The sequence below is a fragment of the Micromonospora globosa genome (genome assembly GCF_000717585.1).
Lineage (GTDB): Bacteria > Actinomycetota > Actinomycetes > Mycobacteriales > Micromonosporaceae > Micromonospora > Micromonospora aurantiaca.
In genome coordinates this window covers 56,124-101,024 of sequence record NZ_JNZR01000023.1, presented here as the reverse complement: position 1 = coordinate 101,024, position 44,901 = coordinate 56,124, and the positions used below count along the sequence as shown (strand labels likewise).

Sequence of the window (44,901 nt, the reverse complement as noted above, 5' to 3'; positions counted from 1 at the left end):
GCCGCCCAGACCGTCCAGGTGTCGGCCTACCCGGACCACTACGCCCAGTGGGAGCAGCAGGCCGCCGACCTCGTCGCCCAGCACTGGAACAGCTAAGACCAACAAGTACGACACAGCGAAGGCCGGCACCCCGAACCAACGGGGTGCCGGCCTTCACGCGTCTGGGTGAACCGGGCACGGTAGCCGGGGTGCCCGCAGCGGCTGCGAGGGTTGGATGCGGGGCATGGACGAGGTGGACGCCCCGGCATTGCGGCAGGCGTACGAGGAGTTGTTCGCGGAGATCGACGCGGGCGGGTTCGGGCCGCCGCCCGAAGGTCAGCTGAGCGCCGAGCAGATCGTCGCGCACCTCGCCGCCAACGACGAGCTGATGAGCGAGGCGACCGAGGCGGTGCTGGCCGGCTCGCCGTTCGCGTACTACGACCTGGACACCATCCACCGGCCGCAACTGGACGCGCTCGTCTCCGAGTGTGGCGGGCTGGACGGCCTGGCCGCGCTGTTCCGGGCCACCAGCCAGAAGTTGTGCGCGTTGGCGGAGCGGCTCGGCCCGGCGGCGGAGACGCCGGTGGACACCGTGCTGCGCGAGGGCTTCGACCTGGACGTGGACGACTCGCTGCCCTGGGGCAGGGCGCTGGACCTGCACATCCGCGTGCACCTGCCGCTGCACCTGGCCCAGCTCCGCGCCCTGCGCCGCCAGCCCCACCTCGCCTGACCGGCAGACAACCGATCATGGAGTTGTGGCAGTGGACAACTCCGACATGCCTGGCCTTCCAGGCGCCACAACTCCAAGATTGACGGAAGCGGGCGCGGGCGCGGGCGGGACAGTGGGCGCGGGCGGGACAGCGGGTGCGGGCGGGGCGGAACGCGGGGCGGGGGACGTCGCAGGGGGCGGGTGGCGGAACGTGCGGCGGTAGGCGGTGGGGGACACGCCTACCCGCGCGTGGAAGTGCTGTCGCAGCGCGGCGGTGGTGCCGAAACCCGCGTCCCGGGCGATCCGGTCGACGCTCAGATCCGTCGTCTCCAGCAGCACCCGGGCGTGCTCGGTGCGCTGCTGGAGCAGCCACTGCGCCGGGCTGAGCCCGGTCTCGGACCGGAAGTGCCTGGTGAACGTACGGACGCTCATCCGCGCGTGCGCCGCCATCTCGCGCAGCGCCACCGGCTCGTGCAGCCGCTGCTGCGCCCACTCGCGGGTGGCCGCTGTGCCGTTGTCAGCGCCGCGGGGCACCGGCCGCTCGATGTACTGGGCCTGCCCACCGTCGCGCCACGGCGGCACCACGCAGCGCCGGGCGGCCCGGTTGGCCACCGCGCTGCCGTGGTCCGTGCGGACGACGTGCAGGCACAGGTCGATTCCGGCGGCCACCCCGGCCGAGGTGAGCACGCGGCCGTCGTCGACGAAGAGCACGTCGGGGTCGAGCCGTACGCCGGGGTGCAGGCGGCGGAAGCGCGACGCGTACGCCCAGTGCGTGGTGGCCGGGCGGCCGTCGAGCAGGCCGGCGGCGGCGAGTACGAACGCGCCGGTGCAGATGGACATGACGCGGGCGCCCCGGTCGTACGCGGCCCGCAGCGCCTGGGCCACCTCGGCGGCAACCGTGCCGTCGTGCAGCGGCGAGCCGGAGTGGATGCCGGGGACGATCACGGTGTCGGCGCGCTCCAGCAGTTCCAGCCCGTGGTCGGGGAGGACCTGGAAGCCGGCGCTGCTGCGTATCGGCAGGCCGCCGGGGGTGCAGGTCGCCACCGCGTACAGCGGGGTTCGGTCGTCGGCGCGGGCGGCGCCGAGGACCTGGGCGGGGGTGCCGAGGTCGAGCGCGACCACGCCGTCGAGGGCGAGGACGGCGACCCGGTGCGGTACGGACATGGCCCGATTATTGCGCACGATGGCTTTCCGGCCACTCGTCGCAGGAGCCGCCCGGTCCGAGACTCGATTGGTGACACGATCCCGCCTGCACCCGGCCTGGCTCGTCGCCGCCGTGGCCTTCGTCGCGCTCGTCGGTGCCGCAGGTTTCCGCGCCACCCCGGGTGTGCTGCTGCACCCGCTGCACGCCGAGTTCGGCTGGCCGCTGGCGACCATCTCCGCCGCCGTGTCGGTCAACCTGCTGCTGTACGGCCTCACCGCGCCGTTCGCCGCCGCGCTGATGGACCGGTTCGGCATCCGCCGGGTGGTGGCCGGTGCGTTGGTGCTGGTGGCCGCCGGTAGCGGCCTGACCGTGGGGATGACCGAGAGCTGGCAGCTCCTGCTGTGCTGGGGCGTCCTCGTCGGGCTGGGCACCGGCTCGATGGCGCTGGCGTTCGTGGCGACGGTGACCGGGCGCTGGTTCGTCAAGCGGCGGGGCCTGGTGACGGGTGTGCTCACCGCCGGGGGCGCGGCCGGGCAGCTCGTCTTCCTTCCGCTGCTCGCGGTGCTGGTGCGCGACCACGGCTGGCGCACGGCGGCACTCGTCGTCGCCGGGGCCGCGCTGGCGGTCGTACCCCTTGTGGTGTGGTTGTTGCGGGAGCATCCGGCGGACCTGGGGCGGCCCGCCTACGGCGCGACCGAGGTCGTGCCGCCGGCCCGGCCGGAGGGCGGTGCCGCGGCGCGGGCGGTCGGCGCGCTCGCCGCCGCCGCGCGGACGCGGCCGTTCTGGCTGCTCGCCGGCGGTTTCGCGATCTGCGGCGCGACCACGAACGGCCTGGTCGGTACGCACTTCGTGCCGGCCGCCCACGACCACGGCATGCCGGAGACCACAGCCGCGGGTCTGCTCGCCGTGGTCGGGCTCTTCGACATCGCCGGCTCGATCGCCTCCGGGTGGCTCACCGACCGGGTCGACGCCCGGCTGCTGCTCGGCGCCTACTACGCGTTGCGCGGGGCGTCGCTGCTGGTGCTGCCGAGCCTGTTCGCCGGTACGGCCGAGCCGAGCATGCTGGTCTTCATCGTCTTCTACGGGCTGGACTGGGTGGCGACGGTCCCGCCGACTGTGGCGTTGTGCCGGGAGTGGTTCGGCGCGTCCGGCGCCGTGGTGTTCGGCTGGGTGTTCGCCGCGCACCAGTTCGGCGCCGCGCTGGCGGCCACCGGCGCCGGTCTGGTCCGGGACCGGCTCGGCGACTACGCGCTGGCCTGGTACGTGGCGGGCGCGCTGTCGGTCGGCGCGGCCGGGCTGTCGCTGCTGCTGCGGCGCCGTCCCGCCGGCGAGCCCGCGTTCGCGCTGCCCGTGGCGGCGGGCCGGCGGGCCTGGAGCTACCGCGGCTGACGGGTCGGCGCTACCGCGGCTGACGGGTGGGCGCTACCGGGGCCGACGGGGCGGCGCTACCGGGGCCGACCGGTCAGCCGGCCGCCCACTGCTGCTCGGGAGCGCCGCTGCACGGCGCCTGCTCCAGCTCGCGGCCGGGCTCGGTGCCCGCGTCGTCGACCTGCGCGCACTTGCCGCTGTGCACTGCCACAAGCAGCGCCGCACCGTCACCGGCCTGCTGGAACCGCCACTGCTGGTTGGCCTGCCCGTTGCACGACCACTGCTGCACGTCGACGCCGTCGTCGGTCTTCGCCTCGTTGACGTCCAGGCACTTGCCGCTCGCCGCGTTGACGAGCAGGTAGGTGTCGTTCGTGACCGGCGTGACCACCCACTGCTGCTCCGGCCCGCCGGTGCAGTCGGCCAGCGCCGCCTGCGCGCCCTCGGCCTCGTCGCCCGTCACGCCGAGGCAGCGTCCGGACGGCACGCCCCGGATCACCTTCGGCGTGGCCACCGGCGCGGCGGGTGTGCTCGGCGCCGCGCTCGGCGAGGGCGACGACGACGGCGTGGGCTCCGCCGTCGGTTCCGCGCTCGGCTCGCTCGGCTCCGCTGTGGGCGCTGCCGCCGCCGGCACCACCGGCCGGTCGTCACCGCCGCCGAGCACGCCGGTGGCGAAGAAGACCCCGAGGAGTACGCCCGCCACGCCGACGCCCAGCGCGATCCGCATCAGCGGGTCCTGGGGCAGCCGGACACCACGGGCGCCACGGGCGCGGCGGGCGCCGTAGACGGTGCCGGACGGGTCGGAGTGCGGGTCGGCCATGGGGGCATAGTGACCCACCGGGGCCGCCGGGTGCCAGTCGCCCCGGCGGCACGGTGACTCAGTCGACGACCCGGACGTCCTTCCAGAACGCCACCCGGTCGCGGACCATCTCCGCGTCCGGCTTGGGATCGGGGTAGTACCAGACGGCGTCCGGGCTGGTGGCGCCGCCGTGTTCGAGCGTGTAGTAGGAGGCCGTGCCCTTCCACGGGCAGACCGTGTGGGTGTCGGACTCCCGGATCAGGTCGTCGCGCAGCGCGGCACGGGGAAAGTAGTGGTTGCCCTCGACCACCACTGTGTCGTCGCTCTCGGCGACGACGAGGTCGTTCCAGACGGCTTTCGGCATGTCCTCCACGCTATGCCGGTGGGCGCGTGCCGGCCACCGCTCAGCGCGTCGGCTCCTCGTCCGTCACGTCGGCCACCGTCGCGTCGAGCGCGGCCAGCGCGGTGTCCGCGTCGACCGCGACGGCGAGGCCGTGCTCGCCCGCGCCGAGCGTGATCTCCCGGCCGCGTAGCCGCTCGTCGGCGACCACCGGCCAGGCGGTGGTGGCGCCGAACGGCGTGATGGTGCCGCGCGCGTACCCGGTGGCGGCCTTCGCCGCCTCGGCGTCGGGCATCGACAGCCGGCTCACCCCGAGCAGGGCGCGCAGCTTCGGCCAGGAGATCACCCGGCCGCCGGGCGTCAGCACGAACAGCAGGTCGCCCTCGCCGCGGCGGACCACGATCGTCTTGACCACATCGGGCACCTCGACGCCGCGCGCCGCAGCCGCCTCGGCGAGGCTCGCGACCGGGCCGTGGCGGATCACCCGGTACGGCAGGCCGGCGTCGTCGAGTGCGGTGAGCGCGGGATTCGGCATGGCGGTCACGGTAACGCGCGCGTCGTCGGCCGGTCGCGGAATGGCCACCGTGGACATCCCACGAATTGTCGTACCCGAGCGTAAGGTGATCTCATGCACGCTGTCCGTGATCATGAACGGGCGGTGGACACGCTGCGGCGCTCCTACGCCGCGGTGCCCGCCGGGGAACCCGTACGGCTGGCCAAGCAGACCTCGAACCTGTTCCGGCCCCGCTCCGCGCCGCGTACGCCCGGCCTGGACGTGAGCGGCCTGACCGGGGTGCTCGCCGTGGACCCGGCGGCCCGCACCGCCGACGTGCAGGGCATGTGCACCTACGAGGATCTGGTCGACGCGACGCTGCCGCACGGCCTGATGCCGCTTGTCGTGCCGCAGTTGCGCACCATCACGCTGGGCGGGGCGGTGACCGGGCTGGGCATCGAGTCCACCTCCTTCCGCAACGGCCTGCCGCACGAGTCGGTGCTGGAGATGGACGTCCTCACCGGCGCGGGGGAGATCGTCACGACCCGGCCCCGGGGCGAGCACGCCGACCTGCACCGCGCCTTCCCCAACTCGCTGGGCAGCCTCGGCTACGCGACCCGGCTGCGCATCGAGCTGCAACCGGTCCGCCGGTACGTGTCACTGCGCAACATCCGGTTCACCCGGCTGGAGGAGCTGGTCGACGCGATCGGCGAGGTGGTCGCCAAGGGCGCCTGGGGCGGTGAGCCGGTCGACGCCATGGACGGGGTGGTGTTCAGCCCCGGCGAGGCGTACCTCGTGCTCGGCACGTTCACCGACGAGGCCGACGACGGCCCGTCCGACTACACCGGCCAGGAGATCTACTACCGCTCGCTGCGCCGGCGCACCCGGGACGCGCTCACCGCGTACGACTATCTCTGGCGCTGGGACACCGACTGGTTCTGGTGTTCGGCGGCGTTCGGGGTGCAGCACCCGGTGGTGCGGCGGCTGTGGCCGCGGCGCTACCGGCGCAGCGACGTCTATCACCGGATCGTGCGGCTGGAGCACCGGCACCAGGTGGCCGCCCGGGTCGACAGGTGGCGGGGCCGCCCGGCCCGGGAGCGGGTGGTGCAGGACGTGGAGGTCCCGCTCGACCGCACGCCCGAGTTCCTGCGCTGGTTCGCCGCCAACGTGGGCATGACGCCGGTGTGGCTGTGCCCGCTGCGGCTGCGGGAACCGTCCGGTCCCGGGTCGGCGAAGGCGTGGCCGCTATATCCGCTCCGACCGGGCGAAACGTATGTGAACATCGGCTTCTGGGGAAGCGTCGCCATCGCGGCGGGCGCCGCCGACGGCGACGTCAACCGCCAGATCGAGCGCATGGTGTCGGAGGTGGGCGGTCACAAGTCGCTCTACTCCGACGCGTACTACGACCGGGGGGAGTTCGACCGCCTCTACGGCGGGGACACCTGGCGTGCCGTGAAGGACCGCTACGACCCGGACCACCGACTCACCGGACTGTACGAGAAGGCGGTATCCCGAGCATGAGTCTGACCGACCGAACACCGGGGGCGGCGAGCACCCCGGCCGGCCCGCCGGCGGGCGGGCGGCGTACCGGACCCACAGTCGCGGACGTGGTCCGCGCGGTCACCACCGGCGACCTGCCCGTCCGGGTCACCGGCTACGACGGCAGCACGCTGGGCCCGGCCGACGCCGGGATCACCCTGGCGATCCGCACCGAGCGGGGCCTGTCCTACCTGCTCACCGCGCCGGGCGACCTGGGCATGGCCCGGGCCTACGTCAGCGGCGACCTGGGGCTGGAGGGGGTGCACCCGGGCGACCCGTACGAGGCGCTGCGGGTGATCAAGGACGAGGTGCCGCTGCGGATCCCGGCGATGAGCGAGGCGCTCGCGCTGGTCCGAGGGCTGGGCTGGGAACGGCTGCGCCCGCCGCCGCCCCCGCCGCAGGAGGCGGCGCCGCGCTGGCGGCGGCTGATGACCGGCCTGCGGCACTCGCGCATCCGGGACAGCACCGCGATCTCGCACCACTACGACGTGTCGAACGCCTTCTACGAGAAGGTGCTCGGGCCGTCCATGACGTACACCTGCGCGGTCTTCCGCAGCCCCGGCGACACCCTGGAGGAGGCGCAGCGCAACAAGTACGACCTTGTCGCCGGCAAGCTGGCGCTCAAGCCGGGGATGCGGCTGCTGGACGTCGGCTGCGGCTGGGGCGGCATGGTCCGGCACGCGGCCCGCGAGTACGGCGTCAAGGCGCTCGGTGTGACGCTGTCGAAGGCGCAGGCCGACTGGGCGCGGGCCGCGATCGAGCGGGAAGGGCTGAGCGAGCTGGCCGAGGTGCGTCACCTGGACTACCGGGACGCGCCGCGCGAGCAGTTCGACGCGATCTCCTCGATCGGCCTGACCGAGCACATCGGGGTGCGCAACTACCCGGCCTACTTCGGCGCGCTGCGCTCCCGGCTCAAGCCGGGCGGGCGGCTGCTGAACCACTGCATCACCCGGGCCGACAACCGGGCGCCGCACCGCTCCGGCGCGTTCATCGACAGGTACGTCTTCCCGGACGGTGAGCTGGCCGGTCCGGGCCGGCTGATCAGCGAGATCCACGACGCCGGGTTCGAGGTGCACCACGAGGAGAACCTGCGCCAGCACTACGCGCTGACGCTCGCCGGCTGGTGCCGCAACCTGGTCGAGCACTGGGACTTCTGCGTCGGCGAGGTCGGGCCGGGCACCGCGAAGGTGTGGGGGCTCTACATGGCCGGCTCCCGGCTGGCGTTCGAGCGCAACGGCATCCAGTTGCACCACGTGCTCGCCACGCATAACGGCCCGGAAGGGGTGAACGGGTACCCGCTGCGTCCGGACTGGACGCCCTGACGCGACGTACCGACGAAAGGCCGCGCGGACCGCGCGGCCTTTCGTCGAAGCCATTGACAAGGAAGTTTTGTACGTACAAACTGATTTTGCCATGAGAGACGTCCTGTACCTGGAACAGCGCGAGCAGGCCGAAGTCCTGCTCAAGCCGCAGCGCATCGAGGTGCTGCGGCAACTCGCCGAGCCCCGCACCTGCACCGAGGTCGCGGCCCGGCTGGAGCAGACGCCGCAGCGCGTCTACTACCACGTCAAGCAGCTCGTCGCGGCCGGGCTGGCCGAGCAGGTGGCGCAGCGGCAGGTGCGCGGCATCACCGAGGGCATCTACCAGGCCGTCGCCCGGTCGTACTGGCTCTCGCCCCGCCTGGTCGGCCGCATCGGCGGCACCCGCCGGGCCCGCGACGAGCTGAGCCTGGGCTACCTGCTCGACCTCATGGAGGAGGTCCAGGCCGACATCGCCGCGCTCGACCGCGCCGCCCCCGAACTGCCGTCCATCGGCGTCTCCGGCGAGATCCGGGTGCCCGCCGAGCGGCGGCAGGAGTTCCTGCACGACCTGCAGACGACGCTGCAGGACCTGTTCACGCGCTACGGCGGCGCCGAGGGAGACGCCTTCAAGCTCGCCGTGGCCTGCTACCCGAAAGGCGACACGCATGACTGAGCCGATGATCATCCGCGCCCGCCTCGCCGCCCCGGTGGCGACCGTCCGCCGGGCCCTGACCGACGCCGCCGAGCTGCGCGTCTGGCTGGCCGAGCACGCCGAGGTCGAGCTGCCCCGGCGGTACGAGTTCTGGGGCCGCTACACGCCCGAGGGCGACGCGCCACACCAGCGGCTGCTGCACGCCGACGACCGGACGCTGCGCTTCGCGTGGACGCTCGACGGGGTGGAGACCACCACCGAGTTCGAGCTGGAGCCCGACGGCGACGCCACCGTACTCACGCTGCGGCAGAGCCACTTCAGCTTCGAGGAGGCGATGAGCGGCAGCAGCATCCGGGGCGTGCTCCAGACGTTCTGGTACCTGGCGATCGCCAACCTCAACGACCACCTCGACGGCCGGCCGCTGCTGCCGCGTACCGACTTCACCTCCGCCGATCTGCGCGGCGAACTGCTGATCGACGCCCCGATGGACAAGGTGTGGACGTCGCTCACCGACTCCGAGCAGGCCGGCGCCTGGTTCGGCTACCCGATCGGCATCGAGCCCTGGGAGGGCGGCCGGTACGCGATGGGCGGCTTCGACGCCGGTGAGGCCGCGAAGGTGTTCGACGTGACGCCGGGGCGGGCGCTGTCCATCGACTGGGGACCGACCGGCGTGACCTCCTGGGAGCTGGACGAGTCCGAGGGCCGGACGAAGCTGACGTTCGTGCAGTCCGGCTTCGACGAGGGCAACCCGCCGTACGGCGCCTGGACCGGCATCGTCTCCGGGTTCGCCGAGCTGCGACGCTTCCACGAGGTGCCGGACTGGAAGCCCATCTGGCTGTAAGGAAGGGCCCCCTCTTAACGCCTCCGGTAGAGGAGGGGGCCCCTTTTAACACGGGCGCCGGTTGGGTAATGCCGGGCGATGTTCTTCATCTTCGGGCTGCGGACCAAGGTCGTCCGGTCCGGCGTCGTCACCGCTGTCTGCCGCAACTGCGGCAACCAGGCCGCCCAGGTGATCACCCGCCGGGTCACCAAGTTCAGCCTCTTCTTCATCCCGCTGATCCCGCTGCGCACCCGGTACGGGCAGCAGTGCACGTTCTGCGGCGCCCAGTACGACATCTCCCGCGCCGAGGCCGAGCGCCTCCCGGTCGGCTGACCGGTGACCCGCTTCCTCTGCTGGCTGATCGGCCGGCAGCCCGCCACTCCGATCGCCCCGCCGGTGCACACCGCTGCCCGTCCACCCTGCACGCCCGGGCGACGGCACCGCCGCCGGCGTCGTCCGCTGGCGGGAGCGCAGTCCCCGCGCTCGCCCTGGAACCGCTCCGCCGACCGCTGACGGCGTGGCCCGACCCCGGTATCGAACCGGAGAACCATCGCGAGCTGCTCGCTCAGTGCTGCACCGGCCGCCGGCCGCCCGAGCCGACCTGCTGTGCGTCGTCGAGCCCCTCGACCGGGAATTCCATCGCCGTACCGTGCCGGTGCCCTGGCCGGTCAACGACTGGGAGCGGGGCTGGGGGTGGCGACGCCTGAGGGAGATCTGACCGCCGTGTTAAGAAGGGGCCCTTCCTCTACCGGAGGCGTTAACAAGGGGCCCTTCCTTACACTTCATCGGGTGGAGGAGCGGCTGGCGCAGATCCGGGGTGGTGGGCCGCCCCGGCGGCACAACGCCCGTACCATCGCCGCGTTGACCGGCAACCCCGGCTGCACCCGCCGCGCCGTGCTGGACAGCGCGGGCGCGGACAAGCCGGCGCTCGCCGAGCGGCTCGGCTTCCCGGCCCGGTTCGGGCAGTCCCGTTTCGCGATCACCCGGGGCAACGCGTTCGAGGCTCAGGTCAAGGCCGACGGCGGGGCGGAACTGCTGCGCCTGGTCGCGGAGCGGCTCGGCGTACCGGTGCCGGAGGCCGCGACCTGGACCGACCTCGGCGCCGACGACGACCGGCCGGAACGGTCCCGGGCGGCGCTGACCGCGAGCGGCGACGGCCCGGCGCTGTTCGACCACCCGCTGCTCGGCCTGGACGTGGCCGGCACCCGGGTGCACCTGGAACCGGACCTGGTCGCCGCGCGGCTGGCCGGCCGGTTCCACGTCGTGGAGATCAAGTCGTTCCCGGTGATCGACGGGCAGGCCGACCCGGGCAAGGTCGCCGCCGCCGCGATCCAGTCCGCCGTCTACGTGCTGGCGCTGCGCGAGCTGCTCGCCGCCGAGGGACGCGACCCGGAGCTGGTGTCGCACGAGGTGGTGCTGGTCTGCCCGCGCGACTTCGCCAACCAGCCGGTGGCCAGCCTGCTCGACGTGCGCCGGCAACTGCTGGTGCTGCGCCGCCAGCTGGCCCGGATGGCCCGGGTCGAGGAGCTGCTCGCCGCCGTACCGGCCGGGTTCACGGTCGACCCGGCGGCCGATCCGGCCACGCTCGCCGCCGCGCTGCACCAGGTGCCCGCGCGCTACGCGCCCGACTGCCTGGCCGCCTGCGAGCTGGCGTACTTCTGCCGGCACGAGGCGCGCGGGCAGACCGGCGCGCTGGGCCGGCCGGTCCGTGAGGCGCTGGGCGGCGTCGAGGACGTCGCCGACGTGCTGGCGCTCGCCGAGGGCGTAACCGCGCCCGAGCCGGAGCAGGCGGAGGCCGCCGCGCTGCTGCGGGCCGCCGCGCGCCTGCGCGCCGACGCCCTCGCCGGACACCCCGCGTGAGTACGCTTCGCGCGCTCGCCCGGGCCCAGGCGGTCGCCACCGGGCGGGCCCAGCCGGTCGCCACCGTCCGCCACCTGCACCTGTCCGACCGGCCGCTGGTGCTGGTGCCGCTCGCACTGGCCGGTGAGGCGAACGCCCCGCTGGCAGCGATGGTCGGCGCCGCCCCCGACGAGGCCCGGCTGCTCGTGGTGCCGCAGCCGCGCAACCGGGACCAGCGGTTCGCGTTCGCCGCCGAGCTGGCCGCGATCGTGCTGCCGTACCTGGACGAGTTCCGCGACCTGACCGAGGCGGTGCCGGTGGACCGGGGGCGCGACGTCCGCCACCGGTACGTGGACGCGCCGCAACTGCTGGTGCCGAACCCGGCCGGGATCACGTTCCTGCGGCTGTTCGGCCGTTCCACCCGGTTCCGCCGGACCGACGGCGACTACCCGGTGCACCAGTCGGTGCCGCTGCTCGGCCGCTGGCTGACGTTCTTCGCCGAGCGCGCCGAGCAGCCCGGATCGTCGGCGTTGCTGGCGCTCACCGAGGCGCTGACGTTGCACTGGGCGACCGGGCAGAGCGTGGTGGAGGACCTGCACCTGCCGGCGGTGCTGGGCTGGCTCGACCCGCCGGCCGGGCTGACCGGCGCCGAGGCGGCGGCCCGTGCCGAGGACCCGGCACACTGCCCGCCGGCCGGTCCGGCCACCGACCCGGACTTCGACAACCGCCGGCTCGCCCCGGCGATCGAGGCGTACACCCGGGCCGAGGACGACCCGGCGGCCCGCGCGGCCGCGTACGACGAGCTCGCCGGCCTGCTGCGCGACCAGCTCGCGCCCACCTGGGAGCTGATGTGGCGCGGCGTCGGGCTGTTGCGGGCGCTGCCGGCCGGCGCGCGGGTGGCGGGCCGGTGGGCCGGTGACCGGGACGCGTTCACCGCGCACGCCGAGCATGTCGACGCCGGGGGCGGCCCGCAGCCGCGGCGCGACGGCGCGGTGGCGGCGGCGCTGCGGTTACAGCGGCTGGAACGGGCGTCGACCGCGTGGGCGGTGCAGCGCGCCTACGACGATCCGCTGGTGATGGCCGAGCACCGGCTGTCCGGGGAGGCGTTCGTCGGCGAGGTGACGCTCGCCGACCCGGCGCGGGTGGACGACTCCGGCAAGCGGCCGGTGCTGCGCCCGCGCATCCAGGTGGTCACCACCGAGCCGGTGCCGATGCCGGTGGGCGCGACGCTGTACTCCCCGGCCCGCCCGGCGCAGAAGGCGAAGGTCGTGTTCGTGACGCCCGGCGCCGACGGCAAGACCGAGGTGGTGCTGGAACTGTCCGGCGGGATGGGCCGGGGGCTTACCGCGCCTCCCGGCAGCGTGCCCGAGGTGGGCGAGCGGATCTGCCTGACCAGCTTGTCCGACGGCTTCCTGCCGGGCGGCGCGTTCCCGGCGCCGGAGGAGACGCCGTGGACGCACGGCGGGCCGCCCGGCACGGCCGTCGCGCCGCAGGACCCGGCCCCGGCGGAGGACTGGTCCTGACCCGCGCGGCTCAGCCCAGGGCGGCGAGAGCCGTCCGCGCCTCGGCCGCCGTCGGCCGGTCCGGGTCCGCTGCGAGCAGCGCCTCCAGGCTCCGGCGGTACGCGACGTCGCGCGCCCCGTCGGCCGGGCTCGCCAGGTCCGGGGTGACGCCGCAGCCCTCCCAGTTGGTGCCGCTCGCCGCGTGCACGGGCCGGGCCACCGGCACCGTCAGTTCCAGGTGCGGGTGCAGCCGGTGCCCGACGCGGGGATGCGCGCCGCCCCGGGTGGGCTCACCGACCACTGTGGCCCGGCCGAACTGCTGAAGGTCGTACGCCAGTTCCTCGCCGCCGGAGAAGGTCGCCGGACCGGTGAGCACGTGGACCGGCTTCTCCGGCGCGTAGCGGGGGACCGGCAGCCAGGCGGCGCTGAAGAACTGGCGGGTGGCGCCGGAGCGCTCGTGCATGGTGTGCAGGTGCGTCGGCTCGGCGAAGAACCAGCCGCAGAGCAGCGCCACCCCGTCCGGGCTGCCGCCCTCGGTGCGGCGCAGGTCGAGCAGGAGCGCGTCGGTGCCGGCGAGCAGCCGCAGCGCGGCGGTCAGCGCGTCGCCGGCCAGGTCGGGCGGGAACACGTACGGCTGGATCTCCAGCAGCCCGACGTTTCCCGGCAGCCGTTGCACCCGGGTCGCGCCGCCCATGCCGAGCGCGGCGAGGCGCGCGAAGTGTTCCCCGGTCGGGTCGTCGGCCCTGTCGGACAGCGGCTGGTCGTGGTGCTTGAGCCGCAGGTGCAGGTCGCGGTTCGCCGACTGGAGGTCGGCGGTGACGAGCGCGCCGAGCGTGGCGGGGTCGCCCGCCCCGGCGTACGCCCCGGCGCGTAGGCGCTCGCGCAGGTGGCCGGCGACCCGGTCGGCGACGTCGGGCAGGACGTACTCGTCGGCCACCAGGGCGGCGGCCCGTTCGACGATGGCGGTGATCTGGTCCGGATCCATCGAGTCCCCGTTCTCGCGGTGGGGGAGAAGTAGAGCAGCCGGTTGACAAAGCGTCAAGAGAACTAGACGCTTTCGCGGTGACCGACGATCCGCTGGAGATCCGCGACCCGGCCCAGTTCAAGGCGCTGGCCCACCCGTTCCGGCACCGGCTGCTGTTCGCGCTCGGGGCCGGTCCCGCCACGCTCAGCCAGCTCGCCGCCCGTCTCGGCGCGGCGAAGGGCACGGTGGCCCACCACCTCGCGGTGCTGACCGAGGCCGGCATGGTCCGCCCGGCGCACAGCCGCCAGGTCCGGGGCGGCACCGAGCGCTACCACGAACGCACGTTCCGCCGGCTCGTCGGCGCCGACACCGACGCGGGCGCCACCGCCGCGCTGCTCGGGGCGTACGCCGAGGAACTCGCCGGTGACCCCGACCCGCTCGTGCACCTGCGACACCTGCGGCTCACGCCGGCCCAGGCCCGGCGCCTGCGGTCCACGCTGGACGAACTCGTGGGCGAGGCCGAGGAGGCGCCGCCGGGGCAGCCGCGCTACGGCGTGCTGGTCTCCCTCTACCGGCACCCGCCTGCGGTCCGCTGACCGACAGTCGTCGACTCTGGCGGCAGTCCCCGGCGCTGGCTAGGCTTGCGCCGTCCGTCGTCCGGTCCTCGTCGTCGAGGGTGCACGTCTGGAAGAGAGCCGGAGCGCATCGTTGTATCCCAGCACGACGTGAGCCTCGCCGTCGCGGCGCCGGCCCGTCATCCGCTCGTCGGCCGTGTCGGACTTGTCGCGGCCGCTGTCGTCGTACTCGGGGAGATGGCCTGGCTGGCCGCCCGCCTGCCGGGCGCGGCGCTGGTGAGCGACCTCGGCGCGATGGCGGTGTCGAGCTGGGCGGCAGTGCTCTGCGCCGGCGCGGCGCGACGTCAGCCGGCCGTGTTGCGCCGGTTCTGGGAACTGCTCGCCGCCACCATGGCCCTCGCCGCGCTCGGCCGTGCGGTGTGGACGGTGGAACGGCTCGGCGGGCTCGGCCTGCCCCACACGCCGCTGGTGGGGGGCCTGTTCGCCGCCGGCATCGTCACCGGCACCGCCGCGCTGCTCTGCTCGCGCACCGGCCCGCGCAGCGTGATCGGCCGGGCCCGCACCCTGCTCGACGGGGTCATCGTCGGGCTGGCCCTCATCCCGATCGGCTGGGTGGTGGTGTTCCACCGGATCACCGACGCCGAACTGGCCGACCCGATGCGGACGTTCGGGCTGCTCTACCCGATGTTCGACCTGATGCAGCTCACCATCCTCGTGGCGGTCGCCGGTCCGGGCCGGCCGATGTGGCGGGCGCTCACGGTGATCGGTGCGGGCCTGGCGATCCGGTCCGGCGCGGACGCCGTCTACGTCTCCCTGGTCGCGCGCGGCGACTACACGCCGGGTCATCCGGTCGACGTCTGCTGGCCGCTGAGCTACCTGCTGGTCGGCCTGGCCACCCGCTATCCGCCGCCGAACGACGGGGAGGGCGAGGACGACGTGGTCGACTCGCCGCTGCCGCCGTGGTGGCGGGTCGCGCTGCCGTACCTGCCGGTGGGCGGTGCGATCGTCGCGGTCCTGCTGTCGCGGCAACCCAGCGGGCAGACCCCGCAGGTCGTCTTCGTCGGCATGATGGGCCTGCTCGGGGTGCTGGCACTGCGCCAAGGGCTGGCCGCGAACGAGAACCTGCGGCTGGTCGGGCGGCTGCGCCGGCTCGCGTACTCCGACCAGCTCACCGGCCTGCCCAACCGGCTGACGTTCGTCCGGCGGCTGCGGCGGGCGTTGCGCGGGGGTGGGCCGGTCGCCGTGGTGCTGCTCGACCTGGACGGCTTCAAGCAGGTGAACGACAGGTTCGGGCACGCCGCCGGGGACCGGCTGCTGACCACCACCGCGGAGCGCATGCGGGACGCGGTCGGCCCGGACGGGATGATCGCCCGTCTCGGCGGCGACGAGTTCGCAGTGCTCGTCGCAGGGGAGCGCCCGGTGTCACCCGAAGGGCTCGCGGTCCGGCTGCTGGCAGCCCTGGAACCGCTGCCCGGCGAGGAGGATCTCGGCGTCCACCCGTCGGCGAGCATCGGCATCGCCGAGTACGGGCCGCAGCACACCTCGCACACCGACCTGCTCCGGGACGCCGACATCGCCATGTACGCGGCGAAGGCGGCGGGCAAGGCCGCGTACCGCACGTGCACGCCGGAGCTGCGCGAGTCGGCGGTCAGCCGGGCCGAACTGATCGCCGACCTGCGCCGCGCGGTGGACGAGGGCCAGTTGCTGATGGAGTTCCAGCCCATCGTCGACCTGGACACCGGCACGGTACGCAGCGCCGAGGCGCTGGTGCGCTGGCGGCATCCCCGGCTGGGTGTGCTGACCCCGGCGCGGTTCCTGCCGCTGGCCGAGGAGACCGGGCTGATCGTGGCCATCGACAGGTGGGTCATCCACGAGGCGTGCCGGGCCGCGGCCACCTGGCGCGAGCACGCGCCGGACGTGACTGTGGCGGTGAACATCGCCGCCGCCCACCTGTGCCGGCCGGACCTGATCGCCACTGTCACCGGCGCGGTCGGCGCGGCCGGCCTGCCGCCCCGCGCGCTCACCCTGGAGCTGACCGAGTCGGCGCTGATCGAGGGCAGCGAGTCGGTGCTCGACCGGCTGTCCCAGCTGCGCGACCTCGGCATCCGCATCGCCATCGACGACTTCGGCACCGGGTACTCCTCGCTGAGCTACCTGCACCGTATCCCGGCCACCGAGCTGAAGATCGACAGGTCGTTCGTGTCCCGGCTGGACGCCGGCGACGCCCGCGCGTACGCCACCGTCGAGATGGTGAACCGGCTGGCCGGCGCGTTCGACCTGGCCGTGGTGGCCGAGGGTGTGGAGACTGTCGCGCAGCACGCGGCGGTCACCGCGATCGGCTGCCGGCAGGGCCAGGGCTGGCGGTACGGCCGTCCGGCCGCCCTGCCGGACCTGCTCCCCGCGCTGTCCGGGGCCGGCGCCGAGCGCTGACCGGCCCGGGTCCACGGGGGCCGAAGGTCCCGGACGGGACAGGGGATTCGACCCTGCTCACCGGCGGTCCGGCACCGCCATGATGGTTCTCGTCAACAAGACGAACACACCCTCCACACGGGAGTTTGATATGAAGCGACGGACGCTCGATCTGCTGTTCAGCATCGGTGGGCTGGGCCTGGCGGTCCTGCTGCTCGTCGTCGGCGTCGTCCTGACGACGAACGCCAACTTCGCCAACGACTACGTACGCGACCAGCTCGGCGCGCAGCACATCACCTTCACCCCGGCGGACAAGCTGTCCGACGAGGAGAAGAAGTCGGACTGCCTGCGCGAGTACGCCGGCCAGAAGATGACCACCGGCAAGCAGGCCGAGTGCTACGCCAACGAGTACATCGGCCTGCACCTGAAGAACATGGCCGGTGGCAAGACCTACGCCGACCTGGGCGAGCCGCAGAGCGCGCTGCGGGAGCAGGTGGCCCAGGCCGAGCAGAGCAACGCCGCCAACCTGGCCGACCTCCAGAAGCAGCTCGCCGAGGTGAGCGCCCAGCGGGAGACCGTGTTCAAGGGCGAGACGCTGCGCGGCCTGCTGCTCACCTCGTACGGCTTCAGCGAGTTCGGCCGCAAGGCCGAGCAGGGCGCCCTGGCCCTGTACCTCGGCGCGGGTCTGCTCCTGCTGCTCTCGATCGCCGGTCTGGTGCACGCCTTCCGCACCCCGGCCAACGCGACCTTCGCCGCTCCCGAGAAGGAGAAGGTCACCAACTGACCGCACCGACGACGCCCCCGGCCGATCCTGGTCGGGGGCGTCGTGCTGTCCGGCTTGACCCTCACGCAGCGGGAGGCGGGAGTCTTGGTCGCGGAAGGGAGGGAACCATGCCGTACACGGTGGGACAGGTGGCGCGGGCGGCCCGGGTGACGGTCCGGACGCTGCACCACTACGACGAGATCGGGCTGCTGCGGCCCAGCGGGCGCACGCCGGCGGGCTACCGCCGCTACGACGAGGCCGACCTGGACCGGTTGCAGCTCATCCGGTACTACCGCGAGCTGGGGTTCCCGCTGGAGGAGATCGCCGAGATCCTGGACGATCCGGACGCCGACCCGGTGGCGCACCTGCGCCGGCAGCACGAGCTGCTGTCCGGGCGGATCGGGAAGCTCCAGGAGATGGTCGCGGCGATCGAACACGCGATGGAGGCGAGGACGTTGGGGATCCAGTTGACCCCGGAGGAGCGGTTCGAGGTGTTCGGTGACTTCGACCCGGACGAGCACGCCGAGGAGGCGGAGCAGCGCTGGGGCGGCACCGAGGCGTACCGGCAGTCGCAGGAGCGCGCGGGCCGCTACTCGAAGGAGGACTGGCTGCGCAACAAGGCGGAGAACGAGGACTGGGGGCGGCGGTTCGTCGCGCTGATGGACTCGGGCGCGCCGGCCGACGGCCCGGAGGCGATGGCGCTGGCCGAGGAGCACCGGCAGCTCATCACCAAGTGGTGGTACGACTGCTCGTACGAGATCCACACCGGCCTGGCCGACATGTACGTGGCGGATCCGCGGTTCACCGCGTACTTCGAGACGCTGCGGCCCGGGATGGCCGCGTACCTGAACGAGGCGATCCACGCCAACGCGATCACCCGGTCCTGACCGGGAGCGGGTGGCAGGATGGCCGGCATGCTCATCGTCGCCGGCACCCTCTACGTCGATCCGGCCCGGCGGGACGCCTACCTGGCGTCCTGTGAGGCCGCCGTCCGCGCGGCCCGGGAAGCGCCCGGCTGCGTCGACTTCGCGGTCAGCGCGGACCTGGTCGAGCCGGGCCGGATCAACGTCTACGAGCGGTGGGAGTCCGACGAGCAGTTGCTGGCGTTCCGGGGCTCCGGCCCGGAGGCCGAGCAGGTGACGGAGATCCTCGGCGCCGAGGTGCACAAGTTCCGCATCTCCGGCGTCGAGGCTCCGTGACCGTCGCTAGATGAAGACGTCGAGAAGCAGGACGCCGAGGAAGCCGACCACCGAGATGATGGTCTCCATCACCGACCAGCTCTTGATGGTCTGCCCGACTGTCAACCCGAAGTACTCCTTCACCAGCCAGAAGCCGGCGTCGTTGACGTGGGAGAAGAACAGTGACCCGCAGCCGATGGCCAGCGCCAGCAGCGCCACCTCGGGGCCCTGGAGCGTGGCGGCCAGCGGCGCGACGATGCCGGCGGCGGTGATGGTGGCGACGGTGGCCGAGCCGGTGGCGACCCGGATGCCGACCGCTACCAGCCAGCCGAGCAGCAGCGGCGAGAGGTTCGCACCGTCGGCGGCGTTCGCGACCAGGTCACCCACGCCGGCGTCGACGAGTACCTGCTTGAAGCCGCCACCGGCGGCGACGATCAGCAGGATGCCGGCGATCGGCGGCAGCGAGCCGCCGAGGAAACCGGAGACCTGGGTACGGCTGAAGCCGGACCGGTAGCCCAGGAAGATCATGGCGAAGATGACGCCTGCCAGCAGGGCGATGATCGGGTGCCGGCGATGTCCAGCGCCTTGCGGCCTGCGGTGTCCTCGCCGAGCGTCAGCTCGCCGATCGCCCGCAGCAGCATCAGCACCACCGGCAGCAGCACCGTCACCACAGCCGCCCAGAGCGCCGGGGCCCGGCGCGATCGCCGCCCGACCGGCTCGTCGATCGCGCCGCCGGGCCGTCCGGTGCCCGGGTTGACCAGGTCGTCCGCGGTAACCAGGTCGCCGTCGGCGTCGAGCCGGCCGTCACCGGGCCGGGTCGGGCTGCGGTCGACGGCCGCGTCGCGCCGGGTCGGCAGCAGCTCGGCCGGTGCGGTGGCCGGCACGTACCGGGCGATGAAGTTGCCGAAGACCGGGCCGGCGATGATCACCGTGGGGATCGCCACCAGCAGGCCCAGCGCGAGCGTCTGACCGAGGTTGGCGCCGAGCGCGTCGATCGCCACCAGCGGGCCGGGGTGCGGCGGCACCAGGCCGTGCAGCACCGACAGGCCGGCGAGCGCGGGAATGCCGATCTTCATCAGCGGCACGTTCACCCGCAGCGAGACCAGCAGCACGATCGGCACCAGCAGCACCACGCCGACCTCGAAGAACAGCGGCAGGCCGATGAGCGCGGCCACACCGGCCATCGCCCAGGGCAGCGCGGTCCCGGAGACCCGGCCGACCACCCGCTCCACGATGCCGTCCGCCCCGCCGGACTCGGCCAGCAGGCCGCCGATCATCGCGCCGAGCGCGATCAGCAGGCCCACGCCGCCCACAGTGGAGCCGACGCCGCCGCTGAACGAGGTGACGATCTTGTCGACGGGTACGGCGGCGACCACGCCGAGGACCGCCGCGCCGAGGATCAGCGCGAGGAACGGGTGCACCTTGCCCCACGCGATGAGCAGCACCACCGCGGCGATGCCCAGCAGGGCCGCGAGGACGAGTTGGGTGTCACCGGCGTTCGTGAGCGGTTCCGCGGGTGCGGCGAGCAGTGTGACCACGGCTATCACGCCCTTCGGTCGGTCAGCGGGGTGGTGCGGTGGGTGGTGGTTCCGGCGGCAGGCTCGGCGCCATCCGCCGCAGGGACGCGAACGTGGGTACGAGGGCGTCGTACAGCTCGGAGAAGAGGGGGAGCAGTGCGGCGTACGTGGCGGCGGAGGCGGGATCCGGGCGGATCGTCTCCTCGATCCGGACCAGATCGGCGGCGACCTCGATCGATTCGATCAGGCCGAGCGCCTGCATGCCGAGCAGCGCCGCGCCGAAGCCGGACCCCTCGTGCCCGGCGGGGAACCGCACCGGCATGCCGAGCGCGTCGGCGAGGATCTGCCGCCACAGCGCGCTGCGGGCGAACCCGCCGCTGGCGCGGACCTCGCGTACCTCGTTCCCGGCGGCCCGGACCGAGGCGAGGACCAGGGCGAGCTGCTGGCAGACGCCCTCCAGCGCGGCCCGGACCAGGTGCGCCCGGCCGTGGCCGTGGGTCAGCCCGACGTACGCGCCGCGGGGCAGCGCGCTCCAGTGCGGCGCCCGTTCGCTGAGCAGGTACGGCAGCATGATCAGCCCGCCGGAGCCGACCGGCGCCGTGGCGGCCAGGTCGAGCAGCTCCTCCTCGGCGTGCTCGCCCAGCTCGGGGGCGAGCGCGTCGTTCGCCCACTGGAGGACGATGCCGCCGTTGTTGATGGCGCCGCCGACCACCCAGCGGTCCTCGGTGAGCGCGTAGCAGAACACGCCGCCGAGCGGGTCCACGCCGGGGCGTTCCACCATCACCCGCATCGCGCCGCTGGTGCCGATCGAGCAGGCCACCACGCCGGGGCGTACCGCGCCGAGCCCGAGGTTCGCCAGTGGCCCGTCGCCGGCGCCCACCACGAGCGGGGTGTCCACAGGCAGCCCGGTGGCGCGGGCCGCCTCGGGGGTGAGCCCCGGCAGCACGTGGGTGGTGGGTACGAGCTGGGGGAGCTGCTCCTCGGTGATGCCGGCCAGGCGGAGCGCCTCGGTGTCCCAGGCCAGCCGGTGGATGTCCATCAGGCCGGTGGCGGACGCGACCGAGTGGTCGGTGACGAGCGCGTCGGCGAGCCGCCGCAGTACGAGGTCCTTGATGCCGACCCAGTGCGCGACCCGCTCGTGCAGCTTCGGTTCCTGCTCGGCGAACCAGACCAGCTTGGGCAGCGGCGCCATCGGGTGGACCGGGGTGCCGGTGCGCCGGTGCAGGGCGAGCCCGGAGGGCGCGGCCCGCAGGCGTTCGGCCTGCGCGCTCGCGCGGGAGTCGGCCCAGGTGATCGACGGGGTCAGCGGGGTGCCGTCGGCGTCCAGCCCGATCAGGCTGTGCATGGCGGTGCTGAACGACAGGCCCGCAACCGGTACGCGCAGCTCGTCCACCACCGCGCGGATCACGCCGATCACGGCTTCGTGGATGAGGTCCGGGTCCTGCTCGGCCCAGCCCGGGTTCGGCTCCTCCAGGGGGTAGCCGATCGAGTGGCTGGCCAGTTGCCGGCCGGTGGTGTCGAACGCGACGGCCTTGGAACTGGTGGTGCCGATGTCCACTCCCACCACCATGGCCGGGTCGCCCACCGGTGCACCTCCTCGCCGCCCGGGGGCCGCGCTCCGCCCCGCCGTTGCGGCTGACGTTACCGACGTGTCCACGCGCGCGCATGACGAAGCGGGACCGCCGGGAGCCGGTGGCACGGAACGTGAATCGACGCGGGAGTTTCCGCCGATTGTGTAGGTCAATCAGCCGATCGGTCTAATTGGCGACTTTCGCGTGTCTTCGTACCCCTGCCGCACAGTTGACATGAATGACACCCCGATTGGTGGGCTCGCGCGGCGGAGGAGTCGGCGTGACGAAGACTGATTCGACGGGTTCCACATGGCGGTACCGGTGGGCGCACCGGCAGAACGAGCGGCGTCAGCGGGCCTTCCGCGCCGCCGACGAGGCGTGGCGACGCCGCGACGACGAGCTGCGCCGCCTGCGTACCCTCGCGGTGTCCTTCCACGGCTCGGCTCAGGCGGGCGTCGGCCTGCCGATGGAGCTGGCCCCCGGCGAGGTGGTCTTCTGGACACTCCCGGCCGCGCAACTGGTCGAGGTCCGGCACACAGCCGTGCTGCCCGCCCCCGAACTGACAGTCGACCCCGACCCGCCCGCGCTGCGCCCCCGCCGCCCCGAGGGCGTCAAGGTGGTCGACGCCGGGCTCGCCGTGCTCACCAACCGGCGCCTGGTCCTGCTCGGCGGACGCGGCCGGCGCGACTGGGCGTACGGCCGGATGACCGGCCTGTCCCACGACCCCGGCGCGCCGGTCACCCTGATCCAGGTGCTGGACCGGCGGCGTACCTCCGGGTTGCTGCTGCCCACCGGCGCGGCGGCCGACTTCCGGTTCACGCTCACGCTGGCGTTCGCCGACGCGATCGAGCAGCGCGCCGCAGTCGTGGCCGAGCTGGACGAGCTGATCGCGGAGCACACCGCGGCGCGGCCGGAACGCCCCGCAGTGCTCACCCCCGCCCAGGCCCGCGTCACCGCGCTGGTGCCCGGCGGCCGGCGGACGGTGGCGGTCGGCGCGGCGCTCGCGCTGATCGTGCCGGCGATGCTCATCGAGTCCAACCCGCCCACCCGGGCCGGCTCGGAGCGCGCCGCCGCCGCGACCCCGGGGGCCACCGGCACGCCCGCGCCGCCGCACGTCGCGCCCGCCGTCCAGGTCCGGCCCAGCACGAGCCCCGAGCCGTCCCGCGTCCGTCCCGCACCGCCGCGCGGCACGCCGCAGCCGCCGGTCGAGCGTCGCTGCGGCGCACCGGCGAACCCCTTCGGGTACGACTTCTGCGACGGCCAGCGCATCCGCCGGCCGGCTGCCGGGGTGTGCGACTGGTTCGAGTGCGTACCCGGGTTCTGGTCCGACCGCGGCTGGCTGGTGCAGTGCCGCGACGGCTCGATCAGCCGCACCGGCGGCCAGCGCGACGTGTGCGCCGGTCACAAGGGGTTCCGCCGGACCGTCTGGCGGTGACGCCGGTCAGGCCACCGGGCGGGGCGTGACGCGCAGCGGCAGCAGCCCGGCCAGCACCAGCGCGGCGCCCACGGGCAGCAGGTTCAGGTTCACCGCGATCGCCAGGAACCCGGCCAGCACCAGCACCGGCGCCCACACCGGCAGCAGCCGGGCCGCCGCCGCCCGGTACAGCAGCACCAGCAGGCCCACCTCGAACAGCAGCGGTCCGCCGTACAGCACAAGGCCGGGCGTGGGCACCGCGTCGGCGAAGCGCGGGAACAGGTCACCGAGGATCACCCAGACGAAGGCGGCGGCGCCGACCAGGCCGGCCGGCGCGGCCACGTCGTCGAGCGTCCGCAACCGCGACGACCGGGTACGCAGCAGGCCGTGCAGCCCGACGATCAGCGCGGCGAAGCCGAGGACGCCGAGCAGGAACAGCGTGTGCCCGGTGTTCCAGGCCCAGGCGCCCTTGTCGCTGTGCCCGTCCAGGCGGTCGAGCAGGCGCAGCAGGCCGTAGCCGAGCAGCAGCACCGCAGACGCCACGGCGACCGGGCGTAGCCACTGGTGCGTGGGACGTGTGCGGGAATCGAGGAGGCTCATCGCCTCAGCGTTCCGGGCGCCCGTGCCCGGGACATCGGGGAGCGGTCCCGAACCTGACCCGGATCAATCCGCTCGCCTCCCGTAGGGGTGCCCGGATACCGTCCGGCCGTGTCCCGCACCGTCTCGCTGGTCCTGCTCGACGCCGTCGGCCGTCCGCTCGGCGCGCTGCCGCCGTTCGACGTGCCGGAGCCGTGGTGGCAGGAGGTCCACTCGATCGTCGACACGGTCCGGCAGCGCCACGGTCTGGAGGTGACAGTGCTGCGGCTGCTCGACGCCGACCGTTCCGCGCCTCCCGGCGGCCACGTCCGCTACCTGGCGCAAACAGTCGACGCGCCGGCCGTACCCCTGGAACCGGCGGCCGTGGACCTCGCGCCGCACCCGCTGCGCCAGCCGTGGGCGGACGCCGGCGGTCCGGCTCGCAGCGTCGCGTGGGCGACCGGCGAGTTGAGCCGGCGCTGCCGCCGGGTGACGGCGGTGGCGCAGCAGCGCACCTGGAACCTCTCCGCCATCTGGCGCCTGGACACCGACCAGGGCCCGGCGTGGCTGAAGCAGCTACCGTCCTTCGCCCGCCACGAACCCACAGTCCTGGCCTTCCCCGGTGATCAAGGAGTTGGTGTCGGTGACGATCTCCCAGACGACACGAACTCCTTGATCAACGGGCCGGTCGTGCTCGCCGCCGACGGGGAGGGGCGGATGCTGCTGGACGACGTGCCGGGGGAGGACCGGTACGGGGCCGGGGAAGGCGAGCGGGCCGCCGTCGCGGCTGAGCATCATGCGGTGCAGTGGCGGGCGTGCGGGGTCGTCGGTGAGCTGGTCACGGCCGGGGTGCCCGACCTGCGCGGGGCGGGGCTGACGGACTGGATCCACGAGCGGCTGGCCGGGCACGACGTGGCGGCCGCCGCCGATCTGCTCGACGGGCTCGACCATCGGCTCCGGCAGGTCGGCGACTGCGGCCTGCCGGACACGCTCGTGCACGGCGACCTGCACCCCGGCAACGTCCGCGGCGACGGGCGGCGGCGGGTGGTGATCGACTGGGCGGACTCGTTCGTCGGCCACCCCGCCTTCGACATCCTGCGTCTCACCGAGGACGTCGACGCGGACGCCGCCGCCCGGCTGGTCGACGCGTGGGCGCGACGGTGGCGGGCCGACGTGCCCGGCAGCGACCCGCACCGGGCCGTCGACCTGCTCCGGCCGGTCGCACCGCTGCGGCTGGCCGCCGTGTACGCGATGTTCCTCGCCGCGATCGAGCCGGGCGAGCATCCGTACCACGTGCACGACGTGCCGGCCGCGCTGGCGCGAGCGGCGGCGGTGGCGCGACCCTAGATGCGGCGGACCGGGATCCACAGCTCCGCGTCGGCGGTGCCGCCGTCCTCCGCGACCCGCACCCGCGAGATCTCCGGCCCCGGGCGGGTCTCGTACGGGTTGGACGGGAACCACGACGTGAACACGGCCCGCCACAGGTGCTGCACCGCCACCGGGAACGCCCCGGAACTGGAGAACACCGCCCACTCGCCGGCCTCGACCGGCAGACTGCGCAGGTCGTCCGGCACGTCCGCGCCGGTGACCGCCGCGTACCAGTAGTCCAGCTCGGTGCCCTCGTCCCGGGAACCGGCCAGCTCGGCGCTGACGTTGACGATCCCGTGCGGCTCCTGGTCGGACAGCGCCTCGATGCGGCGGACGGTAGCCGGGTCGATGCCCCTGACGAACGCCACGATGTGCGGGTTCATCCCCTCGTGCACGAGCGGCACCCGCGCCGTCAACCCGGCGAGCCGGAAGGCGTCCTTGGTCACGATCCGGTAGTCCATGCTGGTGTTCCCTTCGACGACGAGCCGGAAGGACATCCGGGGCTGGGACCGCAGCACCGCACCGGCCTGCCGGGCCTGCGTCGGCCCGACGCCGTGCACGGCCCGGAACGCGCGGGCGAACGCCTCGTTCGAGCCGTACCCCCAGCGGACCGCCACGGCGAGCAGCGACTCCCGGCCGGCGAGCACGTCGGCGCCCGCAAGCGTCATCCGGCGTCGGCGCACGTACTCCGACAGCGGCAGCCCGGCCAGCGCCGAGAACAGTCGGCCGAAGTGGTGCTCCGACACGCCCGCGATCCGGGCCAGCGCGGCCACGTCGAGCGGCTGGTCGAGCCGCTGTTCGAGGTGGTCCAGCGCGGCGTTGAGCCGATCCAGCACCCGGTCTTCCCTCCTGGTGACGCCTTCGACGCTAGGTTCCCCGCCGCCCACCGACCCGATCACACCGGACCCGGTCCGGTCGCCTCATCGACAGTGGCGGGCGTGTCGCATCATGGCGTGGTGATCTTCCGGAAGCGGCACCACAAGAAAAAGAAGAGCCGGGACTGGTGCAACTGCGACGTGCCCACCTGCGACGGGCCGGGCTGCTGCGACCTGGGCCTCTTCTCGATGCTGCTCACCCTCGGCTCGGTGACCGCGGGCGTCGTCCGGCGGCCCGCCGTGGACCGGGCCGGCCGGGCCGCCATCCTCGGTTACCGGCGCTGGCTGTCGCACCGCTGGCCGGCGACCTGCCGCTACACGCCGACGTGCAGCGCGTACGGGCTCGCCGCGGTGGAGCGGTACGGGCTGGCGGTGGGTGGCCGGATGGCCGCGGACCGGGTACGCCGATGCCGTCCCGACGTCCCGCACGGCACCCACGACCCGCTGCACTGACCCCGCTCGCCTCCGCGCCGCGCGGACGTGCCGGGGCCACCTCGGGGAAGTGGCGGTGTTCCGGTGTGCCGGATGCCGCCACTGCGGCGACCTGGCGTCGATCAACGTGGCGGTCACCCGACCGACGTGGGGCCGCCGAAGACGACAGGTACGCCTGGGGAGTAGAGCACGCTCACCGGCGGCCCGTCCGGTGCGGGCAGGCCCGCGGCGGTGACCAGCTCGTCGTCGAGGTGCAGCAGCTCGGCGCGGTGCAGCGGCCACTGTGGATGCCAGTTCGGCAGGTGGCGGGTGCGGCCGTACGCCCGGGTGTGCAGGCCCCAGCGGGCGGTCAGGAAGTGTTCCAGCGGCGTCGGCTCGGCGATGGGCGCGCCGACGCGTACCGCCATCCGGCTGGTCGCGCCGGCCGGACCGGGCCAGCGGCGGCGGCAGCGGTAGGTGAGCGTGTCACCGGTCCGGTCCAGCCGCATCGCCGACCACTTGTACGGCAGACGCAGGCTCACCTGGGCCACCAGCACCGGCACCAGGCGGGACGCGTCGAGCGAGCGGAACACGACAGCGCGCCGCCCGGAGCCGTCGACCGAGTAGAGCCGGACGTTCGTCTCCCAGAACGTGCCGAAGTACGGCACGCCCGGGCCACGGCCGAGCCCCAGCCCGACCATCCGGAACCCGATCAGCCCCACGTAGGTGAGCCCGTCGAGCGTGTCCGGCCGGGTGCCGGCGGGCAGCAGCGGCGCCACCCGTTCCGGCGGGACCGCCCAGTGCAGGAAGGCGAGATCGTGCCAGCGCTGCGCCAGCCAGGCCCGGCGGATGGCGCGTACGGGAGCGTGCTCGACCGGCTCGATCTCCACCGGTCCATCCTGCCTCCCGGACGCACCGGGACTCACTCCGGGCGGTGGCAGACCGCCTCGACGTTGTTGCCGTCCGGGTCGCGGACGAACGCGCCGTAGTAGGCGGCGTGGTATTCCGGCCACTCCTTCGGCGCGTGCAGCACCTCCGCGCCCGCTGCCACCGCCGCGTCGTGGAACGCCCGCACCGTGGCGCGGTCGGCCGCGGTGAACGCGACGTGCACCGGCACCGGCGTGGCGCCGGACGGCGCGGGCTCCACCCAGAAGTCGGGCGCGTCGACGCCGTAGCCGATCGGGCCGGGCTCCATCAGCCGCCGCCCGCCCAGCGGGGCGAGGACCGCGTCGTAGAAGGCGCCGCTCGCCTCCAGGTCGCGTACCGCTACGGAGAAGTGGTCGAGCACGTCGCCTCCCTGCGATCGTCGATGACCGCGCCAGGCTACGAGACCCCTACGACAATCCGCCGTGGTATTCGACGTACCAGCGAGACTGCTCGGCCACGTCGAACGCTGCTACGTCCTCGGGATCGACAGCCGACAGGTAGGCGAGAACCTCGGCCGCCTCCGCCGTGCCGAGCGTCCGCAGGTGAGCGAGCGTCTGCTCCCGCCCCGCCCCGCACAGCAACTGCCATTCCACGGAGCACGCGGCGTCGAAGCTGGAGTGCTTGGCCTGCCAGATCAGCAGTACGTCGGCCAGGTCACCGTGCAGGAACAACTGCTCGCAGCCCAGGTGGATGAGGGCGCTGTCGTTGTCGGCACCGAGGCGGATCTGCTCGCGCAGCATCGACCGCACCGGCTCGACGTCTGCCGGACGCAGTCCGTGCCGCTCGTACCATTCGTCGTCGTTCACGCGGTCATCCTGCCGGACATCGCGACCATCGGACCGGCTCGCCGTCGCCTGGCGGTGTCCGCGACGATCAGCAGGCCGGGAACCGCGCCGAGCAGCCAGATCACGCCCACCGGCCAGTGGATCACCTCGCCGACCGCGCCCCGGATCTCCGGCACGTCACCGACCACGTAGGACGCCTCCGGGTCGTCCGTGCGGCAGTCGAGCGTCCACCTACCGGGCGTCGGCACCCGCACGGTCGCCACCCAGGAATAGGTGGCGGCGTCGCTGCCGTAGTCGCCCGGCGGGACGGAGACCGGCTCGGCCGTCCGGACCTCCGCGCCGCCGCCGGTGACGCGGCAGTCCGGGTCCGCCGGGGAGAAGCCCACCGCGAAGATCGCGTACGCCCCGGTGGCCGGTGCCGTGAACCGGCCCGCCGACGTCGAGTAGGGGCCGACGCCGCCGTACTCATGCGGGGGTTGCCCGATCGTGCTGTCCTCGGCGCCGAGCCGTACCGCGGACTGGGCCAGCAGCGCGCCGAACACCACGGCGAGCCCGCCGATCAGATAGCCGCGCCGCGACGCCGGGCGGACCCGGTGGGGCAGGCGCCGGCCGGCGGCGTACCCGATCAGCGCTCCGGCCACCGCGAGCGCCGCGCCGCCGAGCAGAGCCCGCCCCCAGCGGGCCTCGCCGGTCAGCGGCACGACCCACCGGAAGAACGCCAGTGACAACGCGAGAAGCGCCGTCGCGACCAGCGTGGACACGCCCAGGGCCACCCCGGGCCGCCGGGGCTGCCGGGCCGCCAGCACGGCGGCGAGTACCGGTGACGCGAGCACGGGCCACCACAGCGCGGTCGAGACCGGCTGGTCCTCCTCCCATCTGTGGGTCCACTCGAAGAAGACCAGCGGAGCCGGCACCGTCGCCGCCAACCAGGCCGTCAGCACTCCGGGACCGGGCAGCGTCGCGCTCATCCGTCGATCCTCGACCACCCGGATCATCGACGAAAGTCCGCGAGCCGTCCGAAAGGGATTGCTCACGCAGCGTAGGATCGCGTGCGACACAGCCGAACACACGGGGGAAACGATGTTCGAGCGCCTGGGCAGATTCGTCGTGGGCAAGGCCTGGTGGGTGATCGGCGGCTGGGTCGTCGCCGCGATCGCGATCATCGCCGCCAGTCCTTCACTGAGCGACATCACCTCCGCGGACCAGGAAAGCTTCCTGCCGCGCACCTACGAGTCGGTGCAGGCCACCGAGCTGGGCGCGAAGTCGTTCCCGCAGGCCGCCACCGCCACCGCAACGGTCGTCGTCAAACGCAGCGACGGTAGACCGCTGACCGCGGCCGACGAGGCGCGCGTGGGGCAGCTGGCCGCCGCGCTCAAGGCCCGGAACATCCCGCAGACCTCCGGCTACCTCACCGGCCCGCAGGCCGTCGCGCCCGACAAGTCCGTGCAGGTGGTCACCGTCGGTCTCGACGCCGACAGCCCCGACGACCCGGGCCTGCTCGACGCGGTACGCGACCTGCGCGCCGCCCTCGGGCCGGACCTGGCCGGCAGCGGCCTGACCGCCGGGGTGGCGGGCGACGTGGCGAGTTTCGTCGACAACGAGGACACGTTCAACGACGCGTTCGCCGTCGTCGGCGTCGCCACCATCGTCCTCATCATCGGGCTGATCCTGATCATCTTCCGCAGCCCGATCGCCGCGCTGCTGCCGGTCGTGGTCATCAGCGTCGTCATGTCCGTCACCACCGGGCTGGTCGCCGCCGCCGGCAAGGCGTTCGACCTCAACGTCAGCCAGGACCTCCAGACCATCCTGCTGATCGTGCTGTTCGGCATCGGCACCGACTACATCCTGTTCCTGCTGTTCCGCTACCGGGAGCGGCTGCGCGCCGGAGACGACAAGCGCACCGCCATGATCGTCTCGGTGCAGCGGGTCGGCGAGGTCATCACCTCCGCCGCCGGTGCGGTCATCGTGGCGTTCCTGGTGCTGCTGCTCGCCTCACTCGGCTTCTTCGGGTCGCTCGGCCCGGCGCTCGCCATCGCCGTCGGCGTCATGCTCGTCACCTCGCTGACCCTGATCCCGGCGCTCGTGTCGCTGCTCGGCCGGTGGGTGTTCTGGCCGTCGAAGGCGTGGCAGCGCCCGCCCAAGGCGACCCTGTCCCGGCGGCTCGGCGCCGTCGTCGGCCGCCGCCCGGCCGTGGTGGCCGCCGCTTCGGGCGCGCTGCTCGTCGCGCTCGCCGCCGGTGTGCTCGGCTACAAGGCCGACTACGACTTCGGCGCCGGCTTCCCGCAGGACACCGAGTCGGCGCGGGCCGCCCAGGACCTCCAGCGCGGGTTCGCCGCCGGGGCGCTCGCGCCCACCGAGGTCTACCTGACCACCGGCAACGGCACCCCGCTCACCGAGCAGCAGGTGAACGACTTCGCCGCCGCGTCGGCGCGCGCACCCGGCGTCGGGCAGGCACAGCCGCCGGAGCGCAGCGCCACCGACCCGAGCGTCGTCCGGATAAGCCTGCTGCTGAACGAGAACCCGATGTCCAACGAGGCGATCACGCTCGTACGCGACGACCTGCGGAAGTCCCTGCACGAGGCGGCTCCGCCGGGCACCAGGGCACTCGTCGGCGGCACCACGGCGATCTTCGCGGACATCAACTCGGCGAACAACAGGGACCTGTCGGTGATCCTGCCGGTGGCCGCACTCCTGATCGCGATCATCCTGGCGCTGCTCCTGCGCAGCCTCGTCGCGCCGGTCTATCTGGTGATCGCCGTGCTGCTCAACTTCGCCGCCACGCTCGGCGCCACCGTCTACGTGTTCCAGGGGCTCCAGGGCAACCCGGGCGTGACGTTCCAGCTGCCGATCATCCTCTACCTGTTCGTGGTGGCGATCGGCACCGACTACAACATCCTGATGATCGCCCGACTACGCGAGGAGGCGCGCGAGGGCCACGAACCGCACCAGGCCGCCGCGATCGGGGTGGAACACGCCGGGCCGACAGTCGCCGCGGCCGGGCTGATCCTGGCCGGCACGTTCGGGGTGCTGATGCTCGCGCCGATCTCGTTCCTCCAGCAGATGGGCTTCGCGGTGGCGATCGGGATCGTGCTGTCCGCGTTCGTCATGTCGATGTTCTTCGTGCCGGCGCTGACCGGGCTGATCGGCCACCGGGCGTGGTGGCCGGGGCACGGCGACGAACGGCGCAACGGCGGCGGCCGGCACGCGGCACCGGAACCTGCGGACGCGGCGTCGACCTGACTGTGACCCGCCCCGGCGCGGCTCAGCCCTCGCCGGGGCGGACCAGCCCGCTCTCGTACGCGATCACGACGAGCTGCGCCCGGTCGCGGGCGTTCAGCTTCTGGAGCAGCCGGCTCACGTAGGTACGCGCGGTGTCGGGGCTCAGGAACAACGCCTGCCCGATCTCCGCGTTGGACCGCCCGGCGCCCACCTGCGCCAGCACGTCCCGTTCCCGTGCGGTCAGTCCGGCCAGCCGCGCCGGGTCGGCCACCGGTGAACGGGCCGCCGCGGCGAGCACCCGCCGGGTGACGGCGGGGGAGAGCAGCGCGTCGCCACCGGCGACGGTCCGGACCGCGTCCCGCAGCGCGTCGGGCGGGGTGTCCTTGAGCAGGAAACCCGCCGCCCCGGCGCGGATCGCCTCGAACAGGTACTCGTCGTCGTCGAACGTGGTGAGCATGACGACCTGCACGCCGTCCAGCATCGGGTCGGTCAGGATCCGCCGGGTCGCCTCCAGTCCGTCCCCGCCGGGCATCCGGACGTCCATCAGCACGATGTCGGGCCGCTGCTCCCGTACCACCGAGAGGCCGCTGCCGCCGTCGCCGGCCTCGCCCACCACCTCGATGTCCGGCGCCCGGTCGAGCAGCGCGCGCAGGCCGGTGCGTACGAGGTGCTGGTCGTCGACGAGCACGACGCGGATCGGGTTCACGCGGCGACTCCCGTCAGTGGCAGGTGAACCGACACCCGGAAGCCGGCGGTGCCGCCCGTGCCGGTTGCGGCGGTTGCTCCGGTGCTGCCGGTTTGGATGGTGCCGGTTTCTACGGTGCCGCCGAGCAGGGCTACCCGCTCGGCCATGCCGCGCAGGCCCTGGCCCGTCCCGTCCCTGCGCCCGGCGGGCGGGCCGCCGTGGCCGTCGTCCACCACCTCCAGCGCGAGCCGGCCGGGCGTGGCGCGGACCGTGACGGTGACCCGGGTGGCATCGGCGTGGCGCAGGACGTTCGTCAACGCCTCCTGCACGACCCGGTAGACGGTGCTGCCCACGACCGCCGGCAGCGTGTCCACCGGACCTTCGATCCGCAGGTCGACAGTCAGCCCACCCCGGCGTACGCCGTCCACGAGCGCCGGGAGCCGGTCGAAGCCGGGGGCCGGTTCCCGTGGACCGGGTTCCCGGCGCAGCGTGCCGAGCGTCGCCCGCAGCTCCGCCATCGCGCTGCCGCTCACCGACCTGATGGCGGCCAGCGCATTCTCCGCCTGCGCCGGATCGCTGTCGGCGAGTGCCTCCCGGGCGACGGCGGACTGCAACGTGATCACCGACATGGTGTGCCCGAGCGTGTCGTGCACCTCCCGGGCGATGCGCAGCCGTTCCGCCTCGACCTGACGGGCCGCCTCCCGGTGGCGCTCCTCGTCGGCCGCGACCGCCTGCCGGACCAGCGCCGCCCGCAGCGACCTGCGGTTGCGTACCGCGTCACCGAGGGCGATGACGGCGAGCAGCAACGCCGCCTCGGAGCCGAGTTCCGTACCGACGACCACCGCGATGTCGTCGCCCTCGGCCAGCCGGGCGACCACGGACACGGCCAGCAGGCTCCCGGCCACCACGGCGGCCGGGACGACACGCCCGCGTTCGGACACCCGGTAGAGGACGGCGGCGGCCGGGGCGGCCACTCCGACGGGCGGCAGGTCCAGCGCGTAGTACCCGAGGATCACGACCGCCGTGGCGACCAGCGCCGGCAGCGGCCACCGCCTGGCGCACAGCACCAGCCCGCCGAGCACCGCGCCGACCACGACGGCGAGCGCCGCGCCGCCGGGCGAGGGCCGGTCGGCCGCCACGGCCACCGCGACCAGGCCGAGCGTGGCCGCCGCGAGCAGCACATCGGCGCGGGTGGGCGAGGTGTCGGGCACGCCTTCGAGCCTAGGTCCGCGCGGACCCTCACCGCTGTCGTCCGCAGGCGTCAGGGACGACCCCGAGGCGTACGCCGAGAAGCGACATCCGGTCGCGCGGCCACGCGGACGACGGCCGGGGACAGCCGACCTAGCGTCGATGGCGTCCCCGAAACGTGAGGAGAACCCTCGTGGTACGCACGAGACTGACCTGGCTCGCCCTTATTGTCATGGTATGGGCGGCAATGATGTCGTTCGGCGGGGTCGCCGCCGAGACCGTCATGCTCTACCCGAACATCTTCAGCGACGCGCCCGCCTCGCTCGACCGGGCCCGCGAGTTCCTCGTCCACGGCGGCCCGCACGACTACTTCCCGCCGCTCGGCGCGTCGGTGATCCTCAGCAGCGTCGCCGCGACGCTGCTCACCTGGCGCGACCGCCGGCTGCGCTGGTGGGTCGCCGGCGCCACGGCCGTGTTCGTCGTCTGCGAGTTCATGTTCTCCGCTGTCTTCTTCTGGCCGCGCAACGAGATCATGTTCGTGGACCCGGTGGGAACGCACTCGCCGGAGTACCTGCGCCAGGTCGCGGCCGAATTCGTCGCCGGTCACTGGGTGCGCTTCGCCGGGGGCGCGGTGACGGCCGCGCTGGCGTTCGTCGCGCTGCTTCGCTTCGTGCGCTCCACTGCGGCTGTTCCGGCGTCGGCCCCGGCCTCTGCTCCCGCGTCGACGTCGGCGTCGACGTCGGCTTCGGAGTCGGCAGAGGTGACGCGATGAGCGCGGGTCGCCGTACCCTCGGCTTCTCCTGGCCGGCGCTGGTCGCGCTCGCCGCGCTGGCCGCCCCGCGCGTGGCGCTGCACGACCTGGACGTGGTGCCGGAGGGCACCGTCGTGGCTGCGCTGCTGGCGGTCGGGCCGCCGCTGTGCTGGGTGGCCGCCGTGCTGTGGCGGCGGCCACCGCGCCCGTTCCTGACGATCGTGGTGATCGGGGCGCTGTACGGGGTGTTCCTGGCGGCCGGTCACCAGGTGTTCTGGGACTCGTCGCTGGGGATGGACGCGCCGGGGCTGGCCGGGCTGGAGCCGGGGGCGCGGGAGGCGTTGTTGCGGGGTGCGGCGGTGATGTCGAGCCTGGTCACCGGGACCATGGTCGGAGTGATCGCGGGTGCGGTCGCGGTGCTGTTGTCCCGAGTGCTGCCAGCGCCGGCCCGACGTCGTGAGCAGGCCGACGCTTCTCGCCCGCTCGCCTGACTCGGCGAGCGGGCGAGATCCCAGGTCAGGCAGCGATCGCCCGGGCGGCGGCGTACATGTCGGCGGGCAGCGGATGCCGCAGCTCCCAGAGGATCCGCATGGGCCGGTCGCCGCTGTGCTCCCGGTACGTCATCGGACCCGCGTACAGGTACGGCGGTGCGCCCAGGTCGCGATCGGCGATCTTGGTCTCGCGGACGAACAGGTGCACCGTCGAGCCCTGCGCGACGTGGTTGACGTACCGCTGGCCGGTGGCCGAGCCTGATGAGGTGGTGCTCTGCGACTCCCACTGGAACAGCTTGTCCGTGATGGCGCGGTCGGCGTACATGGTGGTGGGGGAGTAGTGCTCCTCGGACTTCACGAGCGTGACGAAGAACAGATCCGCGCGCTCGTCGGGCAGCCACTTCACGCCCTCGCGCAGCGAGCCGGGGTTGGTCATGCCGAATGCTGCGCACGCCTCGTTGCGGCTGTAGCGGGCGTGTACCCGCAGCGGCACCCGGCCCGGGGCAGGTGGCTCGGTGACCCGATGGATGCGGTCACGGAGCACGTCGACTACCTGCGGCAGCTCGGCACAGCGCGCCGGTTCCGCCCACAGCCTCCTGAGCCGGGCGTCGCGTTCGGCCAGCGGCACCGACGCCCCCCACAGGCTGAAGTGCAGCATGTCGAGCAGCCGCCCGGCGGTGGGGCGCTGTCCGGCGGCGACCTGAGCGATCAGATCCAACCTGTCGACATCATCGGTGTGGAGCATCCGGCCGATGGCCCGGCTCAGGTCACGGTCGTCCGGGCCGCCTTCGTCCGGGTCGAGACCGGCGAGGCGCCGCAGCCCGGCCCAGCCGCCGATGCTCGCCGATCGGTAGACGTCCTCGATTTCCAGGCCGGTCTCGCGCAGGAAGTCGGACAGACTGACGTCACCGAGCTGCCGCAGCTCGGCCACAAGCGCGTTCTTCGACGTCGGGAGCGCCGACTTGAGGTTGGCGAGGACGATCTCCTTCGCCACCCGGTCCAGCTCGATGTGGCAGCCGCTGGGTAGCGAGGGGAAGTCCTCCCGGACGGCCGCTTCGACCGCCCGCCGGCTGACCCCGGCGAGCGCCCGCCAGCGCATGTCGAACCGGAAGTTCGCGTGCTGACCGCCGATGAAGTCGAGCACCGTCAGGCACGGCTTGTCGTCGTCCAGCCGCAGACCCCGTCCGAGCTGCTGGAGGAAGATCGTGGCGCTCTCGGTGGGGCGCAACATGAGGATGGTGTCGACCATCGGCAGGTCGACGCCCTCGTTGAACAGGTCGACAGTGAAGAGCACCTTCACCTCGCGCTTGCGGAAGCGGTCGATCAGCGTGTGCTGCTCCGGCCGGTTGACCTGCGATGTCACGGCCGCCGCCGGTACACCGTGCCGGGTGAACCAGTCGGCCATGAACTCCGCGTGCCCGATGCTGACGCAGAAGCCGAGCGCGCGCATCCGCCCGACGTCAGCGATCCGCCGGACCGCGTGCAGGATGAGCCGCGCCCGTGCGTGATTGCCGGTGTAGACGCCGTCGAGCTCGCCCTTGTCGTACCCCTGTCCGCGCTTCCACCGCACCCGCGTCAGGTCCACGTCGTCGTGCAGGCCGAAATACTGAAACGGCGCCAGCAACTGCCGTTCGAGGGCCTCCCACAGGTGCAACTCCACCGACGCGCGGCCGTCGAACCACCGGCGCACGTCACGGCCGTCGCTCCGCTCGGGCGTCGCGGTCAGACCCAGGAGTACGCGCGGCCGAAGCCGTTCCAGCAGCGCCGTGTAGGTGGCCGCCTCGGCGTGGTGGAACTCGTCGACGATCACCATGTCGAACGCCTCGGGGTCGATCTCCCGCTGGCGCAACGACTGGATCGACGCGAAGACGTGCTTCCACCCCTGCGGCCGATCGCCGCCCACAAGCGTCTCGCCAAACGTGCCGTCACCCATGACCTGGCGGAACACCGACCGGCTCTGCCGCAGGATCTGCTCCTGATGTGCGACGAAGAGCAGCGAGTCGACGCGGCCGGCTCGCCGGAGCCGGCGATAGTCGAGCGCCGCCACCACCGTCTTGCCGGTGCCGGTCGCCATCACCACCAGGTTGCGCCAGCGGCCGTGCACCAGGCGTTCGGCGTCGAGGTCGTCAAGAACTTCCTGCTGGTACGGGAACGGCCGCACGTCCAGGTTCGCGATCTCAGTCGGTGCGTCGTCGGCGCGTTCCCCGCGCAACGCGACACGTAGGCGCTCGCCATCGGCTGCCGGGTCGTAGGTCTCGAACGCCGAGTCGTTCCAGTAGTCGGCGAACGTCGCCTCGAACGTGTCGATGACGTGCGGCTGCTCCAGGTTCGAGATGCGCACGTTCCACTCCACGCCGTCGACGAGCGCGGCCTTGGAGAGGTTCGACGAACCGACGTACGCGGTGGTGGTGCCGTTGTTCCGCCGGAACAGCCATGCCTTGGCGTGCAGGCGGGTGGTCCGCGTCTCGTAGGACACCTTGATCTCGGCACCCAGCTCGGCGAGCCGATCGAGCGCCCGCTGATCGGTGGCGCCCATGTACGTCGTCGTGATGACCCGTACCCGACCGCCTCTGCCGACCAGCTCGGTGATCGCGGGCTCGATGATGCGCAGCCCGTGCCACTTGATGAAGGCGCAGAGCAGGTCCACCTCGTCCGCCGACGCCATCTCGTGGCTGACCTCGTGGCCGATGCGCGGCTGGTGCCGGCCGTTGACCAGGAGCGCGCCGGTGGAAAGCGGCGTCGAGGGGCGGATCGGGAAGACCGGTGCGGCCGGTGGGGTGGGCGGTGAGGCGATGGCGTGCAACAGACGTTGGGCGTCTGCCACCTGGTCGTCGGCGGTGACGGCGCGGGGCTCGGCCTGAGCGATGTGCGCGGCGATGCGGTTTGCCAGGTCAACCTGCCGGGCCAGCTTGTTCCCTCCGCCGCCGACGCCGAGGAGCGCCCGCCGCGCGAGGCCCGCGATGTGCCGGGCCAGGACGTCGTGCGCGTCGGCGGCATCCAGCTTCGCATCCCGGACGAGGGCGCTATCGACATGCCTGAGCTGCGTCGCCAGCTTCTCCGTGATCAGGTGTTCGTAGATGCCCTGCTCAAGATCCCCCACGAAGGCAAGCTAGCCGCGATGAACGCCGGGCGGAAGCCGGTGCGGTAGGCGTCAGAAGCTTTGTCCCTGCGTCTGTCGGATCATCGACAGCGATCCTGGTTCCAGGCGTCAGATGGCATGGCCGCAGATCCTTCAGTACGAAGAGAGGAATCGCTCATAAGCCTGCCGCACCCCAATACAGGTCGAGTATCGCCGGCATGAGCAGCGGAGACGCCGCCAGTGTCTCCTGAGATGCACTGTCGTGCGCGGCGCCGTACCGATCCACCACGAGAGCCCCCGCCTCCCGCGCGATGATGACGCCGGCTGCCATGTCCCACAGGTGGTTCGAAAGAGTTATCGCAGCGTCCAGTCGTCCCTCGGCGAGCCAGGCCAGGTCGAGCGCGGCGCTACCCGTCATTCGTACGCGCTGGGCCCGTGCAGCGAGCTGGGCGGCCAGGGCGAGTCTCATCGCGTTCTTGGTATCGGCGTCGGGTCCGACCGCGTAATCGCCGACGGCGACGATCGCGTCCCTCAAGACGCTGACCCCGCTAGTCGCTATGCGCTGCCCGTTAGCGTGCGCGCCGCAGCCTTCCACGGCGGTGTAGAGCGAGCCCAGGAACGGCAGCTCGATCACGCCGAGCACCGGATTGTTCCGATGCACGAGTGCGAGCGAGACGGCGCACATCGGCAACCGACGGAGGAAGTTCGCGGTGCCGTCGATGGGGTCGAGTACCCACCGGAGGTCGGCTCGACCGGCGTTTCCCTCCTCTTCACCGAGAAAGCCGATGTCGGGCGTCTCCGCTGCCAGGAAGGCGCGAACATCCCGCTCGATAGCGAAGTCGAGGTCGGAGGCGACGTCGCGGTCGCCCTTGAGGGTGAGTGCGCCAGGAACGCCCTGCCGCATCGCCAGAACAGCTCGCCTGACGGCCTCGGTCGCGACGGGAAGGAGGTCCTTATAGGCGCTCACAGCGCCTTCCCGCGCTGCCAATGCGACTCGAAGAACTGCTCGAACACCTGGTAGAGCCCGGTCCGGTGCGCGTCTCGTTGGATCACGAAGGCGGGTGAGTCGACGCCGCGACTGTCGGTCAGGTAGGGCTGCGCCACACACTGATCATCCGCGAGCACGACGTTGAAGCGAAGAGTCTCGTCATAGGTCGCCAACTCCATCCGAGTCCGGAGTTCAACGGGTAGGCGCTCGCGGACTCGCAGCAATGTCTCCAGGTTGAGTTTCGTCAGCGCCGTGAGCTGCCCGGATAGGAATCCCTCCTCCGCCTCGCGCGCCTTGATCGCTGTCCCCGCTGGATCCAAAAACAGGCATCGTGCGTGGGTGCCGCTTGCCAGGAGCGCTTGCCAGTGACGGTCCGCGTAATCCTGGCAGAGCATGTTGAGAGACAACCCGATCGCACGGACGCGACGTGCGCCATCTAGGAGGCGTTCCGCGGGCAGGTGAGCGGTGAGCTGCGACCGGCTTGGAAAGACCGCGATCAGACCAGCTAGGTTGTCGGCCGCCGGACCGCGTAACACGTCAAGGGCCAGGAGGATGTCTCCGGGGGGTGTTTCCGTCGTCTCCCAGTCAATGACGCGCTGAGCTGTTGGACTCCACCCGAGAATGGTGCCGAGCAGGCGAGCGAAGGCTTCCGGCGACAGTCCGACGGCGCTCCGAACGTCGGCCAGGCGTCGCCGTGCCGCAGCCGCGAGGTCGGAGGCGACTTCTGCCGTGACCGCGAGTCCCGCGTCGTTCCGTTGGGTCGAGGCGAAGCGGCTGCGAGCATCCTCCGCTGCCGATCCGAGTGCGGTGTCGAGGGCGGCCTGCATCTCCGGCCGGGGACAAGCCGCTTCCATCGCGGCCTCCCACTTCGAGACGGTTCGTTCGGCGACGCCGAGGTGCGCGGAGAAGTCGCGAATGCTCATCCGCAGGGCCTGTCGCAAGGCCCGCGTTTCCCGGCCCGTCCACTTCTGCACGGTCGTCATTCGCGCCGTCCTCGATCACGCGTAGTTCAGACCTGAGGCAGCGTAGCCCGCATTGGTGCGGTGCAGTTACCGCCACGGTGCAGTGCGTAGTCATGTTGTGCAGAGGCGGGACTGACAAGGCTTGACGCATGGCCCGGGGCGGGTGCCGGGCTCCGGTGGCACCGCGTCCCCCGATCGCGGCTCCCGCCGTCCCCGCCCGCCCCGGCGCCACTCCACGAGACCCCGACCCGGAGGCGCCCGCCGATGTCCGCCGTACTCGCCGACTTCCCCGTCCTCACCCCTGTCACCGACGAGGAACTACTCGTCGCCGCGCTGGCCGTGCGCGTACACGTGCCCGAGCACTGGCCGCAGGGACCGCTGTGCCGCAGCGAGCGCGTCCCGTACCCCTGCCGGCTGGCCCGGTGGGGGAGGGCGACGCTCGCCGCGGCCGGGCTGCCCGACGAGGCCGTGGCGGACGGGACGGTGGCGTCGTGATCTACGTGACCGGGGAGCGGGTGCAGGCGTACCAGGTGCGCAGCGCATTCTTCGACACCCGCTGGCGTGGGCTGGACCCGGCGCAGGTGCACGACTACCTGTGCCGGGTCGCCGACGAGATGGACCGCCTGCACCGGGAGCTCACCACGGCGCGCACCGAGTCGGAGCGGATTCGCCAGGCGCTGCGGCAGTGGCAGTCCCGGCACAACGGCTGCCGGCGGCGCGGCCACGATGACTGAGCCGCGCTGGATAATCCACCTGCCGACCACGCTGACGTGCCGGGACGCCGCCGTCGAGCTGGCAGCCGCGCTCGCGCGGTCTCTCGGGCACCTGCCTGCCGTCGACTTCGGCGAGACGACGCTCAGCGAGGAGGACGCCCAGCACCTGCGGTACCGGGTCTGGTGTGACGTGCGGCTGCCCGGCGGCGGGCGCTGCGGACACCGGGATGGTCACGACGGGTGGTGCGGGGCGGCGGAGCTGCGATGACCTCGGCGTGTCGATCGATGAACGCCCTGGTGACGGGCCGGACCGGTGGGAGCGATCCCATCTGGGGCGACCATCCACCCTGTACGGTCGCTACACTCCCCGAAAACGCCCGGAACCGCCCACGGAGCCTGGAGACGCCTGTGACCCGCGACAAGGCCGCACCGCCCGGAATCGACGTCACCGTTCCCAGCGTGGCCCGGGTCTACGACTACTTCCTGGGCGGCAAGGACAACTTCGAGGTCGACCGGAAGGTCGCCGAGCACGCCCTGCGGATCACGCCGGACGGGCCGGCCGCCGGTCAGGCGAACCGGGCGTTCCTTCGCCGGGTGATCCGCCACCTCGTGACCGAGGCGGGCATCGACCAGTTCCTCGACATCGGGTCGGGGCTGCCCACCCAGGGCAACGTGCACGAGGTCGCCGTCGAGCACAACCCGGCTGCCCGTGTCGTGTACGTGGACAACGACCCGATCGTCCTGGCGCACGGGCGGGCGCTGCTCGCCGCGGAGGGCACCGCGACGGTGATCCAGGCCGACATCCGCGAGCCGGAGGAGATCCTCAACGACCCGGACGTCCGCCGGTTCCTCGACTTCGACCGCCCGATCGGGCTGCTGCTATTCGCGATCCTGCACCACATCGGCGACGACGAGGACCCGCGATCGGTCGCAGCGGCGTTGATCGACGCGCTGCCGTCCGGCAGTTACGTCGCGATCTCGCACTTCCGTGACCCGGGTGAGCGGGATCCGGAGGGTTCCCGCAAGGCCCGCGAGGTCGAGCGGGTGTTCAACGAGTCGCTCGGCACCGGTCGTTGGCGTACCGACGAGGAGATCCTCGCCTTCGCCGACGGGCTGACGCCGCTGGAGCCGGGCCTGGTGCCGCTGGCCGAGTGGCGTCCGGACCCGGACGCGCCGGCCCCGCAGCAGACCGACACCTACCACACCTTCGTCGGGCTGCTCGCCCGCAAGCCGTAGGCGCCCGCTCGCGCACACCGCGAGCCCTCGACGGTACGACCCGAAGCGCAGGTGCCGGAGCCGCGCCCAGGTGGCACGTGTTAAGAAGGGGCCCCGCCTCTACCGGAGACGTTAAAAGGGGGCCCTTCCTTGCACGAAGCCGAGCAGGTGATCCAGCGTGTGCTGCGGGATCTGCGCGACGGCACGCACCGCGGCGTCGTCGTGGACTCGCCACCCGGCGCCGGGAAGTCCACCCTCGTCGTCCGCGCCGCCGTCGAGACCGCTGCCACCGGCGATCCGCTGATGATCGTGGCGCAGACCAACGAGCAGGTGGACGACCTCATCGACCGGCTCGGCCGCAGGGCGCCGGAGCTGCGCGTCGGGCGGCTCTCCGCGACCGACTACCGGCCCACCGAGCGGGTCACCGCCCATCCGGCGGTCCGGGTCGCGGCGAAGGTCGCCGACCTGGGCGGCCCCGCGGTCACCATCGGTACGGCGGCCAAGTGGGCCACTGTCACCGAGGGGAGTTGGCCGTGGGCGATCGTGGACGAGGCGTACCAGATGCGCGCGGACGCGCTGCTGCGCGTGGCGGGGCGGTTCGAGCGGGTGCTGTTCGTCGGCGACCCCGGTCAGCTCGATCCGTTCAGCACCGTGGAGACGTTCCGCTGGACCGGCCTGACCTGGGATCCGATGCAGTCGGCGGTGGCCACGCTGCTGCGGCACAACCCGGAGCTGCCGGTGCACCGGCTGCCGGTGTCGTGGCGGCTGCCCGACTCGGCCGCCCCGGTGGTGTCCGCCGCGTTCTACCCGTTCACCGGGTTCCGCGCCGGGACCGGGCCGTCCGACCGGGCGCTGACGTTCACCGAGGCGGGTGCGGGTGACGCCTACGACGCCTCGGTCGAGGTGGCCGCCGCCACCGGCTGGGCGTTGCACGAGCTGCCCGCCCGGCACACCGTGCGTACCGACGGGGAGGCTGCCGCGGCCTGCGCGGAGCTGGCGTTGCGGGTGCTGCGGCGCGGCGCGGTCGCGGTGAGCGAGGCCGCGCCGGGCGGCGCGCCGGTCACCGCGGACCGGATCGCCGTCGGGGCCGCGCACCGCGACCAGGTCGCGGCCATCCGGTCCCGGCTGGGCGCGGCCGGGGCGGGCATCACAGTCGACACCGCCAACCGGCTCCAGGGCCGGGAGTACGACGTGACGATCGTGCTGCACCCGCTCTCCGGCCGGCGCGACGCCACCGCGTTCCACCTGGAGTCGGGGCGGCTGTGCGTGCTGGCGTCACGGCACCGGCACGCGTGCGTGGTGGTGGCGCGGGCCGGGATCGGTGAGCTGCTCGACGCGTATCCGTCGACCGAGCGGGTGCACCTGGACGTGCCGGTGAAGTTCCCGGACGGCTGGGAGGCCAACCAGACGGTGCTGACCCACCTCGATGCCCACCGGGTCGGACGAGGGGTTGTTCGGATGGCATGATCGGCGTCCCAACTCGTACGGGTGACCGAGTTGACGCTTGCGGAGGGTGACCCTAACCTTGCTCATAGGGGAGATGGTGGCTGGCGACGATGAGCTGACATGTAGTCGTTGTCCGAGCCGTCTCAATACCCGGCCCCAGCCTCGTGCTGGGGCTTTCCCCTTTCCGGCCGTTCGGGTGTTCCGGCGATTGCGGTCGGTGGGCACGATGGCCGGATGCACCCTCACGACCCGTACTACCAGGATCCGTACCAGCCGGATCCGTACCAGCAGCAGGCGCACTACCCGCCGCCGCAGTACCCGCCGCAGGCGTTCGTGCAGCCGCCGCCGGCCCAGGAGAACGGCAGGTGGGCGATAGTCCTCTGGGTCGCGGTGCCGGCGCTGCTGGTGATCCTGTGTTGTGCCGGATGTGTCCTCTCCGGGTTCGCGGGCGGGTTCGTGGAGGGCTTCAACGAGGGCTATTCGTCGTCGTAGGAGTGCTGCCACGCGCCGCGTCCCCGCGGGTCGAACAGTGCGGTCGTCCGGCGGGCGTTGGCGAAGACGTCGACGTAGTGCAGGTCGAGCTGGTAGGCGATGGCCGGCCCGGTGTCCCGCGCCACCATCGCCCGCAACCGCTCCGGTGTCGGTCGCCCGTCGTGGCTCAGCACGGCCGCCAGCACGCCGCTCCGGCCCGCGCCGAGCGCGGACACCCCGGTGACCGGGCCGCTGCGGCCGTCCGAGCACCACAACGTCCCGCTGACCCGCAGCGCCGGCCCCTCGCCGACGTTCTCCACCGGGACGACCAGGCGGTTCTTCGTGATCGCGAGGAATGCGTACGCCGGCTCCGGCGCCGAGGCGAGCGCGAACCGGTCCTCGGCGGGCGGGTGGTGCGTCACCATGCCGCCGGAGTCCGGAAAGGCCACCGCCTGGTGTACCGGGAGCAGCAGCGGGTACCGGCTCAGCACCAGTGAGCGGCGGGTCTCCTCCAGCTGCCGGTCGGTGCGGGCCAGCGCCTGCCGGGAGAGGTGGATCGCCGCGAGCGCGCCGACCGTGGAGGCGATGACGGCGAAGGAGCCGACGATCGGGGCGGCCCGCTGACCGGGGCCGGCGACCGCCACCACCACGGCGGCCACTGCGGCGCAGGTCGCCACCGCCCCGGCGAACACCAGCCCGTGGCGTCCGACGGCGTTGAGGCGGGCCCGGACCCGGCGGAGCACGACGGCCCCTAGACGAACGACGATCCGGCGTCGCCCCATCGGGTACGCGGAACGGTGACCTTCTCGTCCCGCCAGGTGAGCGCCCGGGACTGGGCGAGAACCCGCAGGATCCGGTGCCGGTCGCGGGAGTCGTAGCCGAACACCGGCTCCGCCCGGGTCCGGTCCCGCACCGTCATGAACTCCAGGATCTCGTTCTCCGGCACCGGGCTCGGGCCGCGATCGGCGAACGCGCGGTACAGCTCGTGGTAGGCGTTCTCGATCGGCCGGACGAACGCCGAGTCGGTGGCGATCGCGTGACGGTCGCCGTCGACCGCGACCGCGTCGATCACGCCGGCCGTGGCGGCGTACCGGATGGCCTGGCTGACCGCGCCGGCGGCGCGTCGGTTCGGCCCCTGTCCGACACCGCCGGCGCCGATCAGCCCGGACAGCTTCCGGTACGGGATGGAACGCCGCTGCTGCCGGAAGGACTCCATGGTCAGGGCCGCGTGCACCCGCCACAGCGGCTCCAGATAGCCCAGTGCGAGATCGTCGGTGGTCACCGAGTACGTGTCGTCGGCGCCCCTGCGCACCAGCCGCACGGCGGTGAGCGCGTCGAGCACGCGCAACAGCCGCGATCCGTCGTCGGACTGGAACGGCCCGCTGCGGAGCTGGGTGGCGGTCAGCCCTTTCGGCCGGGCCGCCAGGCGCCGCACGGCGTAGTCGACGGCGACGAGATCGGTGAACCGGCCGGCGTTCAGGTCGACGTAGACGCGGGTCATCGGGCGGGGCAGGAAACCGTCCTTGGCGCGTACCGCCGCGTCGGTGCGGGTGACCTTCTGCCCGATGGACTCGATGAGCGCCCAGTACCGCAGTTCGTCCTCGTCGGGCAGGATGCCCCACTGCGCCAGCGTCGCGGTGCGCTCGGCCTGTTCCCGTCCGCCCAGGATGACACCGCGTCGTTGCAGTTCGACCAGGCCGAGCAGGGCCTTGCAGTCGGCGGCGGGCGGCTGCCGGAGCGAGTAGATGTCGTCGATGCAGATCGAGTCGAGCCCCGGCAGCGTGAGGATGCTCCGGAACTGCGGGGAGAGCCGGTCCGGGTCGCCGTAGACGACCGTCACCCGGCAGCCGTCCCGCAGCAGGCGGCGGATCAACGGAA

The 44,901-nt window shown here is 73.0% G+C and carries 45 protein-coding genes and 1 pseudogene (1 of these 46 cut by a window edge); 26 read left to right on the top strand and 20 right to left on the bottom strand.

Going from position 1 to position 44,901, the window contains the following annotated elements; genetic code table 11:
• The first annotated feature begins 214 nt into the window (after positions 1-214).
• The gene (locus IF06_RS0121100; protein ID WP_013284249.1) at positions 215-709 is read left to right on the top strand and encodes a hypothetical protein; all 495 of its coding nucleotides are present in this window, start codon (positions 215-217) and stop codon (positions 707-709) included.
• Positions 710-724: 15 nt separating this feature from the next.
• Here IF06_RS0121100 and IF06_RS0121095 read toward each other — a convergent pair whose 3' ends face one another.
• Positions 725-1,852, bottom strand: coding sequence for a GlxA family transcriptional regulator (locus tag IF06_RS0121095; protein WP_198039675.1), 1,128 nt, complete (start codon positions 1,850-1,852; stop codon positions 725-727).
• A 70-nt stretch (positions 1,853-1,922) separates the two neighbouring features.
• On the opposite strand from IF06_RS0121095, the gene IF06_RS0121090 reads away from it, so the two are divergent.
• The gene (locus IF06_RS0121090; protein WP_030273015.1) at positions 1,923-3,221 is read left to right on the top strand and encodes an MFS transporter; all 1,299 of its coding nucleotides are present in this window, start codon (positions 1,923-1,925) and stop codon (positions 3,219-3,221) included.
• A 73-nt stretch (positions 3,222-3,294) separates the two neighbouring features.
• Here the strand turns inward: IF06_RS0121090 and IF06_RS0121085 are convergent, their stop codons facing one another.
• The 3 genes from IF06_RS0121085 to IF06_RS0121075 are packed head-to-tail and all read right to left on the bottom strand — an operon-like array spanning position 3,295 to position 4,871.
• Positions 3,295-4,017, bottom strand: coding sequence for an RICIN domain-containing protein (locus IF06_RS0121085; protein ID WP_030273013.1), 723 nt, complete (start codon positions 4,015-4,017; stop codon positions 3,295-3,297).
• 58 nt (positions 4,018-4,075) lie between these two features.
• Positions 4,076-4,360 carry a DUF427 domain-containing protein gene (locus IF06_RS0121080; RefSeq protein ID WP_013284253.1) on the bottom strand — a complete coding sequence of 95 codons (285 nt, stop codon included), beginning with the start codon at positions 4,358-4,360 and terminating at the stop codon, positions 4,076-4,078.
• 40 nt (positions 4,361-4,400) lie between these two features.
• Positions 4,401-4,871, bottom strand: a complete 471-nt coding sequence (locus IF06_RS0121075) for an aminoacyl-tRNA deacylase (protein ID WP_030273012.1) — start codon at positions 4,869-4,871, stop codon at positions 4,401-4,403.
• A 93-nt stretch (positions 4,872-4,964) separates the two neighbouring features.
• Between IF06_RS0121075 and IF06_RS0121070 the strand changes: the two genes are divergently transcribed.
• From IF06_RS0121070 to IF06_RS0121035, 7 genes are all read left to right on the top strand, one after another.
• On the top strand, positions 4,965-6,350 hold the full coding sequence (locus tag IF06_RS0121070; RefSeq protein WP_013284255.1) for an FAD-binding oxidoreductase: 1,386 nt from the start codon (positions 4,965-4,967) through the stop codon (positions 6,348-6,350).
• A complete protein-coding gene (locus IF06_RS0121065) occupies positions 6,347-7,690 on the top strand; it encodes a class I SAM-dependent methyltransferase (protein WP_013474152.1) in 1,344 nt (447 codons plus the stop codon). The genes IF06_RS0121070 and IF06_RS0121065 overlap by 4 nt, the downstream gene beginning before the upstream one ends.
• A gap of 91 nt (positions 7,691-7,781) precedes the next feature.
• Positions 7,782-8,342: a winged helix-turn-helix domain-containing protein gene (locus IF06_RS0121060; RefSeq protein ID WP_030273010.1), complete on the top strand. Its 561-nt coding sequence runs from the start codon at positions 7,782-7,784 to the stop codon at positions 8,340-8,342.
• Complete coding sequence (locus tag IF06_RS0121055; protein WP_013284258.1) at positions 8,335-9,162, top strand: SRPBCC family protein; 828 nt, start codon at positions 8,335-8,337, stop codon at positions 9,160-9,162. The genes IF06_RS0121060 and IF06_RS0121055 overlap by 8 nt, the downstream gene beginning before the upstream one ends.
• 78 nt (positions 9,163-9,240) lie before the next feature.
• The gene (locus IF06_RS0121050) at positions 9,241-9,474 is read left to right on the top strand and encodes a zinc-ribbon domain-containing protein (RefSeq protein ID WP_013284259.1); all 234 of its coding nucleotides are present in this window, start codon (positions 9,241-9,243) and stop codon (positions 9,472-9,474) included.
• 456 nt (positions 9,475-9,930) lie between these two features.
• Entirely contained in the window at positions 9,931-11,001 is a 1,071-nt protein-coding gene (locus IF06_RS0121040) for a hypothetical protein (RefSeq protein WP_013284260.1), read from the top strand.
• On the top strand, positions 10,998-12,503 hold the full coding sequence (locus IF06_RS0121035; RefSeq protein WP_030273009.1) for a hypothetical protein: 1,506 nt from the start codon (positions 10,998-11,000) through the stop codon (positions 12,501-12,503). The genes IF06_RS0121040 and IF06_RS0121035 overlap by 4 nt, the downstream gene beginning before the upstream one ends.
• A 10-nt stretch (positions 12,504-12,513) precedes the next feature.
• Here the strand turns inward: IF06_RS0121035 and IF06_RS0121030 are convergent, their stop codons facing one another.
• Entirely contained in the window at positions 12,514-13,467 is a 954-nt protein-coding gene (locus IF06_RS0121030) for a S41 family peptidase (RefSeq protein ID WP_030273008.1), read from the bottom strand.
• Between the two features lie 77 nt (positions 13,468-13,544).
• On the opposite strand from IF06_RS0121030, the gene IF06_RS0121025 reads away from it, so the two are divergent.
• From IF06_RS0121025 to IF06_RS0121005, 5 genes are all read left to right on the top strand, one after another.
• Positions 13,545-14,042, top strand: a complete 498-nt coding sequence (locus tag IF06_RS0121025) for an ArsR/SmtB family transcription factor (RefSeq protein ID WP_013284263.1) — start codon at positions 13,545-13,547, stop codon at positions 14,040-14,042.
• 129 nt (positions 14,043-14,171) lie between these two features.
• Complete coding sequence (locus tag IF06_RS0121020) at positions 14,172-16,451, top strand: putative bifunctional diguanylate cyclase/phosphodiesterase (RefSeq protein WP_225319768.1); 2,280 nt, start codon at positions 14,172-14,174, stop codon at positions 16,449-16,451.
• A gap of 130 nt (positions 16,452-16,581) precedes the next feature.
• Entirely contained in the window at positions 16,582-17,214 is a 633-nt protein-coding gene (locus IF06_RS0121015; RefSeq protein ID WP_013284265.1) for a hypothetical protein, read from the top strand.
• 107 nt (positions 17,215-17,321) lie between these two features.
• Positions 17,322-18,080, top strand: coding sequence for a MerR family transcriptional regulator (locus tag IF06_RS0121010; protein WP_013474157.1), 759 nt, complete (start codon positions 17,322-17,324; stop codon positions 18,078-18,080).
• A gap of 27 nt (positions 18,081-18,107) precedes the next feature.
• A complete protein-coding gene (locus tag IF06_RS0121005; protein WP_013284267.1) occupies positions 18,108-18,392 on the top strand; it encodes a putative quinol monooxygenase in 285 nt (94 codons plus the stop codon).
• Between the two features lie 6 nt (positions 18,393-18,398).
• On the opposite strand, the pseudogene IF06_RS32255 reads toward IF06_RS0121005, so the two are convergent.
• Positions 18,399-19,909 (bottom strand): annotated as a pseudogene (locus IF06_RS32255) (SLC13 family permease).
• Between the two features lie 22 nt (positions 19,910-19,931).
• Positions 19,932-21,473 carry a gluconokinase gene (locus IF06_RS0120995; protein ID WP_030273007.1) on the bottom strand — a complete coding sequence of 514 codons (1,542 nt, stop codon included), beginning with the start codon at positions 21,471-21,473 and terminating at the stop codon, positions 19,932-19,934.
• A gap of 266 nt (positions 21,474-21,739) precedes the next feature.
• Here IF06_RS0120995 and IF06_RS0120990 point away from each other — a divergent pair, with 266 nt between their 5' ends.
• Entirely contained in the window at positions 21,740-22,894 is a 1,155-nt protein-coding gene (locus tag IF06_RS0120990; RefSeq protein WP_013284270.1) for a hypothetical protein, read from the top strand.
• A gap of 6 nt (positions 22,895-22,900) precedes the next feature.
• Here the strand turns inward: IF06_RS0120990 and IF06_RS0120985 are convergent, their stop codons facing one another.
• Positions 22,901-23,473, bottom strand: coding sequence for a hypothetical protein (locus IF06_RS0120985; RefSeq protein ID WP_013474161.1), 573 nt, complete (start codon positions 23,471-23,473; stop codon positions 22,901-22,903).
• 108 nt (positions 23,474-23,581) lie between these two features.
• Here IF06_RS0120985 and IF06_RS0120980 point away from each other — a divergent pair, with 108 nt between their 5' ends.
• Entirely contained in the window at positions 23,582-24,796 is a 1,215-nt protein-coding gene (locus IF06_RS0120980; protein WP_030273005.1) for an aminoglycoside phosphotransferase family protein, read from the top strand.
• Here the strand turns inward: IF06_RS0120980 and IF06_RS0120975 are convergent.
• A complete protein-coding gene (locus tag IF06_RS0120975; RefSeq protein WP_030273003.1) occupies positions 24,793-25,653 on the bottom strand; it encodes an AraC family transcriptional regulator in 861 nt (286 codons plus the stop codon). The genes IF06_RS0120980 and IF06_RS0120975 overlap by 4 nt on opposite strands.
• A gap of 120 nt (positions 25,654-25,773) precedes the next feature.
• Here IF06_RS0120975 and yidD point away from each other — a divergent pair, with 120 nt between their 5' ends.
• The gene (gene yidD, locus IF06_RS0120970) at positions 25,774-26,145 is read left to right on the top strand and encodes a membrane protein insertion efficiency factor YidD (RefSeq protein ID WP_225319755.1); all 372 of its coding nucleotides are present in this window, start codon (positions 25,774-25,776) and stop codon (positions 26,143-26,145) included.
• Between the two features lie 113 nt (positions 26,146-26,258).
• Here the strand turns inward: yidD and IF06_RS0120965 are convergent, their stop codons facing one another.
• Genes IF06_RS0120965 through IF06_RS0120950 form a run of 4 tightly spaced genes read right to left on the bottom strand, consistent with a single transcriptional unit; the run spans position 26,259 to position 28,783 of the window.
• Positions 26,259-26,993, bottom strand: a complete 735-nt coding sequence (locus IF06_RS0120965; protein ID WP_030273001.1) for a YqjF family protein — start codon at positions 26,991-26,993, stop codon at positions 26,259-26,261.
• 32 nt (positions 26,994-27,025) lie between these two features.
• The gene (locus IF06_RS0120960; protein ID WP_030272999.1) at positions 27,026-27,391 is read right to left on the bottom strand and encodes a VOC family protein; all 366 of its coding nucleotides are present in this window, start codon (positions 27,389-27,391) and stop codon (positions 27,026-27,028) included.
• A 46-nt stretch (positions 27,392-27,437) separates the two neighbouring features.
• The gene (locus IF06_RS0120955) at positions 27,438-27,836 is read right to left on the bottom strand and encodes a hypothetical protein (protein ID WP_030272997.1); all 399 of its coding nucleotides are present in this window, start codon (positions 27,834-27,836) and stop codon (positions 27,438-27,440) included.
• Positions 27,833-28,783: a hypothetical protein gene (locus IF06_RS0120950; protein WP_030272995.1), complete on the bottom strand. Its 951-nt coding sequence runs from the start codon at positions 28,781-28,783 to the stop codon at positions 27,833-27,835. Before IF06_RS0120950 ends, IF06_RS0120955 begins: the two co-directional genes overlap by 4 nt.
• Before the next feature lie 112 nt (positions 28,784-28,895).
• On the opposite strand from IF06_RS0120950, the gene IF06_RS0120945 reads away from it, so the two are divergent.
• Entirely contained in the window at positions 28,896-31,055 is a 2,160-nt protein-coding gene (locus IF06_RS0120945) for an MMPL family transporter (protein ID WP_030272993.1), read from the top strand.
• A gap of 22 nt (positions 31,056-31,077) precedes the next feature.
• Here IF06_RS0120945 and IF06_RS0120940 read toward each other — a convergent pair whose 3' ends face one another.
• Together IF06_RS0120940 and IF06_RS0120935 are read right to left on the bottom strand one after the other, a co-directional pair.
• Positions 31,078-31,740, bottom strand: coding sequence for a response regulator (locus IF06_RS0120940; RefSeq protein WP_030272992.1), 663 nt, complete (start codon positions 31,738-31,740; stop codon positions 31,078-31,080).
• A complete protein-coding gene (locus IF06_RS0120935; protein ID WP_030272990.1) occupies positions 31,737-32,930 on the bottom strand; it encodes a sensor histidine kinase in 1,194 nt (397 codons plus the stop codon). Before IF06_RS0120935 ends, IF06_RS0120940 begins: the two co-directional genes overlap by 4 nt.
• A gap of 170 nt (positions 32,931-33,100) precedes the next feature.
• On the opposite strand from IF06_RS0120935, the gene IF06_RS0120930 reads away from it, so the two are divergent.
• Both IF06_RS0120930 and IF06_RS0120925 read left to right on the top strand, forming a co-directional pair.
• Entirely contained in the window at positions 33,101-33,679 is a 579-nt protein-coding gene (locus IF06_RS0120930; RefSeq protein WP_030272988.1) for a DUF1772 domain-containing protein, read from the top strand.
• Positions 33,676-34,149, top strand: a complete 474-nt coding sequence (locus IF06_RS0120925) for a hypothetical protein (protein ID WP_030272987.1) — start codon at positions 33,676-33,678, stop codon at positions 34,147-34,149. Before IF06_RS0120930 ends, IF06_RS0120925 begins: the two co-directional genes overlap by 4 nt.
• A 25-nt stretch (positions 34,150-34,174) precedes the next feature.
• Here the strand turns inward: IF06_RS0120925 and IF06_RS0120920 are convergent, their stop codons facing one another.
• The 3 genes from IF06_RS0120920 to IF06_RS32860 all read right to left on the bottom strand — a co-directional run bounded on the left by IF06_RS0120920 (position 34,175) and on the right by IF06_RS32860 (position 39,199).
• Entirely contained in the window at positions 34,175-37,249 is a 3,075-nt protein-coding gene (locus tag IF06_RS0120920; RefSeq protein WP_030272986.1) for a DUF3427 domain-containing protein, read from the bottom strand.
• A gap of 154 nt (positions 37,250-37,403) precedes the next feature.
• Positions 37,404-38,195: an inositol monophosphatase family protein gene (locus tag IF06_RS0120915; RefSeq protein ID WP_030272984.1), complete on the bottom strand. Its 792-nt coding sequence runs from the start codon at positions 38,193-38,195 to the stop codon at positions 37,404-37,406.
• Positions 38,192-39,199 (bottom strand): DUF5919 domain-containing protein, encoded by a 1,008-nt coding sequence (locus IF06_RS32860; protein ID WP_052166199.1) that lies wholly within the window; start codon positions 39,197-39,199, stop codon positions 38,192-38,194. Before IF06_RS32860 ends, IF06_RS0120915 begins: the two co-directional genes overlap by 4 nt.
• A 243-nt stretch (positions 39,200-39,442) precedes the next feature.
• On the opposite strand from IF06_RS32860, the gene IF06_RS0120905 reads away from it, so the two are divergent.
• From IF06_RS0120905 to IF06_RS0120880, 6 genes are all read left to right on the top strand, one after another.
• A complete protein-coding gene (locus IF06_RS0120905; protein ID WP_030272981.1) occupies positions 39,443-39,673 on the top strand; it encodes a hypothetical protein in 231 nt (76 codons plus the stop codon).
• Entirely contained in the window at positions 39,670-39,912 is a 243-nt protein-coding gene (locus tag IF06_RS0120900; RefSeq protein ID WP_013284289.1) for a DivIVA domain-containing protein, read from the top strand. Before IF06_RS0120905 ends, IF06_RS0120900 begins: the two co-directional genes overlap by 4 nt.
• Positions 39,905-40,159 (top strand): hypothetical protein, encoded by a 255-nt coding sequence (locus IF06_RS0120895; protein WP_030272979.1) that lies wholly within the window; start codon positions 39,905-39,907, stop codon positions 40,157-40,159. The genes IF06_RS0120900 and IF06_RS0120895 overlap by 8 nt, the downstream gene beginning before the upstream one ends.
• A gap of 140 nt (positions 40,160-40,299) precedes the next feature.
• Positions 40,300-41,127: an SAM-dependent methyltransferase gene (locus IF06_RS0120890; protein ID WP_013284291.1), complete on the top strand. Its 828-nt coding sequence runs from the start codon at positions 40,300-40,302 to the stop codon at positions 41,125-41,127.
• 129 nt (positions 41,128-41,256) lie between these two features.
• Positions 41,257-42,573: an AAA family ATPase gene (locus IF06_RS0120885; protein ID WP_030272977.1), complete on the top strand. Its 1,317-nt coding sequence runs from the start codon at positions 41,257-41,259 to the stop codon at positions 42,571-42,573.
• A 213-nt stretch (positions 42,574-42,786) separates the two neighbouring features.
• Positions 42,787-43,044 carry a hypothetical protein gene (locus tag IF06_RS0120880; protein ID WP_013284294.1) on the top strand — a complete coding sequence of 86 codons (258 nt, stop codon included), beginning with the start codon at positions 42,787-42,789 and terminating at the stop codon, positions 43,042-43,044.
• Here the strand turns inward: IF06_RS0120880 and IF06_RS0120875 are convergent.
• Together IF06_RS0120875 and IF06_RS0120870 are read right to left on the bottom strand one after the other, a co-directional pair.
• Complete coding sequence (locus tag IF06_RS0120875; RefSeq protein WP_013284295.1) at positions 43,029-43,766, bottom strand: hypothetical protein; 738 nt, start codon at positions 43,764-43,766, stop codon at positions 43,029-43,031. The two genes, IF06_RS0120880 and IF06_RS0120875, sit on opposite strands and share 16 nt — an antisense overlap.
• Positions 43,767-43,774: 8 nt before the next feature.
• On the bottom strand, positions 43,775-44,901 hold the 3' portion of the coding sequence (locus tag IF06_RS0120870) for an NYN domain-containing protein (protein WP_030272975.1). Its footprint extends 331 nt past the window's final position; 1,127 of the gene's 1,458 nt are visible here — the last part of the coding sequence; the start codon falls outside the window, past its right edge; it ends in the stop codon at positions 43,775-43,777.

Coding starts and splice junctions, on each gene's coding strand:
- IF06_RS0121100 (WP_013284249.1), top strand. CDS start 215: ATGCGGGGCATGGACGAGGTGGACGCCCCGGCATTGCGGCAGGCGTAC.
- IF06_RS0121095 (WP_198039675.1), bottom strand. CDS start 1,852: ATGTCCGTACCGCACCGGGTCGCCGTCCTCGCCCTCGACGGCGTGGTC.
- IF06_RS0121085 (WP_030273013.1), bottom strand. CDS start 4,017: ATGGCCGACCCGCACTCCGACCCGTCCGGCACCGTCTACGGCGCCCGC.
- IF06_RS0121080 (WP_013284253.1), bottom strand. CDS start 4,360: ATGCCGAAAGCCGTCTGGAACGACCTCGTCGTCGCCGAGAGCGACGAC.
- IF06_RS0121075 (WP_030273012.1), bottom strand. CDS start 4,871: ATGCCGAATCCCGCGCTCACCGCACTCGACGACGCCGGCCTGCCGTAC.
- IF06_RS0121070 (WP_013284255.1), top strand. CDS start 4,965: ATGCACGCTGTCCGTGATCATGAACGGGCGGTGGACACGCTGCGGCGC.
- IF06_RS0121065 (WP_013474152.1), top strand. CDS start 6,347: ATGAGTCTGACCGACCGAACACCGGGGGCGGCGAGCACCCCGGCCGGC.
- IF06_RS0121060 (WP_030273010.1), top strand. CDS start 7,782: ATGAGAGACGTCCTGTACCTGGAACAGCGCGAGCAGGCCGAAGTCCTG.
- IF06_RS0121055 (WP_013284258.1), top strand. CDS start 8,335: ATGACTGAGCCGATGATCATCCGCGCCCGCCTCGCCGCCCCGGTGGCG.
- IF06_RS0121050 (WP_013284259.1), top strand. CDS start 9,241: ATGTTCTTCATCTTCGGGCTGCGGACCAAGGTCGTCCGGTCCGGCGTC.
- IF06_RS0121030 (WP_030273008.1), bottom strand. CDS start 13,467: ATGGATCCGGACCAGATCACCGCCATCGTCGAACGGGCCGCCGCCCTG.
- IF06_RS0121015 (WP_013284265.1), top strand. CDS start 16,582: ATGAAGCGACGGACGCTCGATCTGCTGTTCAGCATCGGTGGGCTGGGC.
- IF06_RS0121010 (WP_013474157.1), top strand. CDS start 17,322: ATGCCGTACACGGTGGGACAGGTGGCGCGGGCGGCCCGGGTGACGGTC.
- IF06_RS0121005 (WP_013284267.1), top strand. CDS start 18,108: ATGCTCATCGTCGCCGGCACCCTCTACGTCGATCCGGCCCGGCGGGAC.
- IF06_RS0120985 (WP_013474161.1), bottom strand. CDS start 23,473: ATGAGCCTCCTCGATTCCCGCACACGTCCCACGCACCAGTGGCTACGC.
- IF06_RS0120950 (WP_030272995.1), bottom strand. CDS start 28,783: ATGAGCGCGACGCTGCCCGGTCCCGGAGTGCTGACGGCCTGGTTGGCG.
- IF06_RS0120945 (WP_030272993.1), top strand. CDS start 28,896: ATGTTCGAGCGCCTGGGCAGATTCGTCGTGGGCAAGGCCTGGTGGGTG.
- IF06_RS0120925 (WP_030272987.1), top strand. CDS start 33,676: ATGAGCGCGGGTCGCCGTACCCTCGGCTTCTCCTGGCCGGCGCTGGTC.
- IF06_RS32860 (WP_052166199.1), bottom strand. CDS start 39,199: ATGACGACCGTGCAGAAGTGGACGGGCCGGGAAACGCGGGCCTTGCGA.
- IF06_RS0120905 (WP_030272981.1), top strand. CDS start 39,443: ATGTCCGCCGTACTCGCCGACTTCCCCGTCCTCACCCCTGTCACCGAC.
- IF06_RS0120895 (WP_030272979.1), top strand. CDS start 39,905: ATGACTGAGCCGCGCTGGATAATCCACCTGCCGACCACGCTGACGTGC.
- IF06_RS0120880 (WP_013284294.1), top strand. CDS start 42,787: ATGCACCCTCACGACCCGTACTACCAGGATCCGTACCAGCCGGATCCG.